62 protein-coding genes, 2 pseudogenes and 1 other annotated feature (1 of these 65 only partly in view) are annotated in these 57,671 nt (G+C 33.3%); of the genes and pseudogenes, 6 read left to right on the top strand and 58 right to left on the bottom strand.

Going from position 1 to position 57,671, the window contains the following annotated elements; genetic code table 11:
- The 27 genes from TCEL_RS09645 to mnmL form a co-directional block, all read right to left on the bottom strand.
- Positions 1-417: helix-turn-helix domain-containing protein (locus TCEL_RS09645; RefSeq protein WP_040683811.1), on the bottom strand; the 417-nt coding region annotated here is incomplete at its 3' end.
- 150 nt (positions 418-567) lie between these two features.
- Complete coding sequence (locus tag TCEL_RS09650; protein ID WP_018663576.1) at positions 568-1,578, bottom strand: LacI family DNA-binding transcriptional regulator; 1,011 nt, start codon at positions 1,576-1,578, stop codon at positions 568-570.
- A gap of 141 nt (positions 1,579-1,719) precedes the next feature.
- Positions 1,720-3,090, bottom strand: coding sequence for a peptide MFS transporter (locus tag TCEL_RS09655; protein WP_018663578.1), 1,371 nt, complete (start codon positions 3,088-3,090; stop codon positions 1,720-1,722).
- Positions 3,091-3,289: 199 nt separating this feature from the next.
- Positions 3,290-4,171: a sulfite exporter TauE/SafE family protein gene (locus tag TCEL_RS09660; RefSeq protein WP_018663580.1), complete on the bottom strand. Its 882-nt coding sequence runs from the start codon at positions 4,169-4,171 to the stop codon at positions 3,290-3,292.
- 97 nt (positions 4,172-4,268) lie between these two features.
- On the bottom strand, positions 4,269-5,276 hold the full coding sequence (locus tag TCEL_RS09665) for a proline racemase (protein ID WP_018663582.1): 1,008 nt from the start codon (positions 5,274-5,276) through the stop codon (positions 4,269-4,271).
- Positions 5,277-5,278: 2 nt separating this feature from the next.
- Positions 5,279-5,746, bottom strand: coding sequence for a glycine/sarcosine/betaine reductase component B subunit (locus TCEL_RS09670; protein WP_018663583.1), 468 nt, complete (start codon positions 5,744-5,746; stop codon positions 5,279-5,281).
- Positions 5,747-5,757: 11 nt separating this feature from the next.
- Positions 5,758-6,522: a proline reductase cluster protein PrdD gene (gene prdD, locus TCEL_RS09675; RefSeq protein ID WP_018663585.1), complete on the bottom strand. Its 765-nt coding sequence runs from the start codon at positions 6,520-6,522 to the stop codon at positions 5,758-5,760.
- 52 nt (positions 6,523-6,574) lie between these two features.
- The gene (gene prdB / locus TCEL_RS13240; RefSeq protein ID WP_018663588.1) at positions 6,575-7,300 is read right to left on the bottom strand and encodes a D-proline reductase (dithiol) protein PrdB; all 726 of its coding nucleotides are present in this window, start codon (positions 7,298-7,300) and stop codon (positions 6,575-6,577) included.
- The gene (locus tag TCEL_RS09690; protein ID WP_018663593.1) at positions 7,297-7,545 is read right to left on the bottom strand and encodes a CBO2463/CBO2479 domain-containing protein; all 249 of its coding nucleotides are present in this window, start codon (positions 7,543-7,545) and stop codon (positions 7,297-7,299) included. The genes prdB and TCEL_RS09690 overlap by 4 nt, the downstream gene beginning before the upstream one ends.
- Before the next feature lie 10 nt (positions 7,546-7,555).
- Positions 7,556-9,649 (bottom strand): D-proline reductase (dithiol) proprotein PrdA, encoded by a 2,094-nt coding sequence (prdA, locus tag TCEL_RS09695; RefSeq protein WP_018663595.1) that lies wholly within the window; start codon positions 9,647-9,649, stop codon positions 7,556-7,558.
- Positions 9,650-9,666: 17 nt separating this feature from the next.
- The gene (gene prdC, locus TCEL_RS09700) at positions 9,667-10,971 is read right to left on the bottom strand and encodes a proline reductase-associated electron transfer protein PrdC (RefSeq protein WP_018663597.1); all 1,305 of its coding nucleotides are present in this window, start codon (positions 10,969-10,971) and stop codon (positions 9,667-9,669) included.
- Between the two features lie 220 nt (positions 10,972-11,191).
- The gene (prdR, locus tag TCEL_RS09705) at positions 11,192-12,931 is read right to left on the bottom strand and encodes a sigma-54 dependent transcriptional regulator PrdR (protein WP_018663599.1); all 1,740 of its coding nucleotides are present in this window, start codon (positions 12,929-12,931) and stop codon (positions 11,192-11,194) included.
- 167 nt (positions 12,932-13,098) lie between these two features.
- The gene (locus TCEL_RS09710; RefSeq protein WP_084739363.1) at positions 13,099-13,968 is read right to left on the bottom strand and encodes an acetyl-CoA carboxylase carboxyltransferase subunit alpha; all 870 of its coding nucleotides are present in this window, start codon (positions 13,966-13,968) and stop codon (positions 13,099-13,101) included.
- Between the two features lie 5 nt (positions 13,969-13,973).
- Complete coding sequence (gene accD / locus TCEL_RS09715; RefSeq protein ID WP_156874055.1) at positions 13,974-14,810, bottom strand: acetyl-CoA carboxylase, carboxyltransferase subunit beta; 837 nt, start codon at positions 14,808-14,810, stop codon at positions 13,974-13,976.
- Between the two features lie 23 nt (positions 14,811-14,833).
- Positions 14,834-16,174, bottom strand: a complete 1,341-nt coding sequence (locus TCEL_RS09720) for an acetyl-CoA carboxylase biotin carboxylase subunit (RefSeq protein ID WP_018663605.1) — start codon at positions 16,172-16,174, stop codon at positions 14,834-14,836.
- Positions 16,175-16,188: 14 nt separating this feature from the next.
- The gene (gene fabZ / locus TCEL_RS09725; RefSeq protein WP_018663607.1) at positions 16,189-16,611 is read right to left on the bottom strand and encodes a 3-hydroxyacyl-ACP dehydratase FabZ; all 423 of its coding nucleotides are present in this window, start codon (positions 16,609-16,611) and stop codon (positions 16,189-16,191) included.
- Position 16,612: 1 nt separating this feature from the next.
- Positions 16,613-17,080, bottom strand: coding sequence for an acetyl-CoA carboxylase biotin carboxyl carrier protein (accB, locus tag TCEL_RS09730; protein WP_040684021.1), 468 nt, complete (start codon positions 17,078-17,080; stop codon positions 16,613-16,615).
- 4 nt (positions 17,081-17,084) lie between these two features.
- Positions 17,085-18,317, bottom strand: a complete 1,233-nt coding sequence (gene fabF, locus TCEL_RS09735) for a beta-ketoacyl-ACP synthase II (RefSeq protein WP_018663609.1) — start codon at positions 18,315-18,317, stop codon at positions 17,085-17,087.
- Positions 18,318-18,327: 10 nt separating this feature from the next.
- Entirely contained in the window at positions 18,328-19,059 is a 732-nt protein-coding gene (gene fabG / locus TCEL_RS09740) for a 3-oxoacyl-[acyl-carrier-protein] reductase (protein ID WP_018663610.1), read from the bottom strand.
- A 1-nt stretch (position 19,060) separates the two neighbouring features.
- The gene (gene fabD / locus TCEL_RS09745) at positions 19,061-19,987 is read right to left on the bottom strand and encodes an ACP S-malonyltransferase (protein ID WP_018663611.1); all 927 of its coding nucleotides are present in this window, start codon (positions 19,985-19,987) and stop codon (positions 19,061-19,063) included.
- Positions 19,988-20,932: an enoyl-[acyl-carrier-protein] reductase FabK gene (gene fabK / locus TCEL_RS09750; protein ID WP_018663612.1), complete on the bottom strand. Its 945-nt coding sequence runs from the start codon at positions 20,930-20,932 to the stop codon at positions 19,988-19,990.
- A complete protein-coding gene (acpP, locus tag TCEL_RS09755; RefSeq protein WP_018663614.1) occupies positions 20,932-21,162 on the bottom strand; it encodes an acyl carrier protein in 231 nt (76 codons plus the stop codon). The genes fabK and acpP overlap by 1 nt, the downstream gene beginning before the upstream one ends.
- 13 nt (positions 21,163-21,175) lie before the next feature.
- On the bottom strand, positions 21,176-22,135 hold the full coding sequence (locus tag TCEL_RS09760; RefSeq protein ID WP_018663616.1) for a beta-ketoacyl-ACP synthase III: 960 nt from the start codon (positions 22,133-22,135) through the stop codon (positions 21,176-21,178).
- Complete coding sequence (locus TCEL_RS13860; RefSeq protein WP_373867048.1) at positions 22,136-22,537, bottom strand: MarR family winged helix-turn-helix transcriptional regulator; 402 nt, start codon at positions 22,535-22,537, stop codon at positions 22,136-22,138.
- 288 nt (positions 22,538-22,825) lie between these two features.
- The gene (locus tag TCEL_RS09770) at positions 22,826-23,611 is read right to left on the bottom strand and encodes a DUF7847 domain-containing protein (RefSeq protein WP_018663620.1); all 786 of its coding nucleotides are present in this window, start codon (positions 23,609-23,611) and stop codon (positions 22,826-22,828) included.
- Positions 23,612-23,647: 36 nt separating this feature from the next.
- Positions 23,648-23,839, bottom strand: a complete 192-nt coding sequence (locus TCEL_RS09775; RefSeq protein WP_018663622.1) for a PspC domain-containing protein — start codon at positions 23,837-23,839, stop codon at positions 23,648-23,650.
- Between the two features lie 196 nt (positions 23,840-24,035).
- Positions 24,036-24,953 carry a tRNA modification radical SAM protein MnmL/YtqA gene (gene mnmL / locus TCEL_RS09780; RefSeq protein ID WP_018663624.1) on the bottom strand — a complete coding sequence of 306 codons (918 nt, stop codon included), beginning with the start codon at positions 24,951-24,953 and terminating at the stop codon, positions 24,036-24,038.
- An 80-nt stretch (positions 24,954-25,033) separates the two neighbouring features.
- On the opposite strand from mnmL, the gene TCEL_RS09785 reads away from it, so the two are divergent.
- Both TCEL_RS09785 and TCEL_RS09790 read left to right on the top strand, forming a co-directional pair.
- Positions 25,034-25,483 carry an FUSC family protein gene (locus TCEL_RS09785; protein ID WP_018663626.1) on the top strand — a complete coding sequence of 150 codons (450 nt, stop codon included), beginning with the start codon at positions 25,034-25,036 and terminating at the stop codon, positions 25,481-25,483.
- 16 nt (positions 25,484-25,499) lie between these two features.
- The gene (locus tag TCEL_RS09790; RefSeq protein ID WP_018663628.1) at positions 25,500-25,937 is read left to right on the top strand and encodes a Fur family transcriptional regulator; all 438 of its coding nucleotides are present in this window, start codon (positions 25,500-25,502) and stop codon (positions 25,935-25,937) included.
- On the opposite strand, the gene TCEL_RS09795 is transcribed toward TCEL_RS09790, so the two are convergent.
- The 5 genes from TCEL_RS09795 to TCEL_RS09815 form a co-directional block, all read right to left on the bottom strand.
- Positions 25,927-26,379: a threonine/serine exporter family protein gene (locus TCEL_RS09795; RefSeq protein ID WP_018663630.1), complete on the bottom strand. Its 453-nt coding sequence runs from the start codon at positions 26,377-26,379 to the stop codon at positions 25,927-25,929. The two genes, TCEL_RS09790 and TCEL_RS09795, sit on opposite strands and share 11 nt — an antisense overlap.
- A gap of 6 nt (positions 26,380-26,385) precedes the next feature.
- Positions 26,386-27,123 carry a threonine/serine exporter family protein gene (locus TCEL_RS09800; RefSeq protein WP_040684022.1) on the bottom strand — a complete coding sequence of 246 codons (738 nt, stop codon included), beginning with the start codon at positions 27,121-27,123 and terminating at the stop codon, positions 26,386-26,388.
- 304 nt (positions 27,124-27,427) lie between these two features.
- Complete coding sequence (locus tag TCEL_RS09805; protein WP_198010677.1) at positions 27,428-29,779, bottom strand: glycoside hydrolase family 31 protein; 2,352 nt, start codon at positions 29,777-29,779, stop codon at positions 27,428-27,430.
- A 157-nt stretch (positions 29,780-29,936) separates the two neighbouring features.
- Positions 29,937-34,220: a 2-hydroxyacyl-CoA dehydratase gene (locus tag TCEL_RS09810; RefSeq protein WP_018663636.1), complete on the bottom strand. Its 4,284-nt coding sequence runs from the start codon at positions 34,218-34,220 to the stop codon at positions 29,937-29,939.
- Positions 34,221-34,418: 198 nt separating this feature from the next.
- A complete protein-coding gene (locus TCEL_RS09815; RefSeq protein WP_018663638.1) occupies positions 34,419-34,916 on the bottom strand; it encodes an SEC-C metal-binding domain-containing protein in 498 nt (165 codons plus the stop codon).
- A 216-nt stretch (positions 34,917-35,132) separates the two neighbouring features.
- Positions 35,133-35,378: a binding site (T-box leader), on the top strand.
- A gap of 65 nt (positions 35,379-35,443) precedes the next feature.
- Here TCEL_RS09815 and asnA point away from each other — a divergent pair.
- Positions 35,444-36,448, top strand: a complete 1,005-nt coding sequence (gene asnA / locus TCEL_RS09820; protein ID WP_018663640.1) for an aspartate--ammonia ligase — start codon at positions 35,444-35,446, stop codon at positions 36,446-36,448.
- Positions 36,449-36,495: 47 nt separating this feature from the next.
- Here asnA and TCEL_RS13555 read toward each other — a convergent pair whose 3' ends face one another.
- From TCEL_RS13555 to TCEL_RS09830, 3 genes are read right to left on the bottom strand one after another with little or no spacing between them, the layout of a single operon-like run.
- Positions 36,496-36,672 carry a hypothetical protein gene (locus tag TCEL_RS13555; RefSeq protein WP_018663642.1) on the bottom strand — a complete coding sequence of 59 codons (177 nt, stop codon included), beginning with the start codon at positions 36,670-36,672 and terminating at the stop codon, positions 36,496-36,498.
- A 12-nt stretch (positions 36,673-36,684) separates the two neighbouring features.
- On the bottom strand, positions 36,685-38,247 hold the full coding sequence (locus tag TCEL_RS09825; protein WP_018663643.1) for an ATP-dependent helicase: 1,563 nt from the start codon (positions 38,245-38,247) through the stop codon (positions 36,685-36,687).
- A gap of 8 nt (positions 38,248-38,255) precedes the next feature.
- Entirely contained in the window at positions 38,256-40,883 is a 2,628-nt protein-coding gene (locus TCEL_RS09830) for a DEAD/DEAH box helicase (protein ID WP_018663645.1), read from the bottom strand.
- A 250-nt stretch (positions 40,884-41,133) separates the two neighbouring features.
- On the opposite strand from TCEL_RS09830, the gene TCEL_RS09835 reads away from it, so the two are divergent.
- From TCEL_RS09835 to TCEL_RS09845, 3 genes are all read left to right on the top strand, one after another.
- Positions 41,134-42,744 (top strand): Na/Pi cotransporter family protein, encoded by a 1,611-nt coding sequence (locus tag TCEL_RS09835; protein ID WP_018663647.1) that lies wholly within the window; start codon positions 41,134-41,136, stop codon positions 42,742-42,744.
- A 5-nt stretch (positions 42,745-42,749) separates the two neighbouring features.
- Entirely contained in the window at positions 42,750-42,965 is a 216-nt protein-coding gene (locus TCEL_RS09840) for a hypothetical protein (protein ID WP_018663649.1), read from the top strand.
- 151 nt (positions 42,966-43,116) lie between these two features.
- The gene (locus TCEL_RS09845; protein WP_018663651.1) at positions 43,117-44,718 is read left to right on the top strand and encodes a Na/Pi cotransporter family protein; all 1,602 of its coding nucleotides are present in this window, start codon (positions 43,117-43,119) and stop codon (positions 44,716-44,718) included.
- Positions 44,719-44,722: 4 nt separating this feature from the next.
- Here TCEL_RS09845 and cwlD read toward each other — a convergent pair whose 3' ends face one another.
- From cwlD to rplR, 23 genes and pseudogenes are all read right to left on the bottom strand, one after another.
- Entirely contained in the window at positions 44,723-45,400 is a 678-nt protein-coding gene (cwlD, locus tag TCEL_RS09850; RefSeq protein ID WP_018663653.1) for an N-acetylmuramoyl-L-alanine amidase CwlD, read from the bottom strand.
- A gap of 100 nt (positions 45,401-45,500) precedes the next feature.
- Positions 45,501-45,893, bottom strand: coding sequence for a 30S ribosomal protein S9 (gene rpsI / locus TCEL_RS09855; protein WP_018663655.1), 393 nt, complete (start codon positions 45,891-45,893; stop codon positions 45,501-45,503).
- Between the two features lie 30 nt (positions 45,894-45,923).
- Positions 45,924-46,358: a 50S ribosomal protein L13 gene (gene rplM / locus TCEL_RS09860; RefSeq protein WP_018663657.1), complete on the bottom strand. Its 435-nt coding sequence runs from the start codon at positions 46,356-46,358 to the stop codon at positions 45,924-45,926.
- A gap of 124 nt (positions 46,359-46,482) precedes the next feature.
- Positions 46,483-47,217: a tRNA pseudouridine(38-40) synthase TruA gene (truA, locus tag TCEL_RS09865; RefSeq protein ID WP_018663659.1), complete on the bottom strand. Its 735-nt coding sequence runs from the start codon at positions 47,215-47,217 to the stop codon at positions 46,483-46,485.
- A gap of 2 nt (positions 47,218-47,219) precedes the next feature.
- Complete coding sequence (locus TCEL_RS09870; RefSeq protein ID WP_018663661.1) at positions 47,220-48,014, bottom strand: energy-coupling factor transporter transmembrane component T family protein; 795 nt, start codon at positions 48,012-48,014, stop codon at positions 47,220-47,222.
- Positions 48,011-48,871, bottom strand: coding sequence for an energy-coupling factor transporter ATPase (locus TCEL_RS09875; protein WP_018663663.1), 861 nt, complete (start codon positions 48,869-48,871; stop codon positions 48,011-48,013). The genes TCEL_RS09870 and TCEL_RS09875 overlap by 4 nt, the downstream gene beginning before the upstream one ends.
- On the bottom strand, positions 48,856-49,698 hold the full coding sequence (locus TCEL_RS09880) for an energy-coupling factor transporter ATPase (protein WP_018663665.1): 843 nt from the start codon (positions 49,696-49,698) through the stop codon (positions 48,856-48,858). The genes TCEL_RS09875 and TCEL_RS09880 overlap by 16 nt, the downstream gene beginning before the upstream one ends.
- Before the next feature lie 73 nt (positions 49,699-49,771).
- Entirely contained in the window at positions 49,772-50,119 is a 348-nt protein-coding gene (gene rplQ, locus TCEL_RS09885) for a 50S ribosomal protein L17 (RefSeq protein ID WP_018663667.1), read from the bottom strand.
- Between the two features lie 12 nt (positions 50,120-50,131).
- Positions 50,132-51,079 (bottom strand): DNA-directed RNA polymerase subunit alpha, encoded by a 948-nt coding sequence (locus TCEL_RS09890; RefSeq protein ID WP_018663669.1) that lies wholly within the window; start codon positions 51,077-51,079, stop codon positions 50,132-50,134.
- A gap of 60 nt (positions 51,080-51,139) precedes the next feature.
- The gene (rpsD, locus tag TCEL_RS09895; RefSeq protein WP_018663671.1) at positions 51,140-51,760 is read right to left on the bottom strand and encodes a 30S ribosomal protein S4; all 621 of its coding nucleotides are present in this window, start codon (positions 51,758-51,760) and stop codon (positions 51,140-51,142) included.
- Positions 51,761-51,778: 18 nt separating this feature from the next.
- A pseudogene (rpsK, locus tag TCEL_RS09900) lies at positions 51,779-52,054 on the bottom strand (30S ribosomal protein S11); the annotation flags it as partial.
- Between the two features lie 8 nt (positions 52,055-52,062).
- Positions 52,063-52,452, bottom strand: a pseudogene (gene rpsK / locus TCEL_RS09905) (30S ribosomal protein S11); the annotation flags it as partial.
- Between the two features lie 17 nt (positions 52,453-52,469).
- Entirely contained in the window at positions 52,470-52,847 is a 378-nt protein-coding gene (gene rpsM / locus TCEL_RS09910; RefSeq protein ID WP_018663676.1) for a 30S ribosomal protein S13, read from the bottom strand.
- Positions 52,848-52,929: 82 nt separating this feature from the next.
- On the bottom strand, positions 52,930-53,043 hold the full coding sequence (gene rpmJ, locus TCEL_RS09915; protein WP_018663678.1) for a 50S ribosomal protein L36: 114 nt from the start codon (positions 53,041-53,043) through the stop codon (positions 52,930-52,932).
- A gap of 12 nt (positions 53,044-53,055) precedes the next feature.
- Positions 53,056-53,274 carry a translation initiation factor IF-1 gene (gene infA / locus TCEL_RS09920; RefSeq protein ID WP_018663680.1) on the bottom strand — a complete coding sequence of 73 codons (219 nt, stop codon included), beginning with the start codon at positions 53,272-53,274 and terminating at the stop codon, positions 53,056-53,058.
- Between the two features lie 17 nt (positions 53,275-53,291).
- The gene (locus TCEL_RS09925) at positions 53,292-53,561 is read right to left on the bottom strand and encodes a KOW domain-containing RNA-binding protein (RefSeq protein ID WP_018663682.1); all 270 of its coding nucleotides are present in this window, start codon (positions 53,559-53,561) and stop codon (positions 53,292-53,294) included.
- An 11-nt stretch (positions 53,562-53,572) separates the two neighbouring features.
- Positions 53,573-54,322 (bottom strand): type I methionyl aminopeptidase, encoded by a 750-nt coding sequence (gene map / locus TCEL_RS09930; protein WP_018663684.1) that lies wholly within the window; start codon positions 54,320-54,322, stop codon positions 53,573-53,575.
- A complete protein-coding gene (locus TCEL_RS09935) occupies positions 54,319-54,972 on the bottom strand; it encodes an adenylate kinase (protein WP_018663686.1) in 654 nt (217 codons plus the stop codon). The genes map and TCEL_RS09935 overlap by 4 nt, the downstream gene beginning before the upstream one ends.
- A gap of 20 nt (positions 54,973-54,992) precedes the next feature.
- Positions 54,993-56,267 (bottom strand): preprotein translocase subunit SecY, encoded by a 1,275-nt coding sequence (secY, locus tag TCEL_RS09940; RefSeq protein ID WP_018663687.1) that lies wholly within the window; start codon positions 56,265-56,267, stop codon positions 54,993-54,995.
- 2 nt (positions 56,268-56,269) lie between these two features.
- Complete coding sequence (gene rplO, locus TCEL_RS09945) at positions 56,270-56,710, bottom strand: 50S ribosomal protein L15 (RefSeq protein ID WP_018663689.1); 441 nt, start codon at positions 56,708-56,710, stop codon at positions 56,270-56,272.
- Positions 56,711-56,723: 13 nt separating this feature from the next.
- Positions 56,724-56,906 (bottom strand): 50S ribosomal protein L30, encoded by a 183-nt coding sequence (rpmD, locus tag TCEL_RS09950; RefSeq protein WP_018663692.1) that lies wholly within the window; start codon positions 56,904-56,906, stop codon positions 56,724-56,726.
- A 14-nt stretch (positions 56,907-56,920) separates the two neighbouring features.
- Positions 56,921-57,418 (bottom strand): 30S ribosomal protein S5, encoded by a 498-nt coding sequence (gene rpsE / locus TCEL_RS09955; RefSeq protein ID WP_018663693.1) that lies wholly within the window; start codon positions 57,416-57,418, stop codon positions 56,921-56,923.
- A gap of 19 nt (positions 57,419-57,437) precedes the next feature.
- Positions 57,438-57,671: the 3' portion of a 50S ribosomal protein L18 gene (rplR, locus tag TCEL_RS09960; protein ID WP_018663695.1), read on the bottom strand. 135 nt of this gene lie beyond the right edge of the window; 234 of the gene's 369 nt are visible here — the last part of the coding sequence; its start codon lies beyond the right edge, outside the window; the stop codon is at positions 57,438-57,440.

The raw sequence follows: 57,671 nt of genomic DNA on the forward strand, positions 1-57,671 counted from the left end.
GTACAATGTTTTAGTAGAAACAATATATTTATCCTTCCAAGCAGGGTCATTTTTACAATAACCTACTACAGCATCGACGGACCATTTATCTTTAAGAATTTTTGTTTCTGCATACTTTATAAAAGCTTCGGCTGTAGCTATTTTAATTTTTGCTCCGCAATTTGAGCGATGATTTTCATATACAGCCTGACCTGTTTCAGGGAAATAACTTGTAAATGTAGATAAATCACTTTTAAGCTGTAAGGTAGTACCACGTTTAATTTCACGGGAGATAGTACTTGGACTACGTCCTAATTTTTTAGCAATATAGCGAATACTTTTACCTTCTTTTAGTAATGCATAAATTTCTCCACGCTCATAGCTATTTAGGTGTTTAAAAGAACGTACAGTTGTGTTAGAATTAATTTTATCAACCATAGTGAAAACCTCCTGTATGTTTGGATTTGACACCTATATCATACATGATTTTCACTATGGTTTTAATATTTTTTATCTGTTGCATTTAATTTTACAATGAACCTTTTTAAATTGGTTAAAAAACATTAAAATAAGGATGCCATAACATCCTTATTTGCAACTCTCCCTTAATATTAACTTTGTCTCTACCAAAACCTTATCAACCTCATAACCCTTTTCAATATAGTTTAATAATAATTCTGCTGACTTTTCTCCTAATTTTCTCATGTTTTGATCTACTGTTGATAGTTTTGGTGAAGTCATTTGTGATAAAACAATGTTATCAAAGCCTATTATTGAAAATTCGTTTGGAACCTTTATTCCAAGTTCATGACAAGCATTTAGTGCACCTGTAGCCATTAGGTCATTACAAGCTATAAGTGCAGTATAATCTAAACCTATCTTTATATCTTTTGAAAATTTTATTAAAGCATTTTTTGTATTTTCAACAACTTCAATACTATTTCCTGCATTAACTGATATAACAACCTCTTTACTTCCAATACTCTTTACAAATTCTTTATAAATCTTTTCTTTGATATCATAGGAATAACTACTATCTCCTCTAACAAATATGATATTTTTGTGTCCCTTTTTATATAAGTGTTTAAGGGCAGCTGTAAAACCCTTTTCTTCACTGCTTATAACAAAACTTAAATCAATATTCTCATGATAACCATTTACAAATACAACTGGAATTTCTCCTACAACATCATTGTAAAAACCTGAGAGAATGTTTTCTGTCTGAGGGTCAACAACTATAATTCCATCCACATATCTCTCAATGAACTTATTTACTGCAACTTGCTCATTTTTATGATTACCATGTGTTATATTTAAAAATATATCATATCCATGGTCTCTTGCATATTTTTCAATACCATCAACAACCTCAGTAAAATACATATTTGTTATACTAGGAACAACAATACCAATACTATTTGTTTTTCTGGACACTAAACTTCTAGCAATTGGATTTGGCTGAAAATTAAGCTTCTTTATAGCTGCTTCTACCTTTTCTCTTGTTTCCTTCTTTACTGGATAGTTACCATTTATAACTCTTGATACTGTTGTAATAGATACCCCAGCTTCTTTTGCAACATCATTTATAGTTACTGGCATAATTATCACCCTATCCTTATTTAGTTAACTTCATTATACGAATATTACGACAATTTGTCTAGAAGTCTGTATTTATTTCCTTTAAGCAAACATAATAATAGATAAGTCACACCTAGGTGTGACTTATCTATATTTTATATATTATTCTTCAACCATTAGCTTTTGTACCCATGGGCTTATTAAACATAGTATTATACCTGCACCAACTGTAACAGCTGTTACAAATCCAAATACTTGTAATCCACCCCAAGTTTCAACATAAGCAGCTGATTTTCCTGCGATATAGTTACCAAAACCTGTTGCAAATAACCATGCTCCCATCATTATTGCTGCAATTTGCTTTGGTGCTAGCTTACTTACCATTGATAAACCAACAGGTGACAAGAACATTTCTCCAACAGTATGAAGTACATATGCACCTATTAACCAAATTATGCTTGCCTTAATTGATGGATCAGGTGAATTTCCTCTTTGTAATGCTGCTCCAACCATTAGAGCAAATCCTAAACCAAGTATAATTAGACCGTATCCCATCTTTGTAGGAGTTGGAATATCACCCTTTGGTCTCTTTGATAATTGAACGAACCACCAAGCAAATGTTGGACCTAAAACGATACATAGGAATGGATTGATTGATTGGAACCAGCTTGTTGGAACTTCAAAGCCTCCAACGTTTCTGTTTATAAAATCATTCGTATATATAGTTAAACTTGAACCTGCTTGTTCAAATCCAGCCCAGAAGATAATTACGAAAAGTGATAAGATAAATATTGCTGCAACCCTCTTCTTTTCTTGAACAGTTAAAGGTCTCTTTTCAACTACAGTGTTAGTAGCAGCAACTTCCTTTTCAGCAGTTTTTACAAATCCTAGTTTACCTACATCTCCAAGAAGGTTCTTATAAGATACTAAGTAAATTAATGAACCTATAAGCATTCCAATACCTGCAGCTAAGAAACCATACTTATAACCATAGCTTATAACTTCAGTTCCGTTAGTTACAGCAAAAGTCTTTTCTGCAAGTGTTCCACAAACTAATGGAGCAACAAATGCACCTATGTTTATAAATGTATAGAATATTGAATATGCTCCGTCTTTTCTTGGGTCATCATCATCATAAAAATCTCCAACAATAGATGTTATGTTAGGCTTCCAGAAACCATTTCCTAAAGTAATAAGTATAAGTGCAACATAAACCATCATTTTAGTATTAGCAATAAATAGACCAAACATTCCTAGGAAAATCATAATAGAACCAATAAAGAATGTATTTCTCTTACCTAGGAATTTATCTGCAACGTATCCCCCTAAAAGTGGAGCAAAATAAACAAACATTGTAAAGTTTGCATAGATAGTTGCAGCTGTAGCCTTATCTAGTCCTAAACCACCTTTTAGAGCCTCAGTTGTCAAAAATAACATTAGAAGTCCTCTCATGCCGTAATAACTAAATCTTTCAAACATTTGGATGGTTGATACCAACCAAAATCCAGCTGGATGCCTCTTAGTTTGAGTCATAGTGTTACCCCCTTCAAAATGTTAAAAATTTCAGACATTTTATATATTATCACATTTTTAATATAATGTACAGAATGAATTTATTCAATTACAAAATTTTAAGAAGGAATTTTTTCAATATTATTTTTGTTATAAAGACAACAAAGCCATGAACAAAATTGTTCATGGCCTTATTTATAATCTAAATCATATTTTAAAATTACATTGTAACATCTTTATTTTGATATTTCTTAGCTGTTCTAAACATTGTAATTGAAGTGTATGTTATAACAACTATAACAAGCCATTTTAACCAGTATAGTGGTAATTCCTTTACTATATATGCTGCAATTAGAACACCTATTGAACCAAATATAGTTATAGCAATTGATGCTTTTCTATCATAAGCACCTTCCTTTATGAATTTAATTGATGCAGCAGGCATTAAGAAGGCACATGAACCCATCATAATTGGGAAAGCTACCTTTGGGCTCATTCCTAACGCATATACAAGAGCCATACATGGTGCATAAAGACCTATACCTATTGTCATAAGTGCACCTAATATGAAGTTTGCTACAACTGCTAAGATTAATTTTCCACCTGTTAAGCCAATTGCATCTCCACCTACTGGGAAAAGCTTTAATTGTCCTGCAAGCATAACCAATGCTACAACTGCAAGTGCAATTCCCATACCTAGTGAAACCTTCTTAGCATCAAGCTTTGAAACAATTCCTGCTCCTATAACTGCACCTATTGATGCTGCAGCAAGCATTGAAATTAAAGTAACTGGTTCAACTTCAATTACTCTTATAAATATTAATGCCTCAAGAATAACTGGTATTGTCATTGAAACATTTAATGTTCCTGGGATTGTTCTGTCTTCTGTTAAGTTAAAGAATTTAAATAATGCAGTAGTTGGTGCAAAGCTTCCTATTCCTAATGTGTCAAAGAAGTTTGTTACAAAACCTACTCCACTTAGAGCCCAAAAGTTACCCTTTTCTAGTTCCCCTTCCTTCATCTTCTTTCTTACGTCAACTACAAAGAAGTAAGTAAAAATGACTGCCAATACGACCAATAAACCCAACACTAGATTAACCATTTATAATTCCCCTTTCTTTTAAAATATATATGAATATTGTAACACAAACTTTGTTAAATTTCATACTTCTGAATATTTAAATATTTTTAATACTTATTTACTTAAGAATAAAACCATACTTTACAGGATCTTCAGGATCTATAACAAAGTGATTGAACCCTGTTATATACGCACTACCTGTAATCTCTGGAATTACTGCATTAAAGTCCCCCACCTTTGTTTCACCTATTACCCTAGCTTTGAACATTGTTCCTAAAATGCTTTCATATACAAACTCTTCATTCATTTTTAACTTTCCTTTTGCATATAAAGTGGCAATCTTTGCACTTGTACCTGTACCGCATGGAGATCTATCAACCTGACCTTGTCCAAAAACTACAACATTCTTTAGTGTAGCTTCCTCCTTTGTAGGTGGTCCATAAATCTCTACAAGATCAACAGTTTTGATATGTGATAGTGTTGGATGTTGTATCTCTACTGACTCATTAACAGCCTTTCTAATCTTTAGTGCAACATCAACTAATTTTTGAACATTATTAGGGGAAATCTGTATTCCTAATTGAGTTGAATCAACTAGTGCAAAGAAACTTCCTCCAAATGCAATATCAAGGGTAACTTTACCTAATCCTTCAACCTCAACTTCAACATCAGACTTGTATAGGAAGGATGGAACATTTACAATTGAAACCTCTTTAGCCTTTCCATTCTCAACTTTAACTCTTGCCTTTACAAGACCTGCTGGTGCTTCAAGAACTATTTCTGTATATGGCTCCTTAACTTCAACCATACCAGTTTCTACTGCAACAGTAGCTGCACCAATTGAACCATGACCGCACATATTTAAATATCCGCCGCCGTCCATAAATATTATTCCTAAATCCGCTTCTTTGTTTGTTGGTTCAGTTATTATTGAACCAAACATATCATTGTGTCCTCTTGGTTCAAGCATAACAGCTGTTCTTATATGATCCATGTGTTCTTCTAGATACTTTTTCTTCTCTGGCATTGTATTTCCTGGTATCTTAGGTATTCCACCTACAATAATTCTTGTCGGTTCTCCCATTGTGTGTGAATCTACTGCATAGATTGATTTGATAGACTTCATATCTACCTCTCTCCTTTCATTTTTAGTTTCAATAAAGCTAGCGCCTTTTTAGCATCTATTTCAGTCACATTGTTTTCGCCTACAACTTCTGTTTCAATTCCTTCTTTAGATTTGTTAAAGTCAACTATTGTATCCATATATTTGTTTTTTACAACAAATTGAGCTTGAGTTCCTATAAAACTCAATCCTACAACTGGTATACCTCTTTTACCTATTTCCTCTATTGTATTTGCATAATCTACATGACTATTTCCCCATCCGTCAACTGATATAATTACACCATCTACTCTCATTGCTTCACACCATCTTGCTGCCATCTTACCTACAAAGTATTTATCTTCGTTCTCCTGTGGTGTACCTACTATCATAATTCCTACTAAGTCAATATCCTTATCATCTGAAACTACTTTAAGCAATGGATCTCTAAAATGATGTAATGTAGTTTCCTTTGTTGATGGACCAACACCCATATCATCACCACCTAATGCATTGCTCTTAATGCACCATCTCTAAATTCGTTTGGAGTTAATATTATTGGAACGTTTCCTATATCAATAACTGAACGCCCACCTTCAAATCCTGCTGGTTCATTAGGTAAAAACAGCGTGTCATACATAGCTCCTTGTCCTGCAACCTGTTTTATAATTACAACTCTCTTTTTTCCTACTTGAACTTTATCTACATATTCGTGTTTTTCATCGCAGTCTTTACCATTTAACTTCTTTAAACTCTTTCTTACTTCCTGTATTACTAAATCAAACAACTTATGTGCTTCTGTTGGACCCTTTCTTATAGTACCAAGTCCCTTTTTCAAAGTAACATCTAAATGAATTATTATATCCTCATCTGATGGTGTTCCAGCTCTGTTAAATACCACTTGTTCACTTAGTATACCTTCAGATGAACCAAACTCTGCCACTTGAACACCTTCTTCATCTACTGCTGTAAGCATACAACATACCCCTGTTAAAACATGGGTAATCCCTTCTCCTAAATTACCAAGTACTTTAGTTGCAATTGGGCTAAAATCTAGAATAGAATTGACAAAAATATTTCTTTTATCTTTTTCAATTATTGATAGTCTTGCATCTTTTATAATTTCTCTATCTACATTTAAACTTTGTAGTAGATTTTCATCTAAGAAAAGAGTTTTCGACTTTAAATCAATAAAAGTTTTCGTTGAAAATTTAACATTTATGATATGAAAAGCCTTAATAACTAATCTTCTTAATTCCCTCTCTTCCATAACACCACTTCCTATTTTTTTATTTTGAGCCCCCTAAAAAGGGGGCTTTAAATCATACCTTTGCTATATATTCATATGGAAGTGGAACTATTGTTCCAGGAGTTTGAATTTCAACTAATTGAATTAATGCATCTTTTAATATATTTCTTTGCATTTCTGGATCGTTTGGACGACCTGCGTTTGCACCCATTGGAACACGTGGAGCAACTGCTCTTGGAGTTCCGTTTTGCTTAACTACTGGTGGTAAAGCTGCTATTATTATAGTCGGTATACCTACCGACTCAATCGCTCTCTGTACAATTACAGCAGAGCGGTGGCAGGTACCTCAGCCAGCAGTTAGAACAACAGCGTCAACTCCTTCTTCCTTTAGGATTTTAGCAATTTGTGGTCCAGTTTCATTTTTGAATTTATCTTGGTTTCCACCTCCACCCATGAATCCTATATGAGTTTCAGCAACTTCCTTAATAAATCCTTCTGCCTTTAATTCTCTTAGTCTATCAATTGGGAACATACAGTTGATATCCTTATTTACATCCCCATTATCATATCCACCATGTGATACCATAAGGTCGTGTGAATCGCAATCACCTGGTATAATTCTAAATGTAAAGTCACCTGCTAAATTAAATCTCTTATCTGACTTTAAGTGTACTCCTGCTGCTGTAGCTAAAGCTACCTTCATTTCCTTTAGTGGCTTTGTAACTTCAGCCCAAACAGGTGGAGGAGTTATTGGTACGTATATTTCTGATTGTAACCCCTTAACAACTGTTAAGCTCATTCTTCTTTCCCTTCCTTTCTTTCTATATTTTTAACATATTTTAAGTTGGGTTCTGGTGATATAACCTCTAAGAAGCTCATTTTAAAACCTACTTCCTGACCAACCTTTAATGGATAGTCAGTAATTAACATCCTCATAGGTACCTTCATATATCCTAGTCTTCCCTTTAAATCTATGGTTACAGCACCATCTTCTATTTTTGTTATTATGCCATACATTTCAATAATTCTGTCAGCATATTTCATCGTTTACACCTTACTTTGTTGAATATTTTTCAAGCCTCTTTTGGCTCATAGGAATTGATGTTTCATTTTCTACTCTTTCTATCTTAGTGTTATATGCCTTTTCTATTAATTCTAAGTTGTTTTCCTTTACATTTGGATTCCATTGTCTTTCTGGTGCCTTAACCTCTTCACCAGCCATAACTGTCTTTAGCATAGCAAGTGCTCTTACAGCATCTTCTTTACATAATGTGTTGCATGCTAAAACTTCATTTTCAATACCTTGTTCAGACTTATTTAGGTCTACCATGTACTTCATGTATTCATTACCAACAACTAGTGCTCCTTGAACTGCACAGAAGGACATACCAACTACTGGAACACCCCTCATACCAATTTGCTCTATGTGGCTTGCAAAGTCAATGTGGTTGTTTCCAAATCCTTCTGTTGTTACAATTGCACCATCAACATCCATAGTTTCAATTAGCATTCCAAGTCTTTCTGATACATAGAACTTTTCACTGTTTATTTGTGGGCTTCCTACAAATACAACACCACAAAGATCTATTTCTGGATCATTCATAGCTTCAATTACAAGTGGTTCTCTGAAATAGTGTCTTGAACATTCCTTTGATGCAGGTCCTATACATGTTAATGCATGAATTCCACCATCTAATACTTCAAGTGGTGAAAGCACAACAGGAACATTTCCTAGGTCAACATTTGGCTTACCACCTAATACTCCAACTGGTTCAACAGGAAGAATTATATTATCATGCATTGCTCCTTGACCCATTATTTCCTTAACAATTACTACCTTCTTCTTGCCAGGTCTTCTCTTTTGAACTAGTTCTTCTGTTTCAACAACTAGACTATCATCAAGTTTCTTTAATGCATCTCTTATTTCTTGAGTTATATAGTCAGTTGCCTTATGAGCTGCAAGAGGACCTACTCTTTCCATATTAGTTCCTTCTGCAATTACTACCTGTGTCTTTATAAATATTTCACCTTTATCTGGAGCACCTGGTCTATTCCACATGATATTTTCTTCTAGTATACCTTCTGAAGAACCAAACTCTCCTATTTGAACACCCTTTTCATCTGTACCTGTTACCATTACTATAACACCATCTAATACTCTTGTTACTCCAGTACCTAACTTGCAATCCTTTTCCTTTGTTGCAATTGGTTGAACGTCCATTATTGTTTCACTGTAAGTATTGTATTTATCTGGAGTGATTATATCTATTTTAATATCCTTTACTAGATGGTCTACCTTTAGGGCATCCTTACATATGTCTTCTCTTATATACAATACAGTTCCTTCAATCTTTGTCTCTGGTCCAAACTTTACTTCTGTTATCTTATAATGCTTTCTTATAAGTTTTCTTATTACTTTTTCTTCAACCTTTTCTTCTTTCTTAACTTCAACTTCCTTCTTTTCTACTGCTTCAGTCTTTAATGCAACAGCTTCATTCTTCTTTTGAACAGCTGGAACAGCTTGTGGTGCAAATAAAGGAATTTCTATATCTATTCCCTTTCCTTCTGCTATTTTAATCTTTAATGTACCTGTTGATTGTGGTACAATTCCTGAAACTTGTTGAACGTCTTCAACAACTGGTTTTACATATCCTTCAATCATTTCTGCTTTAATTGGAGTTAAAGCAGGTACATCCATAGTTAACTTCTTACCTAAAACATCTCCCACAGTTAACACCTCATCAGTTAACTTTATAAGTAATGAATCTTCAAGTTTCTCAAAATTAATTGGGTTTTCTAAATCCTTTTCAGTTATTACTTCATTAGCCTTCTTGTTTACCTTTAAAACTGCCTTTGCATTTAAATCTACTTTTACTTCATTCTTTTGAGAAGCAGTCTTAACTCCCTCTAGTAGATCTGGAGTTAATGGAGTTAGAGCATCTATTGTTTTTAAAAGCTTTGCACCTAATACTTCTCCTACTTTTAAGCAATCTGCAGGTATTGTTAATAGTCCTGAATCAATTAAATCAGGAAAAATTTCTGGATCCTCTAAATTATCTGCAGAAATTATTGTTCCTTCTTCTGTTCTGCAGCATACAATCGCAGGCTCATTTAGTAACTTCTGAGCTTTTTCTGCACTCATTGACATACTTTTCTACCTCCTTTTTATTTTTTATCTATTGGAAGCCTTCTTGGTATAGGCATATCCATCGTTCTTAATGCATGGTCAACATGGTGATAAACTGGAATATTTAACTTTGGAGCACATCCCATAACTGTATTTGTACAGTCATTGCAGTTAGCAACAAGTATTCTCTCTGCTCCCTGCTTTTTCAAATACATAACAGCCTGTGCCTGTCCTGGGCAATCTCCAGGGGTTAAACATTTATTTGTGCCTCTAACTTCAACTACATTTTTACATTTAGTAACACCAACAACTTCAGATTTCATCTTACTTGCAATATCTCTAAGTCTTGCTTCATCTGCTCCGCAGGCACAAACTAAAAGTCCTATTTTTCCTTTAAATTCTGGAAGTGGAATTGTTACAATTGCTCCTCCTGATGTCTTTGTTACAAATGCATCCTTTAACTCCTCTGCTTTTCCTGTATATGGACCACCTATGATTATTTCTCCATATTCTCCATCTATTCCACCACATTTTTCAATTAAACTATTAATTGAAGTACCAATAGGAACTCTTAACATAACATGTGGTCCAAGTCCATTAACCAATTTTCCAGCTACAGTTACATCCTTGTCTATAACTGGTTTTCTATCCTCTACTGCTTCAGTCAAGTTGTAAAGTGTTTCTGTATTTAATACAACACAATTTGCATCTAATGGTAATTGTGTTGGTTCAAGCCATCTGCCAAAAATCTCATGAATTATTGCTCTTTCTTCTCCCATTGGATACATATCTGGAAGCATCTTTATTTCAATATTATCACTATCCTTAATTACCTCTTTTAATCTTTGGATAGCTCTTTCATTTTTTCCTTTTATAGCTATATAACCCTTAGATGCTCCAGTTGATTGCATAGCATATTTTATTCCTCTAACTATCTTTTCTGGATGCTTTTCTATAAGGCTTATATTATGATGAAGAATAGGCTCACATTCAACACAGTTTGCAATAACATATCCACCATTTAATTTGCTTTGAAGCTTAACATAGGTTGGAAAACCTGCTCCTCCAGCACCAACTATTCCTGCTTCATAGGCATATTCCCATATGCTATCACACTCTTTAATCTTTACATAATCATCTGTTTGTACTTTTGAAGCTTCTATTTCTATATACTTTTCATTTACAACAACTACTTTTCCATCTACACTTGAATGTATTTTTGCACCTAATCCCTCTGGTTCTGCAATTAGTTGTCCTCTTTTTACCTCGTCCCCAGCTTTAACCATTGGTTTACAAGGTGCACCTGCATGCATTTTTAGATATATTCTAAAAATATCCCCCATTTTTTATCACCTCCATTTTTATTATTTATCATGCAATTTCCATGCCAAAAAATAAACAATAGAATTTTTCTATAATTTCTAAATCACCTATCATAATTTTCTATATATTCATGTCGAAATTTTGACATTATAAATATAACTGCATTCATTCTTAGTATTACAAAATAATAATAAAACATCCGTGTCAAATTACTGACACGGATGTTTAAAAATTCGACACTCATAGACCATATTGTTCTATTTTGTAATATAATGTACTTCTTTTTATTTTTAATAACTCTGCTGCCTTCTTTTTATTGCCGTTCGAAAGTTCAAGAGCCCTCCTTATAGTATCCCTCTCCACCTTTTCTATCATCTTTTGTAAATCAAACTCATCAATTATCAGTTCATCCTTAACGGATTCACGTATATATTCAGGAACTAAATCCGTTGTTATCCTTCCATTTTGGGATAGTACCACCATTCTTTGTACAACATTTTTTAATTCCCTAACATTCCCTTCCCAAATATAATTTTCAAAAATATCATAAACCTTTTCATCTATGTATTCTATGTCCTTATTTTCTTCCTTTGCATACATGTCAAAAAATAAATTACTAAGTTCTCTTATATCCTCTTTACGTTCTCTTAGTGGTGGCAGATATATGTTAACTACTGATAGCCTATAGTATAGGTCATCTCTAAATAACCCTTTTTTAATCATTTCATTTAGATTTTTATTTGTTGCTGCAATAACCCTTGCGTTTATTTTTATAGGCTTTTCATCCCCTAATCTATATACAACTCCATCCTGAAGAACCCTTAAAAGCTTTGCCTGCATATTAAGTGGCATATCTCCTATTTCATCTAAAAATATTGTACCATTATTAGCAAATTCAAATTTACCTATCTTACCCTTTTTTAAGGCTCCTGTAAATGCACCTTCTACATAACCAAACAATTCACTTTCAAGTAGGTTCTCTGGTATAGCACTGCAGTTTATTGCAACAAAATTTCCTTCTCTTCCACTTGCTTGATGGATAGCTTTTGCAAATACCTCTTTTCCTGTTCCACTCTCTCCCATTATTAAAACGCTAGCATTTGAACTTGCTACTCTTCTTGCTATTGATATCGCATCGAGTATTTTTTTACTTTTTCCATAAATACTTGAAAAACTAAACTTTTCTGCTATCTCTTTGTTGTATTGGCTCTTTAGAAACTCAACCTTCTTCTTTTCATTTTCAAGTTGAACAGATAGATTTACAACTTCAGTAACGTCTCTATCTGTTGAAACAGCAGCAATTACTTCATTATTTGTATTATATATAGGAACTACACTTAAAATGACAGTCTTGTCCTTTGTGGGCTTATGATAGACATTTTCTATTTTTTCTCCCTTTAGGGCCTTTAAAATTAAAGCATCTGGGAATATTTCGGAAATATTTTTACCTAATATTTCAGCAGCACTTATATTATATAGCTTTTCAGCACTTTTATTCCAATAAATAACAACACCCTTTTTATTTATAATACACACTGCTTCATGTAGATTTTCTAATATATTTTTCTGAAAACCAAATAGCTCATCTATCCTTAAATAAAACTTATCGCGTATATTGGTTGCTGTTAATATCCCAATAACTTTATTACCTTCAATTACTGGTAGGCGTCCTATATTTAACCTCAGCATTAAATTTCTTGCATCTCTTACATTGTCATCTGGGGATATTGTAATTACATTTTTTTGCATAAACTCATATATCTTTTTGTTCCTTATCCTGTCTAGATTATCTTGAGTAGGTATATCCATTTTTGTAAAAATTCCTATTAAATCTTTTCTATCATCTACTATTAAAACTTCTTCTCTTCTGTTTTTGAACATTATATCAATTGTTTCTGCTAATGTTGTATCTTTGTGTAACAATACAACATTAGTATCCATTATATCCCTTACCTTATAAATTAAATCTATGAACCACATATAACCAACCCCAAAATTTATATTTCATACTTATTATACATTAAACCATTTGTTTTTTAAATAAATTTAATTATTGAAATAAAAAATGATGGATATTAAGGCTTCTATCTAACATTTATATTCTTAATCTAGAAAGCCTTAAAAAATCCATCATGTAACTTAATATATTATTTTTGTAATACTTCAAGTAAATTCCTCTTTATTTCTTCAGCTACAACTTGAGGGGCCTTGTGAGCTCCTCCTGCTGGCTCTTTTATTATTCTAGTTATAATTCCAAGCTCCTTTAAATCATAGGCCGTCATTTTCATAACATCAGCGGCCTCCTTTGCACGTGATGCGTCCTTCCAAAGAATACTTGCAAATCCTTCTGGTGATAAAATTGAGTATACTGCATTCTCCAACATCCAAATTTCATCTGCAACAGATATTGCAAGGGCACCACCACTTGAGCCTTCTCCTATTACTATAGCAATCTTTAATGTGTCTATAGTTGACATCTCCATTAAGTTTCTTGCTATTGCTTCTGCCTGACCTCTCTCCTCTGCGCCAATTCCACAGTAGGCACCTGGGGTATCTACAAATGTTATAATAGGCCTTTTAAACTTTTCAGCCTGCTTCATAAGTCTTAGTGCTTTTCTGTATCCTTCAGGGTGAGGCATACCAAAGTTTCTATATAGGTTTTCCTTTGTATTTCTTCCCTTTTGTTCTCCGATTACAGTAACAGGAATTCCATTTAATGTGGCAATTCCTCCAACAATAGCTGGATCATCTCCATATAACCTATCTCCATGAAACTCAATAAAATCGTCAAAAATCATTTCTATATAGTCAAGGCTTGTTGGCCTTTCATTTAATCTTGCTAGCATTACTCTATCCCATGGGGTAAGTTTATTTGATAAATCATTTCTTAATTCAAGGAGCTTTTTTTCCATCTTTTCTATTTCACTTGTTAAATCTATATTATTTTGAGTTGAAATTATTCTAAGCTCCTCTATTTTTGATTCAAGCTCCTCTATTTTTCTATCTAATTCTAAAATAGACATTACCTCACCCCCACATGCATCTTTAATATGCTAGTTAACAAACTCTTCATATCTCGTCTATCTACAACCTTATCTACAAATCCATGCTTTAAAAGAAATTCTGATGTTTGAAAACCTTCTGGTAGTCTCTGCCTTATTGTCTGCTCAATAACTCTAGGTCCTGCAAAACCAATTAGGGCTCCAGGTTCTGCAAGTATGATGTCCCCTAACATTGCAAAGCTTGCAGAAACTCCTCCAGTAGTAGGGTCAGTTAAGTAGGATATATAAAGAAGGCCCTCTTTGTTATGTTTAGCTAGTGCTGCACTGGTTTTTGCCATCTGCATTAAAGATACTATTCCTTCCTGCATTCTTGCTCCGCCTGAAGTTGTAAATATAATAAGTGGCAATCTTCTTTCTATAGATCTATATACAAGCCTTGTTATTTTCTCACCTACAGCATATCCCATGCTTCCCATTAAAAATCTATTATCCATAACTCCAAGTGCAACTTCAATACCATTAATCCTTCCTATTCCAGTTACAACAGCCTCATTTAAACCTGTTTCTTGCCTTAATTTTTCCAGTTTTTGTTTATAGCCCGGGAAATTTAATGGATCATCTCCTACTAAATCTCTATCAATCTCTTCAAAACTTCCCTCATCACACAGCATCTCAATTCTTTGGGGTGCAGTAATTCTAAAATGATATCCACAACTTGTGCATACATAAAGGGTTGAAACTAAATCGTCTTTATATATCATCTTTTTACATCTATCACACTTTAACCATAGTCCATCTGGTATATCTACTTTAGGTGTAGTGTTGTCATATATTAATTCCTTTTTTCTGTCAAACATATTATCTATCATACTGCCACCCCCTAAATATCAAAGTTTTTCTTTATAAAGGATGTATCAATATTACCTTCAACAAAATCTTTATGATTTATTATTTTAGTTAAAAACTCTATATTAGTATCAATTCCGTCTATTATAAGTTCATATAATGCCCTATTCATCCTGCTTATAGCCTCTTGCCTTGTTTCTCCATATACAATTAGTTTTCCTATCATAGAATCATAATATGGAGGTATTCTATATCCTTGATATATGTGGCTATCAAATCTTACACCAAAACCTGATGGAACTATTAACCTTTTTATTTCACCTGGTGATGGCATAAAATTCTTATCTGGATTTTCAGCATTGATTCTACATTCTATAGCATGTCCCTTTATTTTTATATCATCCTGAGAAAACCTTAGCCTTTCACCCATTGCTATTCTTATTTGTTCCTTTATTAAATCTATTCCAGTTACAAGTTCTGTAACAGGATGCTCAACCTGTATTCTTGTATTCATCTCCATAAAGTAAAAATTACCATTTTTATCTAAAAGAAATTCTATTGTTCCTGCATTTTTATAGTTTACAGCCTTTGCAGCCAAAACTGCTGCTTCTCCCATTCTTTTTCTTAATCCTTCACTTAAAAGGGTACTTGGTGCCTCTTCTATGACCTTCTGATTTCTTCTTTGAATAGAACAGTCTCTTTCACCTAAATGAACTATATTTCCATATTCATCCGCAAGTATTTGAAACTCTATATGTCTTGGATTTTCTATAAATTTTTCAATATAAAGACTTCCATCTGAAAAGGCGGCCTCTGCCTCTTGTTTTGCGGCATTGAAATTTTGTATAAAGTCTTCTTCTTTATATACGAGCCTCATACCTCTACCACCACCGCCAGCAGAGGCCTTAATCATAAGGGGGAAGCCTATTTCTTTTGCAATCTTAAGTCCTTCTTCTAGAGATTCAACTGCCCCATCTGAACCTGGAACTACAGGAACACCTGCTGCCTTCATGGTTTCCTTTGCTATTGACTTATTACCCATTAAAGATATTGCTTCAGCAGATGGTCCAATAAATTTTATACCACATTCTTCACACATTTTTGCAAACTTGCTATTTTCAGATAAAAAACCATAGCCTGGATGTATAGCATCACACCCTGTCATTAATGCTGCTGATAAAATGTTTTGCATATTTAAATAGCTGTCCTTTGATTTAGCAGGACCAATACAAATTGCATGGTCTGCAAGATGTGCATGTAGACAATTAGTATCTGCTTCTGAATATACTGCTATTGTTTCAATTCCCATCTCCCTACATGCTCTTATTACTCTTACAGCTATTTCACCTCTATTTGCAACAAGTATCCTTCTCATACATAACCTCCAGCCTATGCTGTAATAAACATAATTTCTGCTTCACAGGCAATTTCATCTCCTACATATGCTACTGCCCTTCCAACTCCCGCTCTTGATTTTAACTTTATCATTTCAACCTCAAGCTTTAGTACATCACCTGGAACTACCTTTCTTCTAAATTTTGCATTATTTATTCCACCAAAATATGCCATCTTACCCTTATAATCCTCGTGGGACAAAACAGCTATAGCACCAACTTGTGCAAGTGCTTCTATAATTAAAACTCCAGGCATTACTGGTTCTTGCTCAAAATGACCTTGGAAAAAATACTCATTAAAAGTTACATTTTTATATCCAACAGCCCTTTTCCCAGGCTCTAAGTCATCCACTCTATCCACAAGTAGAAATGGATATCTGTGGGGAATTATTTTTTTTATATCATTTATTGTAAGCATATTATTCACCATCCTTTTGGATTCTAAAGAGTGCTTGACCGTATTCCACCATCTGACCATTTTGAACACACACTGCTGCAATAACACCATCTACCTCAGCTTCAATTTCATTCATTATCTTCATTGCTTCAATTATGCACAGTATATCACCCTTCTTAACTCTTTGCCCTATCTTTACAAAAGGCTCAGAATCTGGTGATGGTGCACTATAGAATGTTCCAACCATAGGTGATTTTACGACTATTTCATCTCTAATATCTTGTGGCTTTGTAGCTTCTACACTTTCTTCTCGTTTTTCTTCTACTTTATCTAATGTAATTGCCTTTTCTAGCCTTGGTACTTCCTTTATAACAAACCCTTCGCATTCCTTTTTCATTACAATTTTTGTTCCACTCTCTTCAAATTCAAAATATGTCAAATTAGAATTACTTACGCATTCTATAAGTTCCTGAAGCTTTTTAGTATCCATAATATCAACCTTCCCATTTCTTAAATAATATGCTGGCATTATGTCCACCAAATCCTAATGAATTAGACAATGCATAATTTACCTTCATACTACGTCCTGTATGTGGAACATAATCTAAATCGCATTCTTCATCCTTTACATTTAAGTTTATTGTAGGATGTACAAAGTCCTCCTCAATAGATTTTACACAAACAATAGCCTCAACCGCTCCAGCTGCACCAAGTAGATGTCCTATCATTGACTTTGTTGAATTAACAGCTAATTTATAGGCATGTTCTTTAAATAATGTCTTTATTGCTAATGTTTCAATCTTATCATTATATGGAGTGCTTGTTCCATGTGCATTAATGTAGTCTACATCTGTAACTTGAATACCTGCCTCCTTTATTGCCATCTCCATTGAGCGCACTGCACCTTCACCAGTCTCAACTGGTGCTGTAATATGGTAAGCATCACAGGTTGCACCATATCCTACAACCTCTGCATATATCTTAGCTCCTCTCTTTAAGGCATGCTCTAGACTCTCAAGTATTAGAATTCCACTTCCTTCTCCCATTACAAATCCATCTCTTTCTTTATCAAATGGAATTGATGCCCTATTTTTATCATCACTAAAACTTAATGCCTTAAGAGAACTAAAACCAGCAAGTGCAAGTGGAGTTATAGCAGCCTCAGTTCCTCCTGTAATTGCTACATCTAGCATTCCAGATTTTATTAGTCTAAATGCTTCTCCTATCGCATTTGTTCCTGATGCACAGGCTGTAACTACTGTATTTGCTATACCCTTTGCGCCAAATTTAATTGCTATATTACCTGCTGCAAGGTTGCTTATCATCATTGGAATAAAATAAGGTGATACTCTACCCGGACCCTTTTCTATAAGGGTTTTGTGTTCATTCTCAAGTGTCTTTATTCCTCCTACACCTGAGCCTAAAACCACTCCAAATCTATATTTATCAACATTTTCAACATTAAGCCCTGAATCTAAAACAGCCTCATTTGCTGCAATAAGGGCAAATTGTGTAAATCTATCCATTCTTCTTGCTTCTTTTTTATCAATATAATCTTCAATATTTATATTAACTTCTGCAGCAAGCTTAGCTTTAAAATTTTGATAATCAAAGGATTTTATAAAATCTATAGCGTTTCTCCCCTCTTTAAGCCCATTCCAAAAATCCTTTACATTATTTCCAAGTGGAGTAACTGCTCCAAGACCTGTTATAACAACCCTATTCATACTACACCTCCTACATAACCATTCCGCCATCAACATTTATAACCTGTCCTGTTATGTATGACGCCTTCTCTGAAACTAAAAATGCTACTAAATTTGCAACATCCTCTACGCTTCCAACTCTCTTTAGTGGAATTAGGTTTTTGATCCCTTCCTTTACTTTATCATTTAAAACCTTGGTCATATCTGTATCTATATACCCCGGTGCAACAGCATTTACTGTAACACCTCTTGATGCAAGCTCCTTTGCTACTGATTTTGTAAGTCCTATAACACCTGATTTTGATGCCGCATAGTTTGCTTGCCCTATATTTCCAATAAGTCCTATTACCGAAGATATGTTTACTATCCTTCCTGACTCTGACTTCATTATATATGGTGATGCATGCTTTATCATGTTAAAAGTTCCCTTTAGATTAACATCTATAACAGAATCAAAGTCCTCTTCCTTCATTCTTAATATCAATGTGTCCTTTGTTATCCCTGCATTATTTACAAGTATATCTAACCTTCCAAACTTATTAATAGCTTCATCTACTATTGCCTTAGCATCATTATAGTTGCTTACATCTCCCTTTACTGTTAAAATATCTACACCATACTTTTTTGCCTCTTCAACTGTCTCTTTAACATCATCTTCACTTTTTCTATAGTTTAAAACTAAATTTATTCCCATCTTGGCAAGCTCAATTGAAATTGCTCTTCCTATCCCACGGCTTGCACCAGTTACTATTGCCACCCTCATATTACTTACCTCCAATATACTCAAGTGTTTTTTCAAGTGATTTTAAATCCTCAACATTGAGTGTTGTTAATTTTCTATCTATCTTTTTAACAAATCCACTTAAAACCTTTGATGGCCCAAGCTCTATAAATGTATCATAACCATCTTCTATGAGCCTCTTTACTCCCTTTTCAAAGTATACTGGAGATACCATCTGCATTTTTAGCATTTCTCTTATATCGTCATCCTTTTTGTAGTAATCTCCATTTAAATTTGAAACTACCTTTTTATTAGGCATTTTAATATCTATTTCTTTTAATATACTATAGAATTCTTCACTTGCATCCTTTAGCATTTGTGTATGGAAGGCACCACTTACATTAAGCTTAACAGCCTTTGCTCCTAAATCTTCTGCCATATTCATAGCCTTAAGAACTGCCTCTTCTTCTCCTGCAATTACAACCTGCTTTGGACAGTTGTAGTTTGCTGGTTTTACAAATCCCACATCCTCTGCCTTTTTACATATATCTTCAACTAAACCATCCTCTAGCCCTACTATTGCAGCCATTGTGCCCTTTACTTTTTGTGCACATCTTCCCATTATCTCTCCTCTTTTTCTAACAAGCTTTGCACCATCCTCTAAAGTAAAACTATCTGCAAAGCATAGAGCTGAATATTCTCCAAGGCTAAGACCAATTCCAGCATCTACATCTATTCCCTTTGACTTTAAAATATTTAATGCTGCCATACTTACAGTAAATATTGCAATCTGTGCATACTCTGTTTTATTTATATTATCCTGCTCCTCAAAGCAAAGCTTTGCTACATCTATATCGACACTTCCATTTACTATTTCAAATACTTCTCTTGCTTCCTTTAGTTCATAAAGTTCTCTTCCCATATTTAAATATTGGCTTCCTTGTCCTGAAAACAAATAGGCTATCTTCATCTACTTCACCATCCCACCTAAAGCTTTATATAAAGTTGAAGCCTCATCTATTATTTCCTCTATTATTTCTCTACATGTCTGCTCTTTTTTAACTAGGCCTGATATTTGACCTGCCATTACAGAACCAAAATCAATATCTCCATCTACTGCAGCTCTCTTTAAAGATCCTGCTGCCTTTTGCTCAAAAACTTCAGCATCAAGACCTTGTTTTTCAATATTTAATAGTTCTCTTGTAAATCTATTTCTTAATGAACGAACTGGATGTCCTGTTGATAAGCCAGTGATAACTGTGTCAATGTCCTTTGCTGATAAGACTCTCTGCTTGTAGTTTTGGTGAACGTTACATTCCTTTGCAACTAAAAATCTTGTTCCCATTTGAACTCCAACTGCACCTAAAGAAAGGGCTGCTAAAAGTCCTCTTCCATCTGCAATACCTCCTGCTGCAACAACAGGTATTGAAACAGCATCCACAACCTGAGGTACAAGTGCCATAGTTGTAAGCTCTCCTATATGTCCTCCTGATTCATGCCCCTCTGCTATAACTGCATCTACACCGCTTCTTTCCATTCTCTTTGCTAGTGCAACAGATGGGACAACTGGTATTACCTTTATATTATTTTCCTTCCACATTTCAATATACTTACCTGGGTTTCCTGCTCCTGTTGTAACTACAGCTACCTTTTCTTCACATACAACCTTTGCAATTTCATCTGCATGTGGACTTAAAAGCATTATGTTAACTCCAAAGGGCCTATCTGTTAATGCCTTTGCCTTCCTTATTTCCTCCCTTACTATTTCTGCTGGTGCATTTCCTGCTGCAATAATTCCAAGTCCACCTGCATTTGAGACAGCAGCCGCAAGGCTACTGTCTGCAATCCAAGCCATTCCACCTTGAATAATTGGATGTTCTATATTTAAAAGTTCACAAAGCTTTGTCTTTATCATTATTCATCACCTATTCTTTCCTTTATGTAATCAACTACATCCTTTACTGTCTTGATATTTTCTGCATCTTCATTTGGTATTTCAACTCCAAATTCATCCTCTAAACTTATTAATATTTGGAAAAGATCCAATGAATCTACTCCTAATTCCTCAAATGTAGTTGCCTCTGTTATTTCACTTTCATCTAAATTTAATTGTTCTGCTATTATATTTCTTATCTTTTCAAACATTTTTAACTCCTCCTTATATACTCCAATTTATTATAAGGCCTCCTGAGGTTAATCCTCCTCCAAAGCCAACTAAAACAACCTTATCATCCTTCTTTAACATTCCCTTTTCATGCATCTCACAAAGAGCTATTCCTATGCTTGCAGATGATGTATTTCCATATTTATCTATATTTACATAGAATTTTTCCTTTCCTATACCTGTCTTATCTGCTGCATAGTCAATAATTCTTATGTTTGCCTGATGAGGTACAACATATGCTATATCCTTCTTCTCTAAATTTGCCTTTTTAAGAAGAATGTCTATGCATTTTACTATCGCATTTGTTGCAAACTTAAAAACTTCCCTTCCATCCATTCTTACAAAACTATCCCACGCGTTTTGTATTAAAATGTTATTTAAAGGAAGTCCATTACACTCAAGGTATTTACCCTTTTCTCCCTCTGATGAAAGATACATACTTAATACTCCATCTTCGGATGCTTCAACAACACAGGCAGAGGCACCATCTCCAAATAGGACACAGGTATTTCTGTCCTTCCAATCAACTATCTTTGAAAGAGTTTCTGCACCAACTATAAGTGCATATCTATAATTTAATGTTTTTAACATTGCCTCTGCAGTTACAAGACCATATATAAGGCCTGTGCAACCTGCATTTAGGTCAAAGCAGGCTGCATTCTTTGCACCTATGTTCTTTTGAATAACACAGGCTGTAGATGGAGTAAAATAATCAGGTGTTACTGTTGACACTATTATAAGATCAATATCCTCTGGGCTTATATTTGCCATTTCAATTGCCCTTTTAGCAGCAATGCTTCCTAAATCTGAAGTATTTTCGCCTTCTGACAATCTTCTTTCCTTTATACCTGTTCTTGTAACTATCCATTCATCAGATGTTTCTACGTATTTAGAAAGCTCATCATTACTTACAACCCTTTTAGGAACATAACTCCCTAAACCTATCAATTTCAACTAAACATCACCACCTATTTTTTTTAGCCTTTGCTTGAAAAAGTTATTTAATTTTTCAAGGGAACTTATTAAAATCTTTTCTTCCTCGTCTGTTAGTCCCTCTACTACCTCATTTATCATTGCACTATGGAATTTTTCATGCATTCTGTAGGCAAGCTTACCCTTATTTGTTAGATGAACATATACTATTCTTCTGTCCTCCTCTGAACGTCTTCTTTCTACATATCCCTTTTTCTCAAGATTATTAACCGCAACAGTTAATGTTCCAACTGTTATGTTTAGCTTTTCTGCAACCTCTGACATAGTCTTATCTCCATACATCCCTATTGCTTCAATTGTATGGATTTCTGTAATTGATAGATCATTAAAATCCTTTGATCTTAAAGCCTGCTGTTCAATCATAAGTATGTCGTTAAATAGTTCTACTAATAGTTCATTTAATACTGTATATGTCTTTGACACAGTACCACCTCAATATTTTGATTATCAAATATTTTTATAATCAAAGTATAATAAAATAAATATAACCTGTCAAGGTGGTAATCTAAATTTATTTCCAAAATATATATTTTTATTTTAAATGTTCCAGATACCAGTGTCAATAAATTGTATTAATGTTAATATTTTGTTTGTAAAATTAACTTTGTTATTATTAAGTCAAAATAAAAAGGGGCAATCTGCCCCCATTTATTATTCTATTAATGTACCATCATTAGATATAGTAATTTCACTCCTATTAACTTCACAACATATTTTATCTTCAACATATTTATTTATTATATAAACAGTTACTAAAGTTGAGAAATAGGAGTTAAAAATTGTCTGCATAAATTCTACTTTTGTAAATATAATATTGGCTATCGCTATTATAATAAATGTAAATACAAAAACACCTAATATATTAAAGAAATTAGAAAGTCCAAATTTAAATGACTTTTTAAATGCTCCTGTAAATCCTTCATTGTCAACAACAAGAATAGGAATTACAGGTGTTACTAGTATTGATAAAAATACTAATATCAATATAAAAAATATTATCCCCATTATAAATATCCCTACTGAACCGTTATCTGCAACATAAAATAGGCTTATTATGATCAATAAAAATGCAACAACATAAATAATTAATCCCATAATTAAAGCTATAGATACAACAAGCACTTTAAGATAATATTTTGATGCTTCCTTGAAACTTCCCTTAAAATCTATATTATCCTTTAGCGCTTTATCTTTAACCATTAAATTTGTCCATGCTGTTAAATAGGGTGATATGAAAATTAATAAAACAAACATTAAAAATCCCGTCATTATCTCACTTGAATATGTCTGTATAATACTATTTAAATCTGGCATACCATTATCAAGACCAATTTCCCTTTTAACAGGTAGGGTAATTTTAGAAAATAAATTACATAAAAACAATGGAAGTACCATAAGCGGCTGTGTAAAAATCTGCTTTAAACTCTTCTTAAACATAAGATCACCCCAATTTAAATGAAACTAATAAAAATCCTATTCTATTGGCTCAAGTGGAATAACTATAGCACATACAATATAAGCTAAAATCCCTGAACCACCAACTAGTGTTGCAAAAACCCAAAATAATCTAACTATAGTAGGGTCTATGTCGAAATACTTTGCTATTCCTCCGCATACTCCTGCTATCATCCTATCTGTTCTTGACCTATAGAGCTTTTTTTCCATGAAATCACTCCTTAAAACATCATTAATCTCAAAAAAATATATGAGTACAAATAATCGTCTATTCCTATTTTTTGTATATATACTATTCTCTACTATAAATCATTTACTTTCAAGTAAATTTTGTTTAATTTTTGGTATAAAAAAAGAAATGTGACTTCCATGTTGTGGAAAATGTCACATTTCACTTGGGTGGCACTTAAGCGAGTCTACCCTGCCATGTATTTCGTTCTATAAATCTTCTATCTATCGCATTTAAAACTTCCCATTTTTTTAAGCTCCACATAGGTCCTATTAATAATTCCCTTGGACTATCTCCTGTCATTCTATGAACAACCATAGTTTCAGGTAACCTTTCTATTGAATCAACTACTAAATCTACGTACTCATCCATCTCTAAAAATCTCAATTCTCCTCTTTCATAGAGCTCCACCATCTTTGTTCCCTTCATTAGATGCAATAGATGTAACTTTATTCCTTGTGTATTTGTCTTTGCCACAAACTCAACGGTTTCAAGCATTCTTTTTCTATCTTCTCCAGGAAGTCCAAGTATTACGTGGGTTACTACATCAATATTTCTCTTTTTTAATTTTTCCACAGCCTCAATATATGTCTCAAGTGGGTAGCCTCTATTTATTAGCTTTGCTGTATCATCGTGTATTGTTTGAAGTCCAAGTTCTACCCAAAGGTATTTTTTTTCATTTATTTCGCTTAATAGATCTAAAACATCATCTGGCAGACAATCTGGTCTTGTTGCTATTGCAAGTCCTACAACACCCTCTAAATTCAATACACTATAATACTTTTCCCTTAATACCTCAACTGGTGCATAGGTATTTGTGTAGGCCTGAAAATAAGGTATATATTTTCCTTCCTTCCATTTCCTATTCATAACCTGTTTTATATCATTAAACTGCTTAACTAGATCATCTCCACAACCTGCAAAATCTCCTGAACCTCTTGCACTGCAGAATATACATCCTCCACTTGATATTCTTCCATCTCTATTTGGACAAGAAAATCCTGCATCTAAGGATATTTTAAATACCTTCTCTCCAAACTTTTGTCTTAAAAAATAATTAAGAGAATAATACCTCTTGTCTCCCCACATCTTCATTTGCTTCACCACCTTAATTTGAAAATTAGTGCGCCTTTGTTTATAATAATCTTAACAAAATAAATTGTAAAGGTGATGTAATGACAATAGGAATGAGAAATATAAAAACTGCTTTAGCTGTATTTTTGTCAATTATATTTTCAAATATACTAAAACTTGATTACCCCTTCTATGCTGCCATTGCTTCACTTGTATGTATGCAGTCTACTTTAGAAAAAACTTATACAGCTGGTAAAAATAGGCTTCTTGGAACATTTATTGGAGCAGTTCTTGGGTTTGTTTTTGCCTCATTATTTCCAACAAACGCTTTGTTTTCTGCCTTAGGAATAGTATTGTTGATCTATATTTGTAATAAGCTAGATTGGAATGACGCAATATCAATGGCTGGAATAGTCTTTTTAGGTATTATGCTAAACATTAAAGACAATAAGCACGCACTAGTTTATAGCTACAAAAGACTTTTGGAAACACTAATTGGTATTACTATAGCATTTATTGTAAATTCTTTTATTAAACCACCAGAAAAATAGTTTGGAGTGTGTTGTTATGAATGCTGTACAACTTGAGGAAATATTAAAATCTAATGGATATAAAATAACAAATCAAAGAAAGGCAATAATTGAAGTTTTATGCGAAAACATTGGTAAATTTCTATCTGCAGAAGAAATATTAAATCTATCTAAACAAAAGTGCCCTCAAACAAATTTTTCAACTGTTTATAGAAATCTAGAGGTACTTGAGCAGCTTGAACTTATACATAAAACTAACATAGATGCAAGTAGTACCTGTTATTATGAAATTATAGATTTAGATAATCACCATCATCATATTATTTGTACTAGGTGCGGAAAAACAAAGGCAATAGACTTTTGTCCTCTTGAAATGTTTAAAATGAACATACAAGATGATGAATTTGAACTGTTAGATCATAAACTAGAACTTTATGGTATTTGTAATGAATGTAAAAATAAGCCTAAGAAGTAGCCTTAGGCTTATTTTTATATCCTTCATTAACTTTAGATACAAATTGAAATACAGTAGATGCCAGCATTATTCCAAAGGCAATTGCACCTGCAGTTCCTATTGTTTCTATTCCTTTATTTACTGCAAATATAAGCCTTCCTTCAACTATTGCTCTAACAGTTGTATAAGCAGTAATACCTGGAACTAGAGGATAAATTCCAGGGATAGAAAATACAAAGGCAGGTGTTTTGCATTTTCTTGCCATTGTTTCACTATATACTCCACAAACAAATGCTGCTAAAAAGGTTGAAAATACAACTCTATCTGTCTGAATATAAAAAAGCTTAAATACTACCCATGATATTCCACCACATATTCCTGCCCATATTAAATTTTTTCTCTCTATATTGAAAAGAATAGCTCCTGCAAAACTTCCAATAAAAGCTAATACAAAATCCATCATACTACATCACACCCAACTTAATTGTATTATTAATGAAACACCTACTCCAAGGCCTATAGCAATTGCTATAAATGAAGCTTCAATAAGCCTTGAAAAACTTGATATAAAATCACCATATAGGGCATCCTTTATTCCATTTGTTATTGCAACGCCTGGTACCAATGTCATTATAGAACCTATAATTACCTTATCAATGTTTACATTAGGAACCATTTTACCAATTAGAATGGATAATACACCTGCTATAAGGCCTGAAATAAAAAACTCTAAAAATTGAAAAAAACCATATTTTTGAATCTTATCCTTAGCATAGAATATACCCATACTTATGATAAAAGCCACCAATGAATCAAATACATTACCACCAAATAATTTTGTAAATCCTAATGCCACAAAACCTGATGATATAATCTGTAGGCTATAGCTAAAATAAGGCATATTTTTTATTCTGTTAAGCTCCTCCATAGCCTCTTTATAGGAGGCTCTTTCATTCAGTAGTTTTCGTGAAAAGGTGTTTACCATCTCTACCCTATGAAGATCCACACTTCTATTCTTTATTCTTTTTACGTTACTTAAAACATCTCCATTTTTATTTCTAACAGTAAGTGAAAAACCTGTTGGCATTACAAAGCATTCACAGTCAACTCCATAACAGTTGCAAATCCTAGTTATTGTATCCTCAACCCTATATATCTCTGCACCACTTGATAAAAGTATCTCCCCTGCAAAGCTTGCTATATCCATAATCTCCTTTATGTTCACGCTATCACCTGTCCTTATTATAATAATAACAATAAATAATATATCATAAATTATTCATAAGTTTTATTATTTAATAGTTAAATATACTTAAATAAATTGTAAACAATTGTAAAAATATTTTGATATTATTATTTACACTATGTTTACAATTTATCAACAACATTTTAATATTGAAGCTGTATTATTAAATACGTAAAGTGAAGCTCAAATTTCCCCCCATAATAGTTCCCCCTTTAATATAGATTTATAAAATATAGTATAAGCCGGCGTTAAGCCGGCTAGTTTCCTATATGTAGAATTTTATTTGAGAATCCTTAGGTTCAAGAGTGACTACCGTATCCTTTCCATAGACTTCAACTTTAACTTCAACATCATCTATTGTAACCTTGCCTGCTTCAATATTCTTTAACCTAATTTTTACTTTATTATATCCCTTATTATATCCTTTGTGTAGAATACTAAAGTCTATATTTATAAAGTCCTTTTGTTCTGTCTGAACTAGCTTGTAAAGATTGTATTCACCTTCTTTATAGTTAAATGTTTCTCTATCATCCTCATAGTGAAGGTAGCTTCCATTACCCTTATATACTTCAAATTCTACTTCATCTAGTTCTATCTCTCCAATGTAATTCATGTCTTTATATGTTGGTATAATACTTCCTGCTTTTATATATATTGGACATACATCAATTGGAGCATTCTTTACAACAACCCTTCTTCCCTCTAATCTTTCTCCTGTCCAATAATCATACCATGCTCCTTCTGGCAGATATACTGCCCTAAAATTCTTTCCTTGCTCTAAAATTGGAGCAACTAATATATTTTCACCAAATAAAAATTCATCATTTAATTCATAGGTATTTTTATCCTCCATATAGTGCATAAATAGAGGTCTCATTATTGGAAGCCCCTTTTCCTCTGCTTGATAGAATAGATCATATAAATATGGAAGAAGCTTATATCTTAATTTAATATATTTTCTATTTATCTCCTCTGTTTTTTCATCAAAGGCCCAAGGTTCTTGGTCTCTTGTATGTATGCAGGAGTGATTTCTAAATAGTGGAGTAAAGCATCCAACTTGTACCCATCTTGATAAAAGCTCTGGTGTACAGTCAAATTGGAATCCTCCAACATCCGTTCCACAGAAGGCAAATCCAGATAAACCTAAATTTAAAAGCATAGGAACTGCCATTCTCAAATGTTCAAAAAAGCTATGATTATCTCCTGTCCAAACTGTTGAATATTTTTGTGTTCCTGCAAAACATGCCCTTGTTATGACAAACGGTCTTTTATTTGTATATCTCTTTAATCCCTCATAAGTTGCCTTTGACATAAGATGTCCATATACATTATGGATTTCCCTATGGTCTGTTGGGAAACCATCATTTTTAAACTGAACATCATCTGGAAGTGGTCCACGGAAGGAGGCAGGTTCGTTCATATCATTCCAAATACCTGCTACACCACTATCTATCATTACTTTTTGCTTTTCTGACCACCATATTCTAACCCTTTCATCAGAGAAATCTGGATAAAGTGCTTCACCTGGCCAAACCTCATTAACATAAGGAATTCCATCCTTATCCGTTGCAAAATATCCATTTTCTATTCCCTCATCATAAACATAGTAACCCTTGTCCTTTTTAACCCCCGGGTCAATTATTGTTACAACCTTAAAGCCCATATCCTTTAATCTGTCGGTAAAGGCCTTTGGATCATTAAATTTTTCCTTATCCCAAGTAAATACCCTGTATCCATCCATATAATCTATATCAAGATATATCACATCACAGGGTATATCTCTTTTTCTGAAGTTTTCTGCAATCTCAAAAACCCTACTCTCAGGAGCATAACTCCACCTACACTGTTGATAGCCAAGTGTCCACATTTGAGGTAGTGGTGTTCTTCCTGTTAAATATGTATACCCTTCAACAACATCTACTACTTTTGGACCATAAATAAAATAATAGTCTAAATTTCCATCATCTGCTGCAAAGTAGTAGTAGCTGCTGTTTTCCTTTCCCATATCAAAATATGTTTTAAATGTGTTATCAAAAAATATTCCAAAGGCTTTATTGTCTCTTAAGGTAATAAAGAAGGGAATAGATTTATATAGCGTTGTATAACTTTCAACGTGGGGCTTTGGATCATCTGTATTCCACATTTCATAGTAGTACCCTTTTTTATTAAGGTGCCCTGTTTTTTCTCCAAATCCGTAAAAATATTCATCCCCAAGCATCTTTTTTATAACTTCTATTTTATGTGGTTTAAAGTCTGCCTGTGTACTTATTCCTTCCCCCTCTGCAATTGAAGTATTCCCTCTTCTTATAAATGGGCTTCTTTCTCCATCATAATCTAAACATAATGGATTTCTCTGTTTGTCATAAAAGTCAACTTTAAAGTTATCGTACACAACTACAACAACATCATTTGTTTCTATCTCTACCCTATCCTCAAATCTTTTTTCTAAGATGCTCGCTTCTTTTATTTTTAAATTCTCAATAGCCTTTGAATTATGTTCCTTATACTTGATTGGAACAAAAACGTTTATTATTGTGTCGCTTATTACCTCTATAATACCCTCTCCATTTTCAAAGCTAAATATAAACTTATTATCTCTTCTTAAGTACTCCTTCATCTTTCCTAACAAGTCAATCACTCCCTTCACTATAATTTTACAATAAAATTAAACGATTAAGTAGAGTCAATTTGTATGACTTTTAAAAATAATTTAAACAAAAAAGGCTAAAGCTCTTCTGCTTTAGCCTAAATTTGATGTTTAAGTTTTAAAGTTTTTATTTTTCCTCTGCTACGCTTGCCTCCTGTAGTATGTTATTATCCATATATTTTTGAGCTGATTCTAATATTCTTCTGTGGGCTACAGACATCATAAGTTTCAATCTATTTACTTGATTTACTTCACTTGCCCCTGGGTCATAATCTATCGCAACAATATTTACATCCTTGTATCTTTCCCTTAATGCCTTTGCAACTCCCTTTCCTGTTACGTGGTTTGGAAGACAAGCAAAGGGTTGAAGACAAGCAATGTTTGGCACTCCCATTTCAATAAGCTCAATCATCTCTGCTGTTAAAAGCCATCCTTCTCCTGTTTGATTTCCTAAATCTATTATTTCCTTTGCCTTTTCTGCTAAATGATATATAGTTGTTGGTGGCTCAAATCTTGATGAATTTTCAAGTGCCCTCCTTATTACATTTCTATACATCTCAACTATCTTTATGGTTGCATTTCCTAATATCTTTGCCTTCTTGCTTCCTGATAGATATTTATGCTTATATTCTGCATCGTAGGCACTATACAAGAAGAAATCGACAAGATCAGGAACTACAGCCTCTCCACCCTCTTCTTCTATTAACTTTACTATATCGTTATTTGCTGTTGGATGGAACTTAACAAGTATTTCACCAACCACACCAACTCTTGGCTTTCTCTTCTCTTCTATTTCAACAGCTTCAAAATCTGCAATCATTTCGTATACAACCTTCTTGTATTCAAATATACTTCCACTTCTTACTACCCTTTTACATCTATTTATCCATTTATCATAAAGCTTATCACAGCTTCCCTTCTCCTTTTCATATGGCCTTGTTCTATATAAAAGCCTCATTATTAAATCTCCAAGTAAAAGTGCCATTATTCCCCTATGAAGCATAGGAAGTGTTACCTTAAATCCTGGATTTTTTTCAAGTCCAACCGCATTTAACGATATTACAGGAATGTGTGATAGCCCTGCATCAGAAAGTGCCTTTCTTAAAAATCCTATATAGTTTGTTGCCCTACATCCTCCCCCTGTTTGTGAAATTATAACAGAGGTATTATTTAGGTCATATTTTCCTGACTTTAGGGCGCTCATAAGCTGTCCAACTACAATTATTGATGGATAGCAGGCATCATTATTTACATATTTTAGTCCCTCATCTATTGCATTTTTATCAACCGATGGAAGAACCTCAAGGTTGTATCCTGCCCACCTAAAGGCCTCCTGTACTAATTCAAAATGAATTGGAGCCATTTGTGGTGCAAGTATTGTGTGTTTTTGCTTCATTTCCTTTGTAAATATTACTTTTCTTGAATATTGTTTTATTCTTCTTGGAACGAAATTTAGTTTATCCCTTTCTTCTACTGCTGCTTTAAGGGACCTTATTCTAATCTTTACAGCGCCTAAGTTGTTTATCTCATCTATTTTAATTAATGTATATATCTTACCATATGCCTCAAGTAACTCTTTAACTTGATCTGAAGTTATTGCATCAAGTCCACATCCAAAGGATGTAAGTTGAACAAGCTCTAAATTCTTACTCTTTGCAACAAAACTTGCCGCCCTATAAAGCCTTGAGTGGTATGCCCACTGATCTACAACCCTTAAAGGTTCCTCCAATTTTCCAAGATGAGCAATACTATCCTCAGTTAAAACGCAAAATCCCTGTGATACTATAAGTCTATCTATTCCATGGTTTATTTCCTTATCTAAATGATATGGACGCCCTGCAAGTACTATTCCCTTCTTATTATTCTTTTCTATATACTCTAAAACTTCTAGTCCCTTTCTTCTTATCTCCTCTTTAAAACTATTAAGTTCCTTTTCTGCCTTTTCAACTGCCACTTCAATTTCACCATAAGATATATTAAAATCCTTTAGTTCATCATATAATCTCTTTTTTAGCTTTTCCTTATCATCAAACGGTAAGAATGGGTTTAAAAACCTTATTCCCTTTTCGTTTAGAATATCCATATTATTTTTTATTACTTCGCTATAGGATGTCACAACAGGGCAGTTATAATGATTATGGGCATCATTAAACTCAACCTTTTCATATGGTAGTGCTGGATAGAAAATAAACTTAACTCCCTTATTTATTAAATTAACTATATGTCCGTGTACAATCTTTGCTGGATAGCATACAGTATCTGAAGGAATTGTATCCATACCAAGCTCATATAACCTTCTAGTTGATGTATCTGACAAAACAACTTTAAATTTTAGCTCTGTAAAAAATGTAAACCAGAAGGGATAATCTTCGTACATGTTAAGTACTCTTGGTATTCCTACGCTTCCCCTTATGCTTTCCTTTTCATCTAAAGGTTTATAGCTAAAGAGCCTGTTATATTTATATTCATAAAGATTAGGGAGCTTTTCCTTTGTATTTTCTATTCCTGCTCCTCTTTCACATCTATTTCCTGTTACAACACTCCTATCATTTATTTTAGTTATTGTAAGAAGGCAGTTATTAGTGCACAACTTACATCTTTTTATCTCATTTGTATAGGTTAAGCTATTTATATCGTCTAATTTTAATATATTTGATTTTTCTCCTTCCTTATAGTTTTCTAAAGCTATAAGTGCTGCTCCAAAGGCCCCCATTATTCCTGATATATCAGGTCTTACAACATTAATGCCTGTTATCTTTTCAAAGGCCCTTAAAACTGCATCATTATAGAAGGTTCCTCCTTGAACTACAACTTTTTTCCCAATATCCTTTGAATCTTTTAATTTAATAACCTTAAATAAAGCATTTTTTATAACAGAATATGACAACCCTGCTGAAATATCCTCAACTGTTGCACCTTCCTTTTGTGCCTGCTTTACCTTTGAGTTCATAAATACAGTACATCTACTTCCTAAATCTACTGGATGTTTTGCAAAAAGTGCTGCCTTTGCAAAATCTTCAGTAGTCATACCTAAGGATTTAGCAAAGCTTTCAATAAATGAACCACATCCTGATGAGCAGGCCTCATTTAACATGATATTTTCTATAATTCCATCCTTAACAGTAAGACATTTCATGTCTTGTCCACCAATGTCTAATATAAAATCTACTCCATTTAAGAAGTAGTTTGCAGCTTTAAAATGTGCAACAGTTTCAACTTCCCCAATATCTATATTTAATGCATTTTTTAAAAGCTGTTCTCCATATCCTGTAACTGCAGATTTTGCAATATATGTTTTATCGTTTAAGTTACTATACAAATCCTTTAATGCATCTATTATTGTATTTAAAGGGCTTCCTTGATTGCTTGAATAGTATGAATACAGTAAATTTCCTTCTCTATCTATTAACGCCACCTTTGTGGTTGTTGAACCAGCATCTATACCTAAAAAACATTCCCCACTATAGGTTGAAAGTTCACGTCTTTTTATTTTATTTTTATCATGTCTAGTTTTAAACTCATTATATTCATCTTCATTATTAAACAAAGGCTCTAATACATCCTCATCTATTTCAATTATCTCTGCTGCTTCTTCTAATCTTCTAATTATATCTTCTAGATTATATATGCTACTATTTGCACTTAAAAGTGCTGCACCTATTGCAACAAATACCTGTGAATTTTCAGGTATATATACATCTTCTTGTTTTAAATTTAGTGTATCTATAAATCTTTTTCTAAGCTCTGATAAAAAGTAAAGTGGGCCACCTAAAAAAGCAACTTTACCTTTTATTGGTCTACCGCAGGCTAGTCCACTAATTGTTTGATTTACTACAGCCTGAAAGATAGACGCAGCTATATCTTCTTTTCTTGCCCCCTCATTTAAAAGAGGTTGTATATCTGTTTTAGCAAAAACACCACATCTTGATGCAATTGGATATATTATTTGATAGTCCTTTGCAAGTTCATTTAAACCATCTGCATCTGTATTTAAAAGTGTAGCCATTTGATCTATAAATGCACCTGTACCACCTGCACAGGTACCATTCATTCTCTGTTCTATTCCATTTTTAAAATATGTAATCTTTGCATCTTCTCCACCAAGCTCTACTGCAACATCAACTTCATTTAAAAGCTTTTGTACTGCATAACTTAAAGCAATAACCTCCTGTTCAAAAGGAACCTGTATCCATTTTGATATAGACAGTCCACCTGAACCTGTTATTTTTATTTTTATATTAATATTACCTAAATCATTGCGAAGTTCATTTAATACACTAATAAGAGTACCCTTTATATCTGAATAATGTCTTTGATATCTTTTAAATTTTATTTCCCCATTTTTCCCTAACACAACGAGTTTTACTGTTGTGGATCCTACATCAATACCACATCGTAAAACTTCCCTCATAAATAAGACCTTCCTTCTTTGTAAATTTTAACATTATAATTATACTACTACATTATTTAAAATTAATACATCGAAATATCCAATTAATTTAAGTAAAAAGTTCAAAAAAGGACAGTTCTAATTAGTTTATTAGATAAATACTTTATATTACTCAAAATTTGTTCTTTTTTCATAAAAAATAAAGGTGCAATTGCACCTTTATTTTCCACAGCACTTCTTATATTTCTTACCTGAACCACAAGGACATGGTTCATTTCTTCCAACCTTATTTTCATTTACAACAATTCTTGATCTATTGTATTCTTTTCTTATTTCCTTTCTTCTTTCAACTGTTAGTATGCCGTCCCATTCTGGAAGTTCATATAACCAATTGGCCTTTGCATCAAGCATATTGTAATATAACTTTTCAAAATCTATTTCAAGCTTAAGATGTGTATCTTCTTCAAGAGAATCTTCATCAACAGGATTTATTAGGCTTGTATTTATACCAGAAACAAATGCAGCAAATGTTAATTCATCAACACCATATTCATTTGCAAGGTCCTTTAGTTTTCCTTCTACAACACTTTGCTTATTAGCTAATATAGTTTTATATATAGCCTGTTCCTTTTTTAAATAATCTGTCCAGAATTCTTCATAATCTGGTGCATTTACCTTTGAATCTGCTAGTGCTTCCCACTTTTTATATAAGCTCATACCTAACGCTCCTTTGTATTAATATTTTCACAACGTTTAATTATATCATAAGTCATTGCATTTAATCAATACTTGCAAAAAACTATAAAAAAATCAAAATATAATAAAACTATTTTTATTGCATATAATAATATAAATGTGAATTGTTTATATGTTTTTGTTTCATTTTTTAGAAAATTGAATATTGACATATATTATATTGCATATTATAATTTTAAAAAAGCGATGAAGGGAAGAGTAGATACAGGATGTAGTTACAGCGAGCTGGTGACGGTGGAAGACCAGTACGATGCCTGTATTGAAGAACATCCCTTAGCTCCCAACCGAAATCTTTTTAGAGAGTAGACTTGGGCGGAGAACTCTACCGTTAAAAGGAGTACAGTATCGAGCTCGTCTCTGTACTGAAAGAGGGCCTTTTGCCAATTTGGGTGGTACCGCGGAAGTTAACCTTTCGTCCCATTTAGGGACGAAAGGTTTTTTATTTGTAGCGCTACAAATACTTATATTAATAAATAAGGAGGATTGCCATGGAATGTAGATGTTTTGAATATAAGTCATATCTTGATTTAAAAGAGACAGAAATTGCTATAAAAAGAATAAAGGATTATTTTGAAATGGCTTTATCTCAAAAACTTAACCTTACTAGAGTCTCAGCACCATTATTTGTACAAAAATCATCAGGATTAAATGATTATTTAAATGGAATTGAAAGAACAGTATCATTTGACGCCTACGATCTATCTGGAGAGAATCTAGAAGTTGTTCAATCACTTGCAAAGTGGAAAAGATACGCTCTAAAAAGATATGGATTTAAGCCAGGAGAAGGACTTTATACTGACATGAATGCAATAAGAAGGGATGAAAAACTTGATGCTCTTCATTCAATTTACGTTGACCAATGGGACTGGGAAAAAATAATACTTAAAGAACAAAGAAATATGCAGACATTAAAACAAATTGTTAAGGATATTTATAGTGTATTTAAACAAACTGAATTATATATTTATTCGATGTATCCCCATATTACACCTATTCTTCCTAAAGAAATCACTTTTTTAACAACACAAGAATTAGAGGATATGTTTCCTGAATCTACTCCTAAAGAGAGAGAATATAAAGCTTGCAAAAAATATGGCGCTGTATTCCTTATGCAGATAGGGGACTATTTAAAATCAGGTATTAAACACGATGGCCGCTCTCCTGATTATGATGACTGGAAATTAAATGGAGACATACTATTCTACTACCCTGTGTTAGACTGTGCTTTTGAAATGTCCTCAATGGGAATTAGAGTCGATAAGGACGCTCTTATATATCAAACAAAAATGTGCGGATGCATCGAAAGACTTGAACTTCCTTTCCATAAGATGATACTTAAAGAGGAACTTCCATATACAATAGGTGGAGGAATTGGACAGTCAAGAATTTGCATGTTCTTTTTACGCAAAGCCCACATAGGTGAAGTTCAAGCATCTGTATGGCCAAAACATATTATTGATGAATGTATGAAACAAGGAATTATGTTACTATAAATAAAATCCCCATAAGAGTTTATACTCTAATGGGGATTTTATTAAATTTATTCCTTAATCCAAAATTTAAGAAGAATAAAAAATGCCAATCCCATAATGCCTGCAAAAACAAGTGCAATAGGAAATAAGACTTCAAATGCTGCAATTATCATAGCAATTACATCCTTAAACTCTAACTTTACAGGTTCATCCCCCAAATTTTTATTTAATTTGTTATTCTTCACCCTAATCCCCCCCTATATAAACTCAGCACTATAGAACATCTTTAAAAATTCCTTTTCACCATAGGCTTCAAATCTGACTTTTATTATATTTTCATCTTCGTATACTACAATTCCTTCTCCATATTTTTTGTGAACAACTTTATTTTTAGTACTATTACTTTTCTCTTTTTCTAATCTTAACATATCATATATTTCGCTTAAAGTATAATTTGACTCATTTCTTTGTTCAACTACAAGATCTTTTGGCAACATAGAAATATATTGACTCTTATACCCTTTAAATCCGAAAAAGGAAGGACTCTTTATATAGGAAATTTCCAGTATTTCCTTAGCCCTAGTTATTCCAACAAAGAAAAGCCTAAGCTCCTCTTCTTCAATCTCCCTCTTATTTGAAATTGGTATATTGCCTTCATTAACACCTATTATAAAAACACATCTAAACTCTAGTCCTTTAGATGAATGTAGGGTTAACAGTTTAACTGCTTGTCTATCTGAATGAGCTACAGGCTTTTCATTATCTTTTATAAAATCACAATCCAACTCTCTACTTAATACATCGTAAACAACTTCACCCTGTATCTGTCTTCTAAATAAAACTGCAATATCATTTAAGTTTATACCCTTATCTTTTAACTCCTTTATTCTTCTTAATACATAATTTGCTTCATTGAAGGCATCATAATGTGCAGTAATTCTTATTGGTTCTCCATACTCTCTTTCACAGTATATCTTTTCACCAATTAAAGCTGCCGCAGCCTCTGTTATAGTCTTTGTAGATCTATAATTAATAGGTAGTTCATAAATTGTAGCTTTATACCTATCTATAAATCTATCAAATATTCTGTAGGTACCTGTTCTAAAGGAATAGATTGTTTGATTTGGATCTCCAACCACGAAAATATTTGTATTCTCACCTGCTATTTTTTCAACAAATTCAAGCTGCATATAATCCGTATCTTGAAACTCATCAATTATAATATGCATAATGTCTAATTTACTGTTTAAAAAATCATTGCAATTTACTATTAAATCTTCATAATCCATCAAATCATTTTCAAGCTTTACTTTTTTATACTCTTCATAAAGCTTTTTTATATCGTCCTGCTTTTTCATGTTTGCATAAAGAACATTTCCACTTTTAAATTCCTCTATTCTTTTTAAAATCTTAGATTTGTATTTAATCTTTAATTTGCCTTCTTCAACTATTTTATTTAAAATTTCAGCTGCCTCTTCATTTGTTATAATTTTAAAATCTTTGCTATATCCATACCTTTCTAGTTCAACATTCTCCCTTAAAATTTTATTAGCAATGCTATGAAATGTACCTAAATATTTTAATTCATCATTTATATAATTCTTTAATCTATCTCTTATTTCATCAACAGCTTTATTTGTAAATGTAACAACCATTATTTTATCAAGTGGTATGCCTTTTATGAAATATAAATAAAGTACCCTATATATTATAACAGTCGTTTTACCGCTCCCTACACTTGCCTTTAATGCAACATACTTTTCATCTGTTTCAACTGCAATCCTCTGAAAGCTGTTTAATTTATCAAAGATTTCTTGCAAATTCTCACCTACCTAGTTAAATCATCATATCTTCTTATTATCTTATCTATCTTGTTATCATGATTTATTACATTTACATCAATTGAAAAGGTTTCTGGAACTTCTACATGTCTTCTTATTATATTTTCTATTTTTAGCTTATTTAAAGTATCTAATACCCATTCCCTAAAGAATGGAGAATTTACATTAAAAATTAATAAATCACCCTTAACTTCAACATAATCTATAGTATTGAAAAAGCCTAAAAAAGCTTCACTTTTTGATTTTAAATAGCTTTTAAATTCACTCCATTTTTGAGGAAGTTCATATAAGTTAAATAATTTTTCCTCTCTTATTACTACATCCTTTACAACCTTAGTAACAACAGGGCTTTCACCTGTTTCTTTAATCATTCCCTCTAGTGCCCAAAGAACCATTTTTTTATCTAAATGATAGTCTCCAACGCATGCAGGACAACCATCCTTGCATTTACAATTCTTAACCATTGATATTGCATCTTTTAAAATATCTTCAGCATAATCAAAGGCCTTTTCTGTAAAACCTAATCCTCCTGGATAAAGATCATATAAAATTACGAAGGCTCTTTTTACTTCTCCATCCTTTTCAACTGTATTGAATATTGTAGCTCCAATATCTTCTGAAGTTGCCATTGTTCTAATTCTTGCTGCATTTAATAGGGCATGTTTTACTCCATTATAATAATTAAACTCTGTATATGAATTTATTATATTATCTACATCTTCAGGAATTAAATACCATAAACCTTCTGTTTCTAAAGTGGTAAAGAGATTATCTTTAATAGATTCAAAACCTAGATTTTGTCTATTGTGAAACTGTATCATTTTATATGCCACAACTGCCTCTTTAATTAGAACATCCCCAAAACTTGCATTTGTTCTTGAAAATTCTCTGCTTTTAAACTCCTTTATTATATTTACCATAGTATCTGTAAATGGAACAGTAAAATAATTAACCTCTATAGGAAAAACTGTAGCTATTCTATTAACTAAATCTAACTTTTCAACCATATACTGAACACCGTCATGCATATATATAGCCTTTTCATAAACCTCATGGAAGGCTTGATATTCATCCATTTCAGTTAGCATTTCTCCATTAACTTTATTTATTACTTTATAAATATCCCTTGATATATTCCTTAAACTAAAATCTCCTGCTGGATGCTCTTTACCTATCCAAGTAAAAATTCCTCCGTCATTTCTAAGTTCACCAGCCTTTAAAAGTACCGGTATTATTTCAGCTATGTCTGGAAAGAGCTCTGCATCATCTAAAGTCAAAGGAAGCTCTGCTGCTGCAGCTCTAACATGAGCAAGCTGTATAAAGAGGTTATTTTTATCTAAAACAGCATTTTCCACACCCGTCTTTAATAAAAATTCGCTATTTACTGCAATGTATTGATCAATTGGCCCTACATCTAGAATAAGTATTCCTACAGCGTCTTTTCGTCTTCCTGCACGTCCTATCTGCTGCCAAAAAGAAGCCTTAGTTCCTGGAAAACCAGAGCAAATTACAATATCGATATCGCCAATATCTATACCAAGCTCTAGAGCATTTGTCGCAATAACACCATTTATTTCTCCCTTTACAAGCCTCTTTTCAATATCCTTTCTCTCTTCCTTTTTATAACCACCTCTGTATCCTGCTATCTTATCCGTTAAATCAAGTAGGCTTGGAACATCTTCAATATTTGATAGTCTATCCCTTGTTTCCTTAAGCACAACTTCAACTTCTCTTCGGCTTTTACAGAAGGTTATAAATCTTCTACCATTTTGTATCATATCAGGTATTATTTCTGCTGCTTCTTCTTCAGGAGTTTTTCTATATTCAGAATCCCTAACATATGGTGGTTGCCATATATATATATGTTTTTTATGTGATGGCGAACCATCGTTTTTTACGTGATAAAAAGTCTCTCCTGTTAATATTTCTGCAAGTTCTTTAGGATTTGCTATAGTTGCAGAACTAAATAGATATTGAGGCTTTGATCTATAATATTTACATATTCTATTTAGCCTTCTTATGATATTTGCCATATGAGAACCAAAGGCTCCTCTATATACATGTAGTTCATCTACAACTATGAATTTTAGTTTAGAAAAAACATGATTAAACCCATGAAGGCTATGATTAGGTAAAAAGGCTGAATTTAACATTTCTGGATTTGTAAGAATTATATTTGCAGTCTTTCTTATTCTAGTCCTTTCATTAGGGGGAGTGTCTCCGTCATATATTCCTGCCTGTATTCTATCTTCTCCAAAATATTCAACAAAGGGAAGTATATTCCTATACTGGTCATTTGCAAGAGCCTTTGTAGGATATACAAATATGGCTCTTGTCTTTGGATCTTTTAATATTTCATCTATAACTGGAAGTAAAAAGCTTAATGTTTTTCCACTTGCAGTTTGAGTAGTTATTATAACATTTTCTCCTTTTTTAGCATGCTCAAACATTTCTCTTTGGTGTGAGTAAAGTTTACCAAATCCTCTTTTATTTAAAAATTGCTTTAATTCTTCACAAAGCAATTCAGGATAATCCACATAAGTTGCCTCTCTACTATCTATACTAATTTCAGAAACTATTCTATTTTTAAATGGCTCAATTTCCTTAAGATACATCTACATACCACCCCCCTTTAATTTTATACTTAAAACAATTTTTATTCAAATATATATTTGATTTACAAATTATGTTAAATACAAGTAAATCCTGTTTTAAATTACTGTTAAATATTTTGTTTTATTAACACAAACTTAACATAGATTTAACATAGAAGAATTATAATTGACCTTGCTGTTGAAAAAATGCATTAATTGTCGTTATTTACACACAATTTATTACAAAATTATATTTAAATGGAGGTATGTTATGGATATCAAGATGATTTTTGAATTGCTAGGGGGCCTTGGTCTTTTCATCTACGGTATGCACATGATGGGTGGAGGACTTCAAAAGGCTGCAGGTGAAAAGCTAAAAAGAATTCTTGAGGTTTTAACATCCAACAGAGTCCTAGCTATACTAGTTGGAGCTTTAGTAACTGCAATTATTCAAAGTTCATCTGCAACAACTGTTATGACGGTAGGTTTTGTTAATGCAGGACTTATGAATCTATACCAAGCTGCAGGAGTTATAATGGGTGCAAATATTGGTACAACAATGACTGCACAGCTTATTGCCTTTAAGCTTACTGACATTGCTCCACTTGTTTTAGCAATTGGTGCTGCAATGCTTATGTTCTCAAATAAAAAGAAAACTAAGGACATTGGAGAAATAGTATTTGGTTTTGGTGTTCTATTTGTTGGAATGAAGATGATGGAACATTCAATGAAGCCACTTGTTAAAATGGACGAGTTTAGAAACCTAATAATAACTTTAGGAAATCATCCAATACTTGGTGTATTAGTTGGACTTGGTATGACAGCTGTAGTTCAAAGTAGTAGTGCTACAATAGGAATACTTCAAGCTCTTGCTGGATTAAATGCTATGCCACTAGGAGTTGCCCTACCAATTCTATTTGGTGACAATATAGGTACATGTGTAACTGCAATGCTTGCAAGTATTGGAGCAAGCAAAAATGCAAGAAGAGCTTCACTTACACATCTTTCATTCAACGTAATAGGTACTTTAATATTTATGGCAATACTTCCAATTGTAGTTAAGTTAATACCACTTTTAGGTGGAGATATAAAGAGACAAATTGCAAATGCGCATACTATTTTCAATTTAACAAATGTTATTATACAAGCTCCATTTATACCTCTACTTGTAAAATGGGTTAAGTGGTTAATACCAGGAGAAGAAAAAGAAGCAAATGCTATGACACTTGAGCATTTAGACTCAAGACTTCTAGAAACACCTTCAATTGCTGTTGGTCAAGTTGTAAAGGAAGTTTCTAGAATGGGTAAAATAGCATCTGAAAATTTAACAACAGCAATGGAAGCATTCTTCAATGAAGATACAAAGCTTATAAATAAGGTATTTGAAGTTGAACAAGTAATTAATTTCCTTGAAAGAGAAATCACAGCTTTTATGGTTGCTCTATCAAATACTTCACTATCAGAACATGACTCTGAAATAGTGACTTCTCTATTCCATGTAGTTAATGATATTGAAAGAATTGGTGACCACGCTGATAATATAGCTGAACTTGCTCAATATAGAATAGATAATAAGCTAATATTCTCAGATGATGCAATAAGAGAACTACATGAAATATATAGCGTTGCTAAATATGCTGTAGATTCTGCTGTTGAAGCTCTACATGATTTTGATTTTACAAAGGCACAAAAGGTACTTGAAGCTGAAGGAAAAATTGATATGATGGAAAAACAACTTAGAAATGAACATATAGAAAGACTAAACAAAGGTATATGCATGACAACAAGTGGAACAATATTCTTAGATTTAATAAGCAACATTGAAAGAATTGGAGACCATTCAAATAACATCGCTCAAATGGTACTTGACTTTAAGGAGTGATTTAGATGAGAAGGTATGAAGAACCATACTATGGTAAAAGATATTTATATGATATAGAAAAGAAAACTCTACATGACTTAGTAAATGAAAAACCAGAATGTCAAATCGATTCAATCGATAAAGAATTAATAGACATGTATAGTTCTCTCAATGAAGCGGCATTACTTTTAGATCATCCTTTCTACTATCCTTGTCCACACTGCATGAAAAAGGACGAATAATATAAACTCTGTGCCATAAACTTAGGTAATTTTAGAAATTGCCTAATGTTTATTGGCACTTTTATTTATATTCATTAAATAAACTTTTGTGTAATTTTTTCCAAAGTTTTGCTATAATATTATTATTGAGACTATCATGGGAGGAGTACTCATGAGGACACAAACTTATAATTTACTAGGCGGCATTGGACTTCTTATATTTTCTTTATCGATGCTTAGCCATGCATCTCAAAACTTTTTTAGCTTATGGTTCCACAAGAATTTTAATAAAAAAGAAAAGAACAGATTTATGTCATTAATTCAAGGAATAATATTTTCTTTTATTACAGAAAGCAGTACAATATCTGCAACAGCTTATTCTGGACTTTTAGAGTCTAATTCTATCGATTTTACAAATATATTATATTTTATTTCTGGAGTTAATATAGGGGCTTCCCTAGTTCCTATAATAGTTTTACTAAAATTCTCTATAATACCTTATTTATTTGTTTTTTTGGGTACATTCTTAATTATTTTTATTAACAAAAGTACTAAAAAAAATATTTATCACCTTGGATATATTATTTTAGCTGTTGGACTACTTCTAACCTCAATTATATATATAGAAAGTGGAATCTTTCAAAGCAACCTTTTACATCTAATAAATAATAATTACATCTCAAGCTTATTTGTAGGAATTATAACAGCTTTGCTTTTTAGAAGCAGTAATGCAGTTGTTTTAATCTTAATACCTTTTACAGCTCAAAATATTATTAGTTTAAACACTGCTATATTTATTATAATAGGTGCAAATATAGGATCTTCTCTTTACGTAACAATTAGATCACGTAGACAAGAAAAACATATAAAAGTAACTTCAATTATGCATTTTATTTTAAATGTTTTTGGTGCTTTTGCTATATACTTAATATTTGTTTTAAATGGTTCATCCTTAAATATAACTAATAATTTAACACTAAACATACTATCTATTCATTTTTTAACTAACCTATTAGGCTCACTAGTTTCTATATTATTTTCAGATTTTATAATAAATAATATAGTTAATAACATATTCCCTTACAAAGCTCAATACAGCAATAAAAGGATGAAATACATAAATCCACTTGTTATTAATACACCTTCTATTGCTATAGAACAATGCATAAAAGAAATATGTAGAATGGGACACCTTTCTTTAAATAATTTGTATAAAGCCTTTAATCTATATTTTGACTACAGAAGAAATGATATAGGACAAATTGAAAAGGATGAAGAACTAATTGATTATCTAGAAGACTCATTGATGAACTTTTTAACAACACTGTCTATGAAAAATCCTACATACAGAGAATCTGAAGTAATTATTGCACTTTATAATATGATAAATGATATGGAAAGAGTTGGTGATCATGCCATGAATCTTGTTGATCTCGCTGAGTATAAATTTAACAACTACATTAACTTTTCCGAAGAAGCTACAGTTGAACTAAAATATTTTTATGAACTATGCTATACAGCATTTTTAAAATCCCTTGAAGCGCTTGAATTTAAAGATATATCAAAGGTAAATGAAGTTATAGAATTAGAAAATAAAATCGATTTATTAGAAAAACAATTAAGAAAGGATCATATTGATAGACTAAATAAAATGATTTGTAAGCCAAATAGTGGAATGATTTTTCTTGACACTTTAACTAATCTTGAGAGGGTAGGAGATCATGCCTATAAAATAGCTTTAACAACAAAAGATATAATAGGGGTCTTAGAATAGACCCCTATTGTTTATTTCCCAGGTAATATGTCGAAATTCCTTTAAATATGGCCCATGCTATCTTATTTTGATAGTCTTCCCTTTTTAACAACTGCTCTTCTTCATAATTTGATAAAAAACCACATTCTACCAAAACTGAGGGTATTTCATTATCTCTAATTACATATATATCGTTAGTTCCCTTTGCCTCTCTCTTGTTACCTCTATTTAAAGTTTTAATCAATTCAGACTGTATTAGTTTTGCAATCTCTTCACTTTTTGAATCATTCTTAGGGTAAAATACCTGTGCACCATAATATTGGCTCTCTGGGAAGAAATTTAAATGAATGCTTATAAATAAATCCGCCTTATACTTTTTTATAAACTGCCTTCTGTTACGCAAATCTTCATTTTTCTTGTCTCTAACTCTACCATATTCACTATAAAGTCCTTCATCAACCTCTCTTATCATAATACATGTAAATCCTGCATCCTCTAGATAAGCCTTTAATTTTAGAGATATGCTTAAATTTATATCCTTTTCAATTGTTCCATCTCTGCCTATTGCTCCAGGATCAATACCTCCATGACCTGCATCAATTATTATAACTCTATTTGTATTTAAACTTAAAGCTGGTTTTGCTATGTATAGAGCAAAACCTGAAACTATTAATATTATAAAAATTAAATATTTTCTTTTCATATAACCACCCAACAAACTAATTCAATAAATATTATATGCACTGTTATTTATTTTAAGCATAAAAAAACAGGAGCAGTAATGCTCCTGTCTGTATGCTTGATTATCTCTTTGAGAATTGTGGTGCTCTTCTTGCCTTCTTTAGACCGTACTTCTTTCTTTCTACCATTCTTGGGTCTCTTGTTAAGAATCCAGCCTTCTTTAGAACTGGTCTTAATTCTGGATCAGCTTGAACAAGTGCTCTTGCTATACCATGTCTTATAGCACCAGCTTGACCTGTAAATCCACCACCGTGAACATTTACAAGTACATCATACTTGTCAAGTGTTCCTGTTAGAACAAGTGGTTGCTTAACTATTACCTTTAATGTTTCAAGGCCAAAATAGTTGTCTATATCTCTCTTATTTATTATTATATTTCCTTCACCTGGAACTAATCTTACTCTTGCAACTGAAGTCTTTCTTCTACCTGTTCCATAGTATTGAACCTTTTGCATCTTTTTTCCTCCCTTCACACCACTTTAACATTAATACTTTAATTCAAGTACTTCTGGCTTTTGAGCGTGGTGATTGTGTTCAGCACCTCTATATACCTTAAGCTTCTTAATCATCTTTCTTCCAAGACGTCCCTTTGGAAGCATTCTTCTAACTGCTTCTTCTATAGCTAGTTCTGGCTTAGTTTCAAGTAGTCTTCTGTATGGAATTTCCTTTAATCCACCTGGATATAGTGAGTGATGTCTGTATAGCTTTTGATCTAACTTCTTACCAGTTAATGCAACCTTTTCTGCATTTATTACTATTACGAAGTCACCAGTATCAACGTTTGGAGTATAGATTGGCTTATGCTTTCCTCTTAAAATAGTAGCTATTTGGCTAGCAAGTCTTCCTAGAGTCTTATCAGTAGCATCTACAACATACCATTTTCTTTCTACTTCTTGAGCTTTTGCCATGTATGTTTTCATCTTTTTCCCTCCTTAGCTTAATTAAATCTCATCTATGTGCAAGATCCGGGGCCAGTGGACCTTAGTATCACAATATACACCATATTATATTTTAATACAACGAGCCTGGTGTGTCAAGAAGAATTTAATAATATACCTTCTCTAAACATAACCCACAAGCTGGAGCTGTAAAGCCTGCATTCCTTCTGTCTTTTGAATTTAATATTTTTTGAACATCTTCTGTCTGTATTTTGCCCCTACCTACATCTATTAATGTACCAGTAATTATTCTAACCATATTATACAAAAATCCATCTCCCTCAAAATCTAACCTAATAATGTCACCATCTTTGTTAATGTCAATTTTATAAATTGTACGAACTGTCGTTTTGACAGAGCTTCCTTCTGATTTAAATGCTGCAAAGTCATGCTGACCTATTAAATATTTTGAAGCTTTTATCATCTTATCTAGGTCAAGTTTATATTTAATGTGTGCAGCATATTTATTGTAAAATGGAGATGGCTCTACTCTATTTAGTATAGTATAACTATACCATTTTCCTTTACTGCTATACCTAGCATGAAAGCTCTCATCAACCTCTTCAGATGAGATTATTGAAATATCACTAGGAAGCTTACTGTTTATAGCATCCTTTAATTTGTCTGCAGGGATTTTTGTTTCTATTAAAAAATTTGCTACTTGCCCTCTAGCATGTACACCTGCATCTGTTCTTCCTGAGCCTATTAAATTAACACTTTGCTTTGTTATTTTAAATATTGCGTTCTCTATAACCTCTGAAATAGAGAGTCCATTCTTTTGCTTTTGCCAGCCTACATAGTTTGTTCCATCATATTCTATAACCAACTTAATGTTTCTCATAATTATCTCCTACTTAAAATAGAGATAACAACAAATAAAAGCATAACTGTCAATGCCAAGTAGTCGTTTTTATTTATGTTAAACTGTTTCATCCTTGTTCTACCTTCTCCACCTCTATAACATCTTGCCTCCATCGCTAAAGCGAGCTCATCAGCACGTCTGAAGGAATTTATAAATAATGGCACAAGAATTGGTATTAAATTCTTGGCTCTATTAATTATATTTCCTGATTCAAAGTCTGCTCCTCTTGCCTTTTGTGCTTTAATTATCTTATCTGTTTCATCTATTAAAGTTGGTATAAATCTTAAGGCAATTGTCATCATCATAGCTAGCTCATGAGCTGGAACTCCAATCTTTTTAAATGGGTTAAGCAAAAGTTCAATACCATCAGTTAATGCAATTGGAGAGGTAGTCAAGGTTAAAACAGAGGTACCGACAATTAAAAATATTATTCTTATTACCATAAAAGCTGCAAGATATAATCCTTTATCAGTTACGGAAAATGGTCCTACCTTAGCAACTACATTACCAGGTGTCAAAAATGCATTTAACACACCTGTAAAAATTAAAATCCATAAAATTGGTTTTAAACTTTTAAAAATATATTTAAAAGGTATCTTTGAAATTAAGATTACCAAAGCAGTAAAAATGGCAACATATAAATATCCAAGGAAGCTGTTAATTAAAAAAAGATCTATAACATAAATTGTTGATAATATAATTTTAATCCTTGGGTCTAATCTATGCACAACAGAGTCTCCAGGAAGGTATTGTCCTATTGTAATATCCTTAATCATTTCTCTTCTCCCCTTAATATCTTTAATATAGCATCTCTTGCCTCGCTCACAGTTATAATATCTTCATTTATATTAAATCCTTTTCTATTTAAACTATTAACTAAATATTTCACCTGTGGCACGGCAAGGCCAATTTTTTCAAGGGTTTCAACATTCTTAAACACTTCCTTCGGAGTACCCTGTAATATATTTTTACCTTTATACATTACAATTAATCTATCTGCTAGTTCAGCAACATCATCCATGCTATGAGATACCAATATAACAGTAATCTTATATTCTTCATGTAGTCTTTTAATATTATATAGTATCTCATCTCTTCCCTTTGGATCTAAGCCTGCTGTTGGTTCATCTAATATTAAAACCTTGGGCTGCATAGCAAGAACACCTGCTATTGCAACTCTTCTCTTTTGGCCTCCACTTAAATCAAAGGGCGATTTATCTTTATACTTCTCATAGTTAATTCCAACTACTTCTAGTGCCTTCTTTACCCTCTCTTCAATTTCCTTTTCATCTAAGCCTAAATTTCTAGGTCCATATGCAACATCTTTATATACAGTCTCTTCAAAAAGCTGATGTTCTGGATATTGAAAAACAAGCCCCACTAGCTGTCTTATTTTCTTTAAATCCACACCTTTAGCTGTTATACACACATCATCTATATATATCTCTCCTGATGTCGGTTTTAAAAGCCCATTTAGATGCTGTATAAGGGTTGATTTACCTGAACCTGTGTGACCAATTAATCCTATAAATTCTCCATCATTTATCTCAAGGGAGACATTATCTAAAGCTGTTTTTTCAAAGGGAGTGCCTGTCATATATTTAAATGTTAAATTTTTTATCTTAATCGGCATAGTTCCTCCACCAACTCATCAATTGTTATAATATCCTGTCTAATGTTTAAACCACTCTTTCTTAGTTCATACGCAAGTTCTGTAACCTGCGGAACATCAAGTCCCAAATCTTTTAGAAGCTCTACCTTTGAAAAAACTTCTCTTGGAGTCCCCTCTGTCACAATCTTACCATCATCCATAACAACTACCCTATCAGCATCTACTGCTTCTTCCATGAAATGTGTAATAAGAATAATTGTAATTCCTTCTTCTTTATTTAACTTTTTAATTGTATCAATAACTTCTTTTCTACCAGAAGGATCCAGCATTGCAGTTGGTTCGTCTAATATAATGCACTTTGGCTTCATAGCCAATATACCTGCAATTGCTACTCTTTGTTTTTGTCCTCCTGACAACAGGTGTGGTGCATGTTTTGCATACTCTTCCATTTTTACTGACCTTAGTGCAAAATCTACCCTTCTTTTTATTTCTTCTGGATCTATTCCCATATTTTCAGGTCCAAAAGCAACATCTTCTTCTACTATTGTAGCAACTATTTGATTGTCAGGGTTTTGAAAAACCATACCTGCCGTCTGCCTAATCTCCCAAAGCTTTGATATATCCCTTGTGTTCATTCCATTTACAAATATATCTCCTTCTTTAGGTAGGTAGATGGCATTTATATGTTTAGATAATGTTGATTTTCCAGAACCATTATGCCCAATAACAACAACAAATTCCCCTTTTTTAACCTTTAAGTTTACACCACATAAAGCAAGGTGTTCCTTATCTTGCTCATGTTTTCTATAGGAATAATATACATTATTAACTTCAACCATATATTCCATAGCAGGCACCTTCTAAACTTAATATATAAAGGGATTAAGTATTTATATACTTAACTTAATCCCTCTAAATTTATTATACTAATTCAAGAATTACCATTTCAGCTGCGTCGCCTCTTCTTGGACCCATCTTAATTATTCTTGTATATCCACCATTTCTTTCAGCATACTTTGGTGCAATTTCTGAGAATAGCTTTCTAACAACGTCTTCTTCAGTTACGAATGAAAGTACTTGTCTTCTTGCGTGAAGATCTCCTCTTTTAGCAAGAGTTATCATCTTTTCAGCAAGGCTTCTAACTTCTTTAGCTCTTGCTTCAGTTGTTATTATTCTACCGTCTTCTGACTTGAAAAAGCTTGTTACAAGATTTCTTAACATAGCTTTTCTTTGGTCAGTTGGACGTCCTAGCTTACGATATCCTGCCACTTAAAATCCCTCCTATTCTTCGCTCTTCTTTAAGCTAAGTCCAAGTGCTTCTAGCTTTTGTTGTACTTCCTCTAGTGACTTCTTTCCTAGGTTTCTTACCTTCATCATATCTTCTTCTGTCTTATTTATTAGTTCTTGAACTGTATTTATACCCGCTCTCTTTAGGCAGTTATATGATCTTACTGATAGATCTAGTTCTTCTATAGTCATTTCAAGAACTTTATCCTTCTTTTCTTCTTCCTTTTCAACCATTATTTCAACTTTATCAGCTAAATCTGTTAGTGATAAGAATAGCTTAAAGTGTTCTATAAGTATTTTTGCTGATAGGCTAACAGCTTCTTCTGGTTTTATTGTTCCATTTGTCCAAAGCTCAAGTGTTAGCTTATCATAATCTGTTATTTGTCCTACACGAGTATTTTCAACTGTATAGTTAACTCTCTTAACAGGCGTATAGATTGAATCTACTGGAATTAAACCAATAGGTTGGCCTGGATGCTTATTTTTATCAGCTGGTACATATCCTCTACCTTTGCCAATAGTTACTTCAGCATACAGTCTTCCGCCTTCACTAACAGTTGCTATAACATGATCTGAGTTAACTATTTGAACATCAGGATCAACCTTAATATCCGCACCTGTTACTACTGCTGGCCCCTTAACATCTATTACAGCCGTTCTTGTTCCTTCGCCTTCCATTCTAATAGCTAAACCTTTTAGGTTTAGTATTATTTCAACAACATCTTCCTTAACTCCTGGAACAGTTGAAAATTCATGTAGAACACCATCTATTTTAACAGAAGTTACTGCTGCCCCAGGAAGTGATGACAGCAGAATCCTTCTTAAAGCATTACCTAGGGTTGTTCCATATCCTCTTTCTAGAGGTTCTATAACAAATCTTGCATATAAACCGTCTTCTGATTTTTCAACACATTCAACTCTTGGTCTTTCAATTTCTAACATTAATTTAACCCTCCTTTTTTGTGAGTATCAACTTGCGAGGGCAAATAATTCTACACTAAATTACTTGCTGTAAAGCTCTACTATTAATGTTTCGTTAACTGGTATATCAATGTCCTCTCTTTGTGGAAGTGATACTACTCTACCAACCATATTTTCCTTATCAACAGTTAACCACTTTGGTACATTAGTTTCAACTTGCATTAAAGCCTTAAACTTTTCGCTTGATCTGCTCTTTTCTCTTACAGCAATTTCATCATTTACTCTTACTTGATATGAAGGAATATTTACCTTCTTACCATTTACAGTAAAGTGTCCGTGTCTTACTAATTGTCTAGCTTCTGCTCTTGAGCTTGCAAATCCTAGTCTGAAGATTACGTTGTCAAGTCTTAGCTCAAGAAGTCTTAGTAGGTTTTCACCTGTGATTCCCTTTTGTCTTTCTGCTTCTTCATAATACCTTCTGAATTGTGATTCAAGAACACCGTAAATTCTCTTTGCCTTTTGCTTTTCTCTTAATTGTAAACCGTAGTTTGTTAGCTTCTTCTTGTTGTGTCCATGTTGTCCTGGTGCATATGGTCTTCTAGCTAATGCACACTTATCTGAGTAGCATCTATCTCCCTTAAGATATAGCTTAACTCCTTCTCTTCTACATAACTTACATGATGGTCCTGTATATCTTGCCATTCACTACACCTCCAATCATCAGACTCTTCTTCTCTTTGGTGGTCTACAACCATTGTGTGGAATTGGAGTTACATCCTTAATTAGGCTAACTTCAAGTCCAGCTGCTTGAAGTGCTCTTATAGCAGCTTCTCTACCAGCTCCTGGTCCTTTAACATATACTTCAACTGTCTTCATTCCGTGCTCAATTGCAGCCTTTGCTGCAGCCTCTGCTGCCATTTGTGCAGCAAATGGAGTGCTCTTTCTTGAACCTCTAAATCCAAGTGCACCAGCACTTGACCAAGAAATAGCATTTCCTGCTGNCTTCTTCTCTTTGGTGGTCTACAACCATTGTGTGGAATTGGAGTTACATCCTTAATTAGGCTAACTTCAAGTCCAGCTGCTTGAAGTGCTCTTATAGCAGCTTCTCTACCAGCTCCTGGTCCTTTAACATATACTTCAACTGTCTTCATTCCGTGCTCAATTGCAGCCTTTGCTGCAGCCTCTGCTGCCATTTGTGCAGCAAATGGAGTGCTCTTTCTTGAACCTCTAAATCCAAGTGCACCAGCACTTGACCAAGAAATAGCATTTCCTGCTGTGTCAGTTATTGTAACTATTGTATTGTTGAATGTTGACTTGATGTGTGCCGCTCCACGGTCAACATGCTTACGCTCTTTTCTTCTTCTAACCTTCTTAGCCTTTGCTTGAGCCGCCATTCAGTGTCCCTCCTTTATTATTTTCCAGCCTTCTTCTTGTTAGGAATTGTTCTTCTTGGTCCTTTTCTTGTTCTTGCATTTGTCTTAGTTCTTTGTCCTCTTACTGGTAGACCTCTTCTGTGTCTTAATCCTCTATAGCATCCAATTTCCATTAATCTCTTAATGTTTAGAGCTATTTCTCTTCTTAGGTCACCTTCAACAACAAAGTTCTTATCAATGTATTCTCTTAACTTGTTAACTTCTTCTTCAGTTAAATCCTTTACTCTTGTATCTGGATTTACACCTGTAGCTTGAAGAATCTTGTTAGCACTTGGTCTTCCAATACCATAGATATATGTTAGTGCTATTTCTACTCTTTTCTCTCTTGGTAAATCTACACCAGCTATTCTAGCCATTGAGTTTTTACACCTCCTGTGTTATACTTAAAACTTTATTTAATCACCGAAGCGATTAAGCCTTCAGTGCAGCCGCGCAAAATTAACCTTGCTTTTGCTTATGCTTTGGGTTTTCACATATAACCATTACTCTACCATGTCTTCTTATTATCTTACACTTTTCACAAATTGGCTTAACTGATGGTCTAACCTTCATGGCTATCCCTCCTTACTTTCCTCTCCATATAATTCTACCACGAGTTAAGTCATAAGGTGAAACTTCAACTGTTACCTTATCACCTGGAAGTATTCTTATAAAATTCATTCTTAATTTACCTGAAATATGAGCGAGTATTCTGTGGCCATTTTCTAATTCCACTTGAAACATTGCATTAGGTAATGCCTCAACAACAGTACCTTGCAATTCAATTACATCCTCTTTTGCCATAGGATAACCAAACCTCCTTATAATAAACCCATTGACTGCAAAGTTTTCTTAAGGTCTGCATTGGTGATGCGCTGATTTTCCTTTAGTTTTTTCACTATATCATCAGCAAACTTATCATGGAAAACTAAATGTTTTATTTTTTTCTTCTTAGGTGATTCAATCTTTCTTAAATCACCATCAGCTATAAGAACATAGTTCTCATCTATTAAACCAACTACTATAAAGTATCTACCCTTATCTCTACCTGCTCTAGAGTGAACAATTTGTCCCAGGGCAACATTATCCATATATTCCACCTCTATTTTTTTATAGTTAGAATCTCAGGACCATTATCTAGTATGGCAACAGTATTTTCATAGTGGGCTGACAGCTTACCATCATAGGTAACAACTGTCCAACCATCATCTAACTCCTTTACTGCAAAGGTTCCCATGTTCACCATTGGTTCTATAGCTAATACTAATCCCCTTTGCAACTTCATTCCTCTTCCACTTTTACCGTAGTTAGGAACAGCTGGTTGTTCATGCATTTCTCTTCCAATTCCATGACCTACATAGTCACGAACAACTGAGAAATTGTTTTTTTCAACATACTCTTGTATAGCTGCTGATATATCTCCTAGCCTGTTGCCTACCTTTGCATATTTCAATCCTTCAAAGAAACTCTCCCTGGTAACATCAATAAGTCTTTGAGCTTCGGGAGCTACCTTGCCTACTGGGAAGGTCCTTGCTGCATCACCATGAAAACCTTGATAAAAAGCACCGCAGTCAACACTAATAATGTCGCCTTCCTTCAGTACTCGCTCTCCCGGAATTCCATGAACAACTTCCTCATTTACTGAGGCGCAAATTGTTGCTGGGAACCCGTGATAACCCTTAAATGAAGGACGGGCTCCACAGCGTATAATATATTCTTCTGCAATTCTATCCAATTCTTTTGTGGTGATACCAGGTCTTATAGCCTCTTCTATAAGTAAGAGTGCTTCAGCGACTATTTGTCCTGCCTTTCGCATTATTTCTATTTCTTGATCTGATTTTAAATAAATCATTTTATGTCGCTCCCTAAAACATTACATATTTCCTTAAACACTTCGTTTATTTCCTGTTCACCATTAATATTTCTTATTAAACCATTCTTTGTGTAGTAATCAATTAATGGTTGTGTTTGCTTATAATATACAGATAATCTGTTTTTAACTGTTTCTTCAGAATCGTCTGCCCTTTGAACTACTTCCGCTCCACAGTAGTCACATATACCCTCAACCTTTGGAGGATTAAAAGCTACATGGAAACTTGCTCCACACTTTGGGCAAACTCTTCTGCCAGTTAATCTTACAATTAAATTATTCTCATCTACATTGATGTTTATAACATGATCTAATTTAGTACCAAGTGAATTTAATACATCATTTAATGCATCAGCTTGTGCAACTGTTCTTGGGAACCCATCTAGTAGGAACCCATTCTTACAGTCATCTTCCTTTATTCTATCCTTAACAATTTCAACTGTTAATTCATCTGGAACAAGCTGACCTTTGTCGATATATTCCTTGGCCTTTATGCCTAGATGCGTCATTTCTTTAATGTTCTTTCTAAATATATCACCTGTTGATATATGAGGTATATTATATTTTTGAACAATTAATTTTGCTTGTGTACCTTTGCCCGCCCCTGGTGGTCCAAGAAGTACTATCCTCATTTAAATCAACTCCATTTACTCTATTTCAAAAAACCTTCGTAATGTCTCATTACTAGGTTTGCTTTTAACTGCTTATCGATTTCTAAAGCAACTCCAACTACTATAAGTAGAGCAGTTCCACCAAATTGTAATTGACCAAATTTGCTTACTTGACTTAATACAATTGGAGTTACTGCAACTATTGATGCAAATATTCCTCCAATAACAGTCATTCTATTAATTACTCTTGTTAAGAATTCTTCTGTAGGCTTACCTGGTCTAAGCCCTGGTATAAATCCACCGCTCTTTTGTAAGTTTTGTGCTACTTCATCTGGCTTAAATGTAACTGTAGTATAGAACCAAGTGAAAAAGATTATAAGTAGCACATAAATTATTGGATATATTGGGTATTTTGGACTTAACCATCCACCTTCAAACAGCATTCTAAATTTATTAGTTGGCGGTAATGTTAATTGAGTTATAACAAGTGGAAACTGCATTACTGACATTGCAAAAATTATCGCAATAACACCAGCTGAATTAACATTTATAGGTATATGTGTGCTTTGTGCACCATACATACGTGAACCTACTCTTCTTTGTGCATACTGTACTGGTATTCTTCTCTCTGCTAAATCCATTGTAACAACACCAGCAACTAGTAATAGTGCAAACACAAGGAAGAGAACTACTTGAATTATGTTTACTGATTCACCTTTAACTAATACTACTATTTGAGCAAACATTGCTGGTATTCTTGCTAATATACCAGTAAATATAATTAGTGATGTTCCGTTTCCTAATCCATGTTCTGTAATCTTCTCACCTAACCACATTAAGAATATAGTTCCTGTGATTAGAGTGATTATGATTACTAATATTTGTGACCAGCTATCATTTGTTAAAGCTCCATTATTTCTTAGATATAAACTTATACTCAAACCTTGAATTGCTGCAAATATTAAGGCAGCATATCTTGTATATTCAGCAATCTTCTTTCTTCCTTCTTCGCCTTCCTTTGAAAGTTGTTCAAGGCTTGGTATTGCAATTGTAAGTAAGCTAAAAACGATTGAAGCGTTGATGTATGGAACTACACCTAGAGCAAAGATACTAAAATCTTTAAAAGCTCCACCTGATATTATATCAAGGAAACCAAGAAACAGACCGCCCTCTACCATTTGTTTAACAACATCTGTTCTAACTCCAGGAACAGGAATAAAAACTCCTGCCCTGAACACTAAAAGTAGAAACAGAGTTGTTAAGAGCTTCCTTCTGAGTTCTGGTACCCCCCAAGCATTACGTAAGGTCTTAAACATAATTAAATCACCTCAACTTTTCCTCCCGCAGCTTCTATCTTTTCTATAGCTGACTTGCTGAACTTGTGAGCTCTAACAGTTAAGCTCTTTGTTAGATTTCCTTCTCCAAGCACCTTAATTCCGTCTCTAACATTCTTTACAAGTTTAGCTTCTTCAAGAAGTTCTGGTGTAACAACAGTTCCGTTTTCAAATCTATTTAATACTTCTATGTTAATTTCTGTATATTCCTTAGCGAACTTGTTTGTAAATCCTCTCTTTGGAAGTCTTCTGTGTAGTGGCATTTGACCTCCTTCAAATCCTGGTCTTACTCCACCACCTGATCTTGAAGTTTGGCCTTTTTGTCCTCTACCAGCAGTCTTACCTTGTCCTGTAGCTGTACCTCTACCCTTTCTCTTTGGCTCCTTTGTTGAACCGGGAGCTGGTCTAAGTTCATGTAGCTTCATTTTAGCACCTCCCTTATTGCACTTCTTCTACTTTTAACATGTAATTGATTTTATTAATCATTCCCCTGATTGCAGGAGTGTCATCATGCTCAACAGTATGACCTATTTTTCTTAAACCGAGGGCTTTAACAGTAGCTACATGGTCAGGTCTCTTTCCTATTATGCTTCTTACTAGTGTTACTTTCAACTTTGCCATGTAAATCCCCCCTCTTATCCTAGTATCTCTTCAACAGTCTTTCCTCTAAGCTTTGCTATTTCTTCTGGTGTTCTTAGCTTGGAAAGTCCGTTAATTGTTGCATTTACCATGTTTCTTGGATTGTTTGAACCTAGAGACTTAGCTCTAACGTCCTTAATTCCTGCAAGTTCAAGTACCGCACGTACAGGACCACCCGCGATAACTCCTGTACCTTCCTTTGCAGGCATTATAAGTACTCTTGAAGCACCGAAATCACCAACTACATCGTGTGGAACTGTTGTTCCAGTTAATGAAACCTTTATAAGGTTCTTCTTAGCATCTTCAATTCCTTTTCTTATAGCCTCTGGAACTTCAACAGCCTTACCGATTCCTACACCAACATGGCCCTTTTCATCGCCAACAACAACTAGAGCACTAAATCTGAAATTTCTACCACCCTTAACAACCTTAGTAACTCTGTTTATATAAACAACCTTTTCTTTAAGGTTTAACTTGCTAGGATCGATTCTCATCTATTTCCCTCCTTCTCAATTAGAAGTCAAGGCCTGCTTCTCTTGCAGCTTCTGCAAGTTCCTTAACTCTTCCATGATAAATATATCCGCCTCTATCAAATACAACCTTCTTAATTCCCTTTTCAAGAGCTCTTTTAGCAACAAGTTCTCCAACTACTCTTGCTGCTTCCTTGTTGCTTCCACATGATAACTTTCCTTTTAGTTCCTTATCTAGTGATGAAGCTGCAACAAGTGTTACTCCTAAGTCGTCATT

Origin of the sequence: Thermobrachium celere DSM 8682, assembly GCF_000430995.1 — a bacterium.
Classification (GTDB): Bacteria; Bacillota; Clostridia; order Clostridiales; family Caloramatoraceae; genus Thermobrachium; species Thermobrachium celere.

Bases quoted from the DNA above. Each gene is read 5' to 3' on its own strand.
- TCEL_RS09795 (WP_018663630.1), bottom strand. From the start codon at position 26,379: ATGATGGATTTTGTATTAGCTTTTATTGGAAGTTTTGCAGGAGCTATT.
- TCEL_RS09845 (WP_018663651.1), top strand. From the start codon at position 43,117: ATGAGGACACAAACTTATAATTTACTAGGCGGCATTGGACTTCTTATA.
- TCEL_RS09650 (WP_018663576.1), bottom strand. From the start codon at position 1,578: ATGCCAGTAACTATAAATGATGTTGCAAAAGAAGCTGGGGTATCTATT.
- accB (WP_040684021.1), bottom strand. From the start codon at position 17,080: ATGGATACTAAAAAGCTTCAGGAACTTATAGAATGCGTAAGTAATTCT.
- rplM (WP_018663657.1), bottom strand. From the start codon at position 46,358: ATGAAAACATACATGGCAAAAGCTCAAGAAGTAGAAAGAAAATGGTAT.
- rpsE (WP_018663693.1), bottom strand. From the start codon at position 57,418: ATGAGAATCGATCCTAGCAAGTTAAACCTTAAAGAAAAGGTTGTTTAT.
- prdA (WP_018663595.1), bottom strand. From the start codon at position 9,649: ATGTCAATGAGTGCAGAAAAAGCTCAGAAGTTACTAAATGAGCCTGCG.
- TCEL_RS09830 (WP_018663645.1), bottom strand. From the start codon at position 40,883: ATGTATCTTAAGGAAATTGAGCCATTTAAAAATAGAATAGTTTCTGAA.
- TCEL_RS09925 (WP_018663682.1), bottom strand. From the start codon at position 53,561: ATGGATAATGTTGCCCTGGGACAAATTGTTCACTCTAGAGCAGGTAGA.
- infA (WP_018663680.1), bottom strand. From the start codon at position 53,274: ATGGCAAAAGAGGATGTAATTGAATTGCAAGGTACTGTTGTTGAGGCA.
- TCEL_RS09655 (WP_018663578.1), bottom strand. From the start codon at position 3,090: ATGACTCAAACTAAGAGGCATCCAGCTGGATTTTGGTTGGTATCAACC.
- TCEL_RS09775 (WP_018663622.1), bottom strand. From the start codon at position 23,839: ATGGAAAAAAAGCTCTATAGGTCAAGAACAGATAGGATGATAGCAGGA.
- TCEL_RS09770 (WP_018663620.1), bottom strand. From the start codon at position 23,611: ATGTTTAAGAAGAGTTTAAAGCAGATTTTTACACAGCCGCTTATGGTA.
- rpsM (WP_018663676.1), bottom strand. From the start codon at position 52,847: ATGGCTAGAATAGCTGGTGTAGATTTACCAAGAGAGAAAAGAGTAGAA.
- fabG (WP_018663610.1), bottom strand. From the start codon at position 19,059: ATGAGGGTGGCAATAGTAACTGGTGCAAGCCGTGGGATAGGAAGAGCA.
- fabF (WP_018663609.1), bottom strand. From the start codon at position 18,317: ATGAATAGGGTTGTTATAACAGGTCTTGGAGCAGTTACTCCACTTGGA.
- TCEL_RS09880 (WP_018663665.1), bottom strand. From the start codon at position 49,698: ATGGAATATATGGTTGAAGTTAATAATGTATATTATTCCTATAGAAAA.
- rpsD (WP_018663671.1), bottom strand. From the start codon at position 51,760: ATGGCAAGATATACAGGACCATCATGTAAGTTATGTAGAAGAGAAGGA.
- TCEL_RS09815 (WP_018663638.1), bottom strand. From the start codon at position 34,916: ATGAGCTTATATAAAAAGTGGGAAGCACTAGCAGATTCAAAGGTAAAT.
- fabZ (WP_018663607.1), bottom strand. From the start codon at position 16,611: ATGCTTACAATAAATGATATAAAAAAAATAATTCCCCACAGATATCCA.
- prdC (WP_018663597.1), bottom strand. From the start codon at position 10,971: ATGGGGGATATTTTTAGAATATATCTAAAAATGCATGCAGGTGCACCT.
- rpsI (WP_018663655.1), bottom strand. From the start codon at position 45,893: ATGCAAAAGGTTCAATACTATGGAACAGGTAGAAGAAAGACTTCAGTT.
- TCEL_RS09870 (WP_018663661.1), bottom strand. From the start codon at position 48,014: ATGATTAAGGATATTACAATAGGACAATACCTTCCTGGAGACTCTGTT.
- prdD (WP_018663585.1), bottom strand. From the start codon at position 6,522: ATGGAAGAGAGGGAATTAAGAAGATTAGTTATTAAGGCTTTTCATATC.
- acpP (WP_018663614.1), bottom strand. From the start codon at position 21,162: ATGTTTGAAAAGATAAGAAATATAATAGCAGAACAATTAAATTTAGAT.
- TCEL_RS09935 (WP_018663686.1), bottom strand. From the start codon at position 54,972: ATGAGGATAGTACTTCTTGGACCACCAGGGGCGGGCAAAGGTACACAA.
- TCEL_RS09670 (WP_018663583.1), bottom strand. From the start codon at position 5,746: ATGGGTGTTGGTCCATCAACAAAGGAAACTACATTACATCATTTTAGA.
- TCEL_RS09840 (WP_018663649.1), top strand. From the start codon at position 42,750: ATGAGAAGGTATGAAGAACCATACTATGGTAAAAGATATTTATATGAT.
- rpmJ (WP_018663678.1), bottom strand. From the start codon at position 53,043: ATGAAGGTTAGACCATCAGTTAAGCCAATTTGTGAAAAGTGTAAGATA.
- TCEL_RS09690 (WP_018663593.1), bottom strand. From the start codon at position 7,545: ATGAAATATGCTGACAGAATTATTGAAATGTATGGCATAATAACAAAA.
- TCEL_RS09805 (WP_198010677.1), bottom strand. From the start codon at position 29,779: ATGAAGGAGTACTTAAGAAGAGATAATAAGTTTATATTTAGCTTTGAA.
- map (WP_018663684.1), bottom strand. From the start codon at position 54,322: ATGATTTATTTAAAATCAGATCAAGAAATAGAAATAATGCGAAAGGCA.
- TCEL_RS09785 (WP_018663626.1), top strand. From the start codon at position 25,034: ATGACAATAGGAATGAGAAATATAAAAACTGCTTTAGCTGTATTTTTG.
- TCEL_RS09665 (WP_018663582.1), bottom strand. From the start codon at position 5,276: ATGAAGTCTATCAAATCAATCTATGCAGTAGATTCACACACAATGGGA.
- TCEL_RS09720 (WP_018663605.1), bottom strand. From the start codon at position 16,174: ATGAGAAGGATACTTGTTGCAAATAGAGGTGAAATAGCTGTAAGAGTA.
- fabK (WP_018663612.1), bottom strand. From the start codon at position 20,932: ATGATAAAGACAAAGCTTTGTGAACTTTTAAATATAGAACATCCAATT.
- TCEL_RS09800 (WP_040684022.1), bottom strand. From the start codon at position 27,123: ATGGATATAGCAAGCTTTGCAGGGGAGATACTTTTATCAAGTGGTGCA.
- TCEL_RS09835 (WP_018663647.1), top strand. From the start codon at position 41,134: ATGGATATCAAGATGATTTTTGAATTGCTAGGGGGCCTTGGTCTTTTC.
- TCEL_RS09660 (WP_018663580.1), bottom strand. From the start codon at position 4,171: ATGGTTAATCTAGTGTTGGGTTTATTGGTCGTATTGGCAGTCATTTTT.
- rpmD (WP_018663692.1), bottom strand. From the start codon at position 56,906: ATGGCAAAGTTGAAAGTAACACTAGTAAGAAGCATAATAGGAAAGAGA.
- mnmL (WP_018663624.1), bottom strand. From the start codon at position 24,953: ATGAAGATGTGGGGAGACAAGAGGTATTATTCTCTTAATTATTTTTTA.
- TCEL_RS09810 (WP_018663636.1), bottom strand. From the start codon at position 34,220: ATGAGGGAAGTTTTACGATGTGGTATTGATGTAGGATCCACAACAGTA.
- TCEL_RS09790 (WP_018663628.1), top strand. From the start codon at position 25,500: ATGAATGCTGTACAACTTGAGGAAATATTAAAATCTAATGGATATAAA.
- TCEL_RS13860 (WP_373867048.1), bottom strand. From the start codon at position 22,537: ATGATTGAACAGCAGGCTTTAAGATCAAAGGATTTTAATGATCTATCA.
- TCEL_RS09890 (WP_018663669.1), bottom strand. From the start codon at position 51,079: ATGTTAGAAATTGAAAGACCAAGAGTTGAATGTGTTGAAAAATCAGAA.
- prdR (WP_018663599.1), bottom strand. From the start codon at position 12,931: ATGTGGTTCATAGATTTAATTTATAAGGTAAGGGATATAATGGATACT.
- TCEL_RS09875 (WP_018663663.1), bottom strand. From the start codon at position 48,871: ATGCCGATTAAGATAAAAAATTTAACATTTAAATATATGACAGGCACT.
- secY (WP_018663687.1), bottom strand. From the start codon at position 56,267: ATGTTTAAGACCTTACGTAATGCTTGGGGGGTACCAGAACTCAGAAGG.
- truA (WP_018663659.1), bottom strand. From the start codon at position 47,217: ATGAGAAACATTAAGTTGGTTATAGAATATGATGGAACAAACTATGTA.
- asnA (WP_018663640.1), top strand. From the start codon at position 35,444: ATGGAATGTAGATGTTTTGAATATAAGTCATATCTTGATTTAAAAGAG.
- cwlD (WP_018663653.1), bottom strand. From the start codon at position 45,400: ATGAAAAGAAAATATTTAATTTTTATAATATTAATAGTTTCAGGTTTT.
- accD (WP_156874055.1), bottom strand. From the start codon at position 14,810: ATGTTTGACAGAAAAAAGGAATTAATATATGACAACACTACACCTAAA.
- fabD (WP_018663611.1), bottom strand. From the start codon at position 19,987: ATGAAGATAGCCTATTTGTTTTCAGGACAAGGAAGCCAATATTTAAAT.
- rplO (WP_018663689.1), bottom strand. From the start codon at position 56,710: ATGAAGCTACATGAACTTAGACCAGCTCCCGGTTCAACAAAGGAGCCA.